At 75.6% G+C, this 54,765-nt stretch carries 56 protein-coding genes (1 of these 56 only partly in view); 32 read left to right on the forward strand and 24 right to left on the reverse strand.

All coding sequences use genetic code 11. The features are described from left to right. The 3 genes from Q1A09_RS19535 to Q1A09_RS19545 form a co-directional block, all read left to right on the forward strand. Nucleotides 1-318: HNH endonuclease signature motif containing protein (locus Q1A09_RS19535; RefSeq protein ID WP_299958908.1), on the forward strand; the 318-nt coding region annotated here is incomplete at its 5' end. A gap of 418 nt (nt 319-736) precedes the next feature. Beyond that, on the forward strand, nt 737-1,099 hold the full coding sequence (locus Q1A09_RS19540; RefSeq protein ID WP_299958911.1) for a hypothetical protein: 363 nt from the start codon (nt 737-739) through the stop codon (nt 1,097-1,099). Nucleotides 1,100-1,186: 87 nt separating this feature from the next. Beyond that, entirely contained in the window at nt 1,187-4,168 is a 2,982-nt protein-coding gene (locus tag Q1A09_RS19545; protein ID WP_299958914.1) for a sacsin N-terminal ATP-binding-like domain-containing protein, read from the forward strand. On the opposite strand, the gene Q1A09_RS19550 is transcribed toward Q1A09_RS19545, so the two are convergent. Next, entirely contained in the window at nt 4,162-4,542 is a 381-nt protein-coding gene (locus Q1A09_RS19550; protein WP_299958917.1) for a hypothetical protein, read from the reverse strand. The two genes, Q1A09_RS19545 and Q1A09_RS19550, sit on opposite strands and share 7 nt — an antisense overlap. Nucleotides 4,543-4,762: 220 nt before the next feature. Further along, complete coding sequence (locus Q1A09_RS19555) at nt 4,763-5,086, reverse strand: hypothetical protein (RefSeq protein WP_299958920.1); 324 nt, start codon at nt 5,084-5,086, stop codon at nt 4,763-4,765. 327 nt (nt 5,087-5,413) lie between these two features. On the opposite strand from Q1A09_RS19555, the gene Q1A09_RS19560 reads away from it, so the two are divergent. From Q1A09_RS19560 to Q1A09_RS19570, 3 genes are read left to right on the forward strand one after another with little or no spacing between them, the layout of a single operon-like run. Continuing rightward, nucleotides 5,414-5,764, forward strand: a complete 351-nt coding sequence (locus Q1A09_RS19560; RefSeq protein ID WP_299958923.1) for an STAS domain-containing protein — start codon at nt 5,414-5,416, stop codon at nt 5,762-5,764. A 50-nt stretch (nt 5,765-5,814) separates the two neighbouring features. Continuing rightward, nucleotides 5,815-6,759 carry an alpha/beta hydrolase gene (locus Q1A09_RS19565; protein ID WP_299958926.1) on the forward strand — a complete coding sequence of 315 codons (945 nt, stop codon included), beginning with the start codon at nt 5,815-5,817 and terminating at the stop codon, nt 6,757-6,759. A gap of 56 nt (nt 6,760-6,815) precedes the next feature. Continuing rightward, a complete protein-coding gene (locus Q1A09_RS19570; protein ID WP_299958929.1) occupies nt 6,816-7,211 on the forward strand; it encodes a GNAT family N-acetyltransferase in 396 nt (131 codons plus the stop codon). A gap of 18 nt (nt 7,212-7,229) precedes the next feature. On the opposite strand, the gene Q1A09_RS19575 is transcribed toward Q1A09_RS19570, so the two are convergent. Both Q1A09_RS19575 and Q1A09_RS19580 read right to left on the reverse strand, forming a co-directional pair. Continuing rightward, complete coding sequence (locus Q1A09_RS19575; protein WP_299958932.1) at nt 7,230-8,093, reverse strand: DUF1206 domain-containing protein; 864 nt, start codon at nt 8,091-8,093, stop codon at nt 7,230-7,232. Between the two features lie 89 nt (nt 8,094-8,182). Beyond that, the gene (locus Q1A09_RS19580; RefSeq protein ID WP_299958935.1) at nt 8,183-9,019 is read right to left on the reverse strand and encodes a DUF1206 domain-containing protein; all 837 of its coding nucleotides are present in this window, start codon (nt 9,017-9,019) and stop codon (nt 8,183-8,185) included. A 125-nt stretch (nt 9,020-9,144) separates the two neighbouring features. On the opposite strand from Q1A09_RS19580, the gene Q1A09_RS19585 reads away from it, so the two are divergent. The 6 genes from Q1A09_RS19585 to Q1A09_RS19610 all read left to right on the forward strand — a co-directional run bounded on the left by Q1A09_RS19585 (nt 9,145) and on the right by Q1A09_RS19610 (nt 16,575). Continuing rightward, complete coding sequence (locus Q1A09_RS19585) at nt 9,145-9,777, forward strand: hypothetical protein (protein WP_299958938.1); 633 nt, start codon at nt 9,145-9,147, stop codon at nt 9,775-9,777. Nucleotides 9,778-10,314: 537 nt separating this feature from the next. Continuing rightward, on the forward strand, nt 10,315-11,040 hold the full coding sequence (locus Q1A09_RS19590; RefSeq protein ID WP_299958941.1) for a phosphodiesterase: 726 nt from the start codon (nt 10,315-10,317) through the stop codon (nt 11,038-11,040). Between the two features lie 58 nt (nt 11,041-11,098). Continuing rightward, the gene (locus tag Q1A09_RS19595; protein WP_299958944.1) at nt 11,099-12,349 is read left to right on the forward strand and encodes a cytochrome P450; all 1,251 of its coding nucleotides are present in this window, start codon (nt 11,099-11,101) and stop codon (nt 12,347-12,349) included. A gap of 52 nt (nt 12,350-12,401) precedes the next feature. Continuing rightward, nucleotides 12,402-13,193: an alpha/beta fold hydrolase gene (locus tag Q1A09_RS19600; RefSeq protein WP_299958947.1), complete on the forward strand. Its 792-nt coding sequence runs from the start codon at nt 12,402-12,404 to the stop codon at nt 13,191-13,193. After that, on the forward strand, nt 13,190-15,487 hold the full coding sequence (locus tag Q1A09_RS19605; protein WP_299958950.1) for a SpoIIE family protein phosphatase: 2,298 nt from the start codon (nt 13,190-13,192) through the stop codon (nt 15,485-15,487). The genes Q1A09_RS19600 and Q1A09_RS19605 overlap by 4 nt, the downstream gene beginning before the upstream one ends. A 95-nt stretch (nt 15,488-15,582) precedes the next feature. Further along, nucleotides 15,583-16,575, forward strand: coding sequence for an Acg family FMN-binding oxidoreductase (locus tag Q1A09_RS19610; RefSeq protein WP_299958953.1), 993 nt, complete (start codon nt 15,583-15,585; stop codon nt 16,573-16,575). 48 nt (nt 16,576-16,623) lie between these two features. Here the strand turns inward: Q1A09_RS19610 and Q1A09_RS19615 are convergent, their stop codons facing one another. After that, nucleotides 16,624-18,951: an AAA family ATPase gene (locus tag Q1A09_RS19615; RefSeq protein WP_299958956.1), complete on the reverse strand. Its 2,328-nt coding sequence runs from the start codon at nt 18,949-18,951 to the stop codon at nt 16,624-16,626. A gap of 183 nt (nt 18,952-19,134) precedes the next feature. On the opposite strand from Q1A09_RS19615, the gene Q1A09_RS19620 reads away from it, so the two are divergent. Further along, a complete protein-coding gene (locus tag Q1A09_RS19620) occupies nt 19,135-19,695 on the forward strand; it encodes a GNAT family N-acetyltransferase (RefSeq protein ID WP_299958959.1) in 561 nt (186 codons plus the stop codon). Here the strand turns inward: Q1A09_RS19620 and Q1A09_RS19625 are convergent. Continuing rightward, the gene (locus tag Q1A09_RS19625; RefSeq protein ID WP_299958961.1) at nt 19,661-19,957 is read right to left on the reverse strand and encodes a DUF1905 domain-containing protein; all 297 of its coding nucleotides are present in this window, start codon (nt 19,955-19,957) and stop codon (nt 19,661-19,663) included. The genes Q1A09_RS19620 and Q1A09_RS19625 overlap by 35 nt on opposite strands. 93 nt (nt 19,958-20,050) lie before the next feature. On the opposite strand from Q1A09_RS19625, the gene Q1A09_RS19630 reads away from it, so the two are divergent. Then, nucleotides 20,051-21,016, forward strand: coding sequence for a YafY family protein (locus Q1A09_RS19630; protein WP_299958962.1), 966 nt, complete (start codon nt 20,051-20,053; stop codon nt 21,014-21,016). Here the strand turns inward: Q1A09_RS19630 and Q1A09_RS19635 are convergent. The 3 genes from Q1A09_RS19635 to Q1A09_RS19645 are packed head-to-tail and all read right to left on the reverse strand — an operon-like array spanning nt 21,009 to nt 22,363. Further along, nucleotides 21,009-21,584 (reverse strand): DUF664 domain-containing protein, encoded by a 576-nt coding sequence (locus Q1A09_RS19635; protein ID WP_299958965.1) that lies wholly within the window; start codon nt 21,582-21,584, stop codon nt 21,009-21,011. The two genes, Q1A09_RS19630 and Q1A09_RS19635, sit on opposite strands and share 8 nt — an antisense overlap. Nucleotides 21,585-21,628: 44 nt before the next feature. After that, nucleotides 21,629-22,051 (reverse strand): DUF1810 domain-containing protein, encoded by a 423-nt coding sequence (locus tag Q1A09_RS19640; protein ID WP_299958968.1) that lies wholly within the window; start codon nt 22,049-22,051, stop codon nt 21,629-21,631. A 60-nt stretch (nt 22,052-22,111) separates the two neighbouring features. Further along, nucleotides 22,112-22,363, reverse strand: coding sequence for a hypothetical protein (locus Q1A09_RS19645; protein WP_299958971.1), 252 nt, complete (start codon nt 22,361-22,363; stop codon nt 22,112-22,114). 136 nt (nt 22,364-22,499) lie between these two features. On the opposite strand from Q1A09_RS19645, the gene Q1A09_RS19650 reads away from it, so the two are divergent. Genes Q1A09_RS19650 through Q1A09_RS19660 form a run of 3 tightly spaced genes read left to right on the forward strand, consistent with a single transcriptional unit; the run spans nt 22,500 to nt 25,342 of the window. Then, the gene (locus tag Q1A09_RS19650) at nt 22,500-23,654 is read left to right on the forward strand and encodes an acyl-CoA dehydrogenase family protein (protein WP_299958974.1); all 1,155 of its coding nucleotides are present in this window, start codon (nt 22,500-22,502) and stop codon (nt 23,652-23,654) included. After that, on the forward strand, nt 23,651-24,712 hold the full coding sequence (locus Q1A09_RS19655) for an acyl-CoA dehydrogenase family protein (RefSeq protein ID WP_299958977.1): 1,062 nt from the start codon (nt 23,651-23,653) through the stop codon (nt 24,710-24,712). Before Q1A09_RS19650 ends, Q1A09_RS19655 begins: the two co-directional genes overlap by 4 nt. Before the next feature lie 12 nt (nt 24,713-24,724). Further along, nucleotides 24,725-25,342, forward strand: a complete 618-nt coding sequence (locus tag Q1A09_RS19660) for a GNAT family N-acetyltransferase (RefSeq protein WP_299958980.1) — start codon at nt 24,725-24,727, stop codon at nt 25,340-25,342. Between the two features lie 85 nt (nt 25,343-25,427). On the opposite strand, the gene Q1A09_RS19665 is transcribed toward Q1A09_RS19660, so the two are convergent. Then, on the reverse strand, nt 25,428-26,051 hold the full coding sequence (locus Q1A09_RS19665) for a hypothetical protein (protein ID WP_299958983.1): 624 nt from the start codon (nt 26,049-26,051) through the stop codon (nt 25,428-25,430). A 340-nt stretch (nt 26,052-26,391) separates the two neighbouring features. Between Q1A09_RS19665 and Q1A09_RS19670 the strand changes: the two genes are divergently transcribed. Then, complete coding sequence (locus Q1A09_RS19670; protein ID WP_299958986.1) at nt 26,392-26,985, forward strand: TIGR03086 family metal-binding protein; 594 nt, start codon at nt 26,392-26,394, stop codon at nt 26,983-26,985. Here the strand turns inward: Q1A09_RS19670 and Q1A09_RS19675 are convergent. After that, the gene (locus Q1A09_RS19675) at nt 26,975-27,766 is read right to left on the reverse strand and encodes a DUF6308 family protein (protein WP_299958989.1); all 792 of its coding nucleotides are present in this window, start codon (nt 27,764-27,766) and stop codon (nt 26,975-26,977) included. The two genes, Q1A09_RS19670 and Q1A09_RS19675, sit on opposite strands and share 11 nt — an antisense overlap. A gap of 201 nt (nt 27,767-27,967) precedes the next feature. Between Q1A09_RS19675 and Q1A09_RS19680 the strand changes: the two genes are divergently transcribed. Continuing rightward, nucleotides 27,968-28,195 carry a hypothetical protein gene (locus Q1A09_RS19680; protein WP_299958991.1) on the forward strand — a complete coding sequence of 76 codons (228 nt, stop codon included), beginning with the start codon at nt 27,968-27,970 and terminating at the stop codon, nt 28,193-28,195. A 50-nt stretch (nt 28,196-28,245) separates the two neighbouring features. On the opposite strand, the gene Q1A09_RS19685 is transcribed toward Q1A09_RS19680, so the two are convergent. After that, nucleotides 28,246-29,286: a glutathione S-transferase family protein gene (locus Q1A09_RS19685; RefSeq protein WP_299958994.1), complete on the reverse strand. Its 1,041-nt coding sequence runs from the start codon at nt 29,284-29,286 to the stop codon at nt 28,246-28,248. 80 nt (nt 29,287-29,366) lie between these two features. Between Q1A09_RS19685 and Q1A09_RS19690 the strand changes: the two genes are divergently transcribed. Beyond that, complete coding sequence (locus Q1A09_RS19690) at nt 29,367-29,639, forward strand: hypothetical protein (protein ID WP_299958997.1); 273 nt, start codon at nt 29,367-29,369, stop codon at nt 29,637-29,639. Here Q1A09_RS19690 and Q1A09_RS19695 read toward each other — a convergent pair whose 3' ends face one another. The 6 genes from Q1A09_RS19695 to Q1A09_RS19720 form a co-directional block, all read right to left on the reverse strand. Next, nucleotides 29,640-30,497 (reverse strand): formate/nitrite transporter family protein, encoded by an 858-nt coding sequence (locus Q1A09_RS19695; protein ID WP_299959000.1) that lies wholly within the window; start codon nt 30,495-30,497, stop codon nt 29,640-29,642. Nucleotides 30,498-30,647: 150 nt separating this feature from the next. Beyond that, a complete protein-coding gene (locus Q1A09_RS19700; protein WP_299959003.1) occupies nt 30,648-31,247 on the reverse strand; it encodes a helix-turn-helix domain-containing protein in 600 nt (199 codons plus the stop codon). Between the two features lie 72 nt (nt 31,248-31,319). Continuing rightward, nucleotides 31,320-33,014: a protein kinase domain-containing protein gene (locus Q1A09_RS19705; protein ID WP_299959006.1), complete on the reverse strand. Its 1,695-nt coding sequence runs from the start codon at nt 33,012-33,014 to the stop codon at nt 31,320-31,322. A gap of 59 nt (nt 33,015-33,073) precedes the next feature. Beyond that, a complete protein-coding gene (locus Q1A09_RS19710; protein WP_299959008.1) occupies nt 33,074-34,753 on the reverse strand; it encodes a protein kinase domain-containing protein in 1,680 nt (559 codons plus the stop codon). Between the two features lie 117 nt (nt 34,754-34,870). Next, entirely contained in the window at nt 34,871-35,494 is a 624-nt protein-coding gene (locus tag Q1A09_RS19715) for a hypothetical protein (protein ID WP_299959011.1), read from the reverse strand. A gap of 244 nt (nt 35,495-35,738) precedes the next feature. After that, the gene (locus tag Q1A09_RS19720; RefSeq protein ID WP_299959014.1) at nt 35,739-36,632 is read right to left on the reverse strand and encodes a glucose 1-dehydrogenase; all 894 of its coding nucleotides are present in this window, start codon (nt 36,630-36,632) and stop codon (nt 35,739-35,741) included. A gap of 158 nt (nt 36,633-36,790) precedes the next feature. Between Q1A09_RS19720 and Q1A09_RS19725 the strand changes: the two genes are divergently transcribed. The 4 genes from Q1A09_RS19725 (at nt 36,791) to Q1A09_RS19740 (ending at nt 42,402) form a co-directional block, all read left to right on the forward strand. Further along, nucleotides 36,791-37,555: an IclR family transcriptional regulator gene (locus Q1A09_RS19725; protein ID WP_299959017.1), complete on the forward strand. Its 765-nt coding sequence runs from the start codon at nt 36,791-36,793 to the stop codon at nt 37,553-37,555. Nucleotides 37,556-37,716: 161 nt separating this feature from the next. Beyond that, nucleotides 37,717-40,128: an FAD-dependent oxidoreductase gene (locus Q1A09_RS19730; protein WP_299959020.1), complete on the forward strand. Its 2,412-nt coding sequence runs from the start codon at nt 37,717-37,719 to the stop codon at nt 40,126-40,128. A 1-nt stretch (nt 40,129) separates the two neighbouring features. Further along, nucleotides 40,130-41,281 carry an N-methyl-L-tryptophan oxidase gene (solA, locus tag Q1A09_RS19735; protein WP_299959024.1) on the forward strand — a complete coding sequence of 384 codons (1,152 nt, stop codon included), beginning with the start codon at nt 40,130-40,132 and terminating at the stop codon, nt 41,279-41,281. After that, a complete protein-coding gene (locus Q1A09_RS19740) occupies nt 41,278-42,402 on the forward strand; it encodes an aromatic ring-hydroxylating dioxygenase subunit alpha (RefSeq protein ID WP_299959027.1) in 1,125 nt (374 codons plus the stop codon). The genes solA and Q1A09_RS19740 overlap by 4 nt, the downstream gene beginning before the upstream one ends. A 16-nt stretch (nt 42,403-42,418) precedes the next feature. Here Q1A09_RS19740 and Q1A09_RS19745 read toward each other — a convergent pair whose 3' ends face one another. Together Q1A09_RS19745 and Q1A09_RS19750 are read right to left on the reverse strand one after the other, a co-directional pair. After that, nucleotides 42,419-43,183 (reverse strand): class F sortase, encoded by a 765-nt coding sequence (locus tag Q1A09_RS19745; protein WP_299959029.1) that lies wholly within the window; start codon nt 43,181-43,183, stop codon nt 42,419-42,421. 73 nt (nt 43,184-43,256) lie between these two features. Further along, on the reverse strand, nt 43,257-43,661 hold the full coding sequence (locus Q1A09_RS19750; protein WP_299959031.1) for an excalibur calcium-binding domain-containing protein: 405 nt from the start codon (nt 43,659-43,661) through the stop codon (nt 43,257-43,259). 183 nt (nt 43,662-43,844) lie between these two features. On the opposite strand from Q1A09_RS19750, the gene Q1A09_RS19755 reads away from it, so the two are divergent. The 8 genes from Q1A09_RS19755 to Q1A09_RS19790 all read left to right on the forward strand — a co-directional run bounded on the left by Q1A09_RS19755 (nt 43,845) and on the right by Q1A09_RS19790 (nt 52,575). Next, on the forward strand, nt 43,845-44,375 hold the full coding sequence (locus Q1A09_RS19755; RefSeq protein ID WP_299959034.1) for an NUDIX hydrolase family protein: 531 nt from the start codon (nt 43,845-43,847) through the stop codon (nt 44,373-44,375). Nucleotides 44,376-44,466: 91 nt separating this feature from the next. Continuing rightward, nucleotides 44,467-46,008 (forward strand): DUF4407 domain-containing protein, encoded by a 1,542-nt coding sequence (locus Q1A09_RS19760; protein ID WP_299959036.1) that lies wholly within the window; start codon nt 44,467-44,469, stop codon nt 46,006-46,008. A gap of 192 nt (nt 46,009-46,200) precedes the next feature. After that, nucleotides 46,201-46,719, forward strand: coding sequence for a sigma-70 family RNA polymerase sigma factor (locus Q1A09_RS19765; RefSeq protein WP_299959039.1), 519 nt, complete (start codon nt 46,201-46,203; stop codon nt 46,717-46,719). Further along, the gene (locus tag Q1A09_RS19770; protein WP_299959042.1) at nt 46,703-47,767 is read left to right on the forward strand and encodes a hypothetical protein; all 1,065 of its coding nucleotides are present in this window, start codon (nt 46,703-46,705) and stop codon (nt 47,765-47,767) included. Before Q1A09_RS19765 ends, Q1A09_RS19770 begins: the two co-directional genes overlap by 17 nt. A 2-nt stretch (nt 47,768-47,769) precedes the next feature. After that, the gene (locus tag Q1A09_RS19775) at nt 47,770-48,810 is read left to right on the forward strand and encodes an ABC transporter ATP-binding protein (protein WP_299959045.1); all 1,041 of its coding nucleotides are present in this window, start codon (nt 47,770-47,772) and stop codon (nt 48,808-48,810) included. After that, the gene (locus tag Q1A09_RS19780) at nt 48,807-49,664 is read left to right on the forward strand and encodes an ABC transporter permease (protein WP_299959047.1); all 858 of its coding nucleotides are present in this window, start codon (nt 48,807-48,809) and stop codon (nt 49,662-49,664) included. Before Q1A09_RS19775 ends, Q1A09_RS19780 begins: the two co-directional genes overlap by 4 nt. A 160-nt stretch (nt 49,665-49,824) precedes the next feature. Then, nucleotides 49,825-51,549 carry a bifunctional diguanylate cyclase/phosphodiesterase gene (locus Q1A09_RS19785; RefSeq protein WP_299959050.1) on the forward strand — a complete coding sequence of 575 codons (1,725 nt, stop codon included), beginning with the start codon at nt 49,825-49,827 and terminating at the stop codon, nt 51,547-51,549. A gap of 12 nt (nt 51,550-51,561) precedes the next feature. Then, nucleotides 51,562-52,575: an LLM class flavin-dependent oxidoreductase gene (locus tag Q1A09_RS19790; protein ID WP_299959053.1), complete on the forward strand. Its 1,014-nt coding sequence runs from the start codon at nt 51,562-51,564 to the stop codon at nt 52,573-52,575. A gap of 68 nt (nt 52,576-52,643) precedes the next feature. On the opposite strand, the gene Q1A09_RS19795 is transcribed toward Q1A09_RS19790, so the two are convergent. From Q1A09_RS19795 to Q1A09_RS19810, 4 genes are all read right to left on the reverse strand, one after another. Next, the gene (locus Q1A09_RS19795; RefSeq protein ID WP_299959057.1) at nt 52,644-52,832 is read right to left on the reverse strand and encodes a hypothetical protein; all 189 of its coding nucleotides are present in this window, start codon (nt 52,830-52,832) and stop codon (nt 52,644-52,646) included. A 46-nt stretch (nt 52,833-52,878) separates the two neighbouring features. Beyond that, the gene (locus Q1A09_RS19800; RefSeq protein WP_299959060.1) at nt 52,879-53,664 is read right to left on the reverse strand and encodes an ABC transporter ATP-binding protein; all 786 of its coding nucleotides are present in this window, start codon (nt 53,662-53,664) and stop codon (nt 52,879-52,881) included. Nucleotides 53,665-53,673: 9 nt separating this feature from the next. After that, nucleotides 53,674-54,558, reverse strand: a complete 885-nt coding sequence (locus tag Q1A09_RS19805) for an ABC transporter permease (RefSeq protein WP_299959063.1) — start codon at nt 54,556-54,558, stop codon at nt 53,674-53,676. A 61-nt stretch (nt 54,559-54,619) separates the two neighbouring features. Continuing rightward, nucleotides 54,620-54,765 carry the 3' portion of an ABC transporter substrate-binding protein gene (locus Q1A09_RS19810; protein ID WP_299959066.1) on the reverse strand. 826 nt of this gene lie beyond the right edge of the window, so the window shows 146 of its 972 coding nt (coding positions 827-972); its start codon lies beyond the right edge, outside the window; the stop codon is at nt 54,620-54,622.

The raw sequence follows: 54,765 nt of genomic DNA on the forward strand, positions 1-54,765 counted from the left end.
ATGGGCCCCGATGGGACGCCGCTGGACCTGGGCCGGGACCACCGGGTGGTCACCCCCGGCCTGCGCAGAGCAGTCGAACGGCGGGACAAGTCGTGTGTGTTCACCGGCTGCGGTGCCCCGACGTGGTGGTGCGAGGTGCACCACCTCATCCACTGGCTGCACGACGGCGAGACCAGCCTGGAGAACTCAGCGTTGTTGTGCGAACGCCACCACACCAAGGTCCACCACGGCTTCCGCGTCGAACGACAACCGGATGGCCGATGGCGCACCTGGCGACCCGACGGCACCGAGATCCTCATCGGACCACTTCTTCATTGATTCGTCCGACCCCGACCCCGACCCCGAACGCCGACCACGCTCACGCCGTGGTCGGCTACGGGCGCGCGTGGGCTGAGGTCGCGGCGCGGCGCGGCCCGGCGCCGGTCGGGTCGTCGACGGCGACGGGTGTCCTCAGGAACTGGCGGCTGGCTTCGTTCGGCCGGTGACCAGATCCGCTGACCACCCCGACTCGGGCGGCCACCCGTTCGGTGACGAGGACGAGTTCGGCGGAGCACTCAGCGCCGGCTCGGACCAGTGCGGCCCGCTGGAGACCGATGTGGCGAATCCACGCGGCTGTGCACGAGTGACCAGGGATGGACGTGGCGCTGCCCCAGAACAGCAGTCGATGCTGCGTAGCGTCTGGACGAACCGATCGAGGTGGAGGGCGATGAGCACGAACCGCTCGAGGTGGGGAGCGATGCGGTGTCGCCAGTCGGCGGTGGCCATGGCTGCGGGGCGCTTCGCGCGCTCCGTCGCAGCGGTCGCCGCCGTTGCCGTCCTGGCGGCCTGTTCTGCCGCTGAGGAACGCGGACCGCAGCCGATCCTCGGCTGGTCGGTCGCCGACGACGTGGTCCACCTGTGGATCGGCACCTGCAACGGCGACCCCGAGACCGAGGTGGTCGAGGCGGACGACACCGTCACCATCACCGTCGTCTCCACGAGACGTGACCCCGGTGATGCGTGCCAGGACTCGGTGTCGGTGTCGCTGCAGGCCCCGCTGGACGGCCGCGCGGTCATCGACGGTGCAACAGGGCGCGAGGCCGAGCCGATGGAGGGATGACCGACCGCCGCGGGCCGGTCGCGCCACCCGGGCCGCCGCTCCGGCGAACGGGGCCGGCAGGGCGCCGGGTTGCGGCATGCTGCCGGGATGCCTGACCCCGCCGAGCTGCGTCGTCGCGTCCTGGCTGCCTGGACCGACTCCCCGGCCCGCTTCCGGGAGGACGCCAACGCCGAGGAGGACCTGGTCCGCGGCGGCTACCGGGACCGGCTGCTGGTCGAGCTGGCGCAGAACGCCGCCGACGCCGCCGCCCGGGCCGGGGTGCCCGGCCACCTGCGGATCGAGCTGGCCGGCGGCACCCTCCGGGCCGCGAACACCGGGGCACCGCTGGACCGGGACGGGGTGCAGGCGCTGGCCACCCTCCGGGCCAGCGCGAAGCGGGACACCGCGGACAGCGTCGGCCGCTTCGGCGTCGGGTTCGCCGCCGTCCTCGCGGTCACCGACGAGCCCGCCGTCGTCTCCACCGACCGGTCGGTGCGGTTCAGTGCGGCTGGGACGCGGTCCGCGGTCGCCGGGGTCCCCGCGTTGGCGGACGAGCTGGCCCGCCGGGGCGGCGACGTCCCGGTGCTGCGGCTGCCCTTCGACACCGACGGCCACCCGCCGGCCGGGTTCGCCACCGAGGTCGTGCTCCCGCTGCGCGACGCAGCCCGCGACCAGGTGCGCGCGGCGCTCACCGGCCTGGACGCCGGTCTGCTGCTGGCGCTGCCGACGTTGAGCCGGGTCGACGTCCTCCTGGACGGCGGGGGGCGCACGCTCACCGCCGCCCGGCGCGGCGACGGTGTGCGGCTGACCGACGGCGACCGCACGACGACCTGGCACGTCGTCACCCGCAGCGGCGAGCTGCCCGCCGCGTTGTTCGCCGACCGGCCGGTGGAGGAACGCGACCGTCGCGGCTACACCGTCACCTGGGCGGTGCCGACCGAGGACGGCGTCCCGGTCCCGCTCACCGGCCGGCAGGTGCTGCACGCACCCACCCCGAGCGACGAGCCCCTGTCGCTGCCGGCCCGGCTGATCGCGCCGTTCCCGCTCGGCCCCGACCGGCGGCACGTCGCCCAGGGGCCGGTCACCGATGCGCTGGTCGAGGTGTCCGCCGACGCCTACCGCCGGCTGCTCACCGAGCTGCCCGCGGACCCGGTGCTGCTCCAGTTGGTCCCCGGGGTCGGCCTCGCCGCCGCCGAGCTGGACGCCGCGCTGTGCCGGGCGGTGCTCGACCGGCTGCGGCACCACGCCTGGCTGCCGGCCGCCGACCCGGAGGAACCGCCGCTGCGGCCGGACCGGGCGGTGGCCCTGGACGACCCGACCGGGCAGCGGGTCACCGCCCTCGTCGGCGTGCTGCCCGGCCTGCTGCCGGCCGCGTGGTCCCGGCGGGCCGATGCTCGGGTGCGCAATGCGCTCGGCATCCGGCGGGCCGCGCTGGCCGACGTGGTCGAGGCGGTGCGTGGGGTCCAGCGGCCGGGGGAGTGGTGGGCCGACCTCTACGCCGCCCTCGACGGTGCCGATCGGGACGAGCTGGCGGCGCTCCCGGTGCCGCTGGCCGACGGCCGGGTCGCGCAGACCCCCGCCGGGGTGCTGCTGGCCGGGCCCGAGCTGCCCGCCGCCCGGCTCGCCTCGCTGGGCCTGCGGATCGCCGATCCGGCCGCGGTGGCCGAGCCGGCGCACCGCGTGCTGGAACGGCTCGGTGCCCGGCCGGCGACGGCGGCCGCGGTGCTGGGCGACCCCGACGTCCGGGCCGCGGTGGAGAGCTCGCTGGACCGCGCCGACGACGGCGAGGACGTGGAACCGCTGGCCGACGCCGTCCTGGCGCTCGTCGCGGCGGCCGGCCCGGCGCCCGGGGAGTTGCCGTGGCTGGCCGAGCTCGCGCTGCCCGACGACGACGGCGGCTGGGCGCCGGCCGGCGAGCTGGTGCGTCCGGGTTCGCCGCTGGCCGACGTCCTCCGGCCCGGGGCGCTCGGCGTCCTGGACCCGGAGTTCGCGCGGGTGTACGACGACGCGGCGCTGCGCGCGGTCGGCGTGCTGGACACCTTCGCCACGCTCACCGCCGACGACCCGGACGAGCTGGACGTCGACCGGGTCGAGGAGTGGGTGGACGCCGTCCTGGACCGGTTGCCGGCCGACGCGCCGCCGCCGTCCTGGCCGGCGCTGACCGCGGTGCGTGACTTGGAGCTGGTACGCGACTGGCCGCGGGCCCTGCCGCTGCTGGCCGCGCTGCCCGCCGCTGCCCGCGCCGACGTGGAACTCGGTGGCGTCGCCGTCCCGGGGTACCTGCGCTGGTGGCTGCGGACGTCGCCGGTGCTGGACGGCGCCCGCCCGGACCGGCTGAGGGCGCTCGACGCAGTCGAGTTACAGGGACTGTACGAACCGGTCGGCGAGCTGTCGCCCGAGGTGCTCGACCTGCTGCGCCCGCCGGTGACCGTGGCCGACGTGGTGGCCGACGTCGAGGACGCCCTCGACCTGCTCGACCGGCTCGGCGACCCGGCGCGCACCGTCTCGACGGGGGTCCTCGCGACGGTGTACGCCCAGCTCGCGACGGCCTTAGAGGGCGTCGACGTCGACCCGCCGGACCGGGTGCGGGTGGGCCCGGCGGAGGTCACCGATGAGGCCGTGGTGCTCGACGCACCGTGGTTACAGCCACTGGTGCGAACGCCGGTGGTGCCCGCCGGTGGCGCGCCGGCTGCGGTCGCCGACCTGCTCGACCTCCCGCTGGCCAGCGAGCAGGTGCGGGCCCGGCTGACCAGCCGGCCGGCCCGCACCGTCGCCTGGCGGGACGTGCCGGGAGCCGGGCTCGCGGCCACCAGGCTCGGGCTGGCCGAGCTGCCCGGGTCGGTCGCCGTCCACCCGGAGCTGACCGTGACCGGCGGCCGGTCGGTCGCGTGGTGGCCGGGGGCCGACGTCGACGCCGTCGACGGCACCCCGGCCGCGCTCGGGCGGGCGCTGGCCTGGCGCTGCGGTGTGTGGCCGCAGCGCCAGGCGCTGGCCGAGGCGTTCGCCCATCCCCAGCGAGCGGCCGAGCTCGCTGCCGAGGACGCCGTCGGCCGGGGGCCGGCTCAGCACCAGCGCGGGATGGCTCAGTAGTAGCGGGGGATCGCCTGGGCGCCGGCGGCGTGGCCGTGCCGGCTGTCGGCCCGGGGACCGTGCCCGCTCTCCCGGCTCCCGGCCCGCGGCGCCTGCTGGTTGGCCAGCCACGCCTCGTGCAGGGACAGCCAGTGCGCAGCCGTCAGGTCACCGGCCCGGGAGGTCGGCGACAGTCCCTCGGCGTGCAGCCAGCGGACCCCGGCGGTGCCGGGCAGCTGGCTGCGCAGCGCGGCGCCCAGTGCGGGCCGCCGGCTGGCACCGGGTGTGGCGAGGACGGCGTGCACCAGCCGGTCGAAGCCGCTGTGTGCCTCCTCGGGCAGCTGGGCACGGGCATCGGCGGCCTGGCCGGAGAGGGCAGGGGTGGGTCGTGACATGGGGACCTCCAGGAGGGCAGGGGGCAGCCCGCGACGTCGGCGCGGGCGCGCCGGGAACGGGGGAGGAGCGGTCGGCCGGTCACGGACCGGCGGACGGCGGGGCCGGCACAGCGGCGCCCGGGATCAGCTCAGGAGATGCGCAGCCGCAGCCGCAGCGAGGTGTCGCCCATGCCGGGGGACGGTAGGGGCGGCGTCCGGCGCCGTCCAGCCCTTTACCGGCTCAGGAGCCCGCCCGGTCCTGGGACTCCCGCGCCTTGGCGGCCTGACGGGCCTGGTGCGCGGCGTACCGCGCGGCGTCCTTCTCCCGCTTGGGGGTGTTCTTCTCCCACTTGACCTTGCGGCGCGCCGCCCGTTCCTGCTCGCGGGCCTCGAAGTCGGGGTGCTCGGACCAGGTGCTGGACAGCTGGACGACGACCACGGTGGCCGCGCCGAAGATGAGCACCACCGCGCCGAGCACCGGGTCGGTCGCGAAGGCGAGGACGGTGAGCGCCACCCAGACGAGCCCGGCGACCACGGTGCGCTGCGACAGGGCCGGCTTCGACATGGACACCAGTATCCGCCCGCCGCCGGGGTGGGCGGCGGGACCGGGTGGGCGGCCCGGTGACCGCGGCCGGCGCGGCGGCGGTCACCACCTCGAGCGGGTGCCGTCCACGGGGCCTCCGGGGGCGGCGGGACCGGACACGCCCACCCCGTCGCGTCCAGGTCATCGGCGTGGCGCGCGTCGCCACGCCGAGAGCCCCTTGTGCGCACGGGCGGTGATCCCTAACGTCCGCCGTGCGGTTCAACCACCAGCCGCGACCGGGCGAGAACTGCCCGGCGCACGAGGTCGGCAGCGCTGCCGCCGGCCACGATGGGTCCGCCGGAGGTCCACATGACCGCACTCCCGATCGACATCGACCCCACCCGCATCGACGTGCGGGCCGCCACCTCCTCGGCCGGCTGCACGATCACGATCAGCGGCGAGGTCGACTCCGCCACCGCCCCCGGGCTGCGCAACTGCCTGCTGGAGGTGGTCGGCCGCCCCGGCACCGCCGGCGTCGAGGTCGACCTCAGCAGGGTCACCTTCCTGGACTCCGCCGGCCTCTCCGCGCTGGCCACCGCGCACCGCGCCGCCGACGCCGCCGGCCGGCAGCTGCTGATGCGCTGCGGCACCGCCCGGGCGGTCATCCGCCCGCTGCAGATCACCGGCCTCTGGGACGTCTTCACCGTCGTCGACGCCTGAGCCGGGGCTGCCTCGCACCGCCGGCCCGGCGGTGCCGCCAGGATGGGCCGATGGACGCCGCTGACGCCGTTCCCCGGCAGTTGCACCCCGAGCTCGCCGCTCTGCTGCCGCGACTGGGCACCCTGCTGAGCCCACCGGCCCGCGAGGCCGGGCTGGCGGCGGCACGCACCAGGTTCGCCGCCCTGCTTGACGCCGGGCTGGCCGCCGGCCCCGACGTCCCGGCAGAGGACGTGTCCCTGGCCGAGGGGCTGCCCGGACGGGTGTACCGCCCGGCCGACCCGGCCGGGGCGACCGTCGTCTTCCTGCACGGCGGCGGCTGGACGCTGGGCAGCGTGCCCGACTACGACGGGCTGGCCCGCAGGCTGGCCGCCGGGCTGGCCGCGGTGGTGCTGTCGGTCGAGTACCGCCGGGCACCCGAACACCCGTTCCCGGCGGCGGTCGAGGACGCGGTCACCGCCACCCGCTGGGCGCTGGACCACGCGGCCGAGCTGGGCGGGGACCCGGGACGGGTCGCGGTGGCCGGCGACAGCGGCGGCGGCAACCTCGCGGCGGTGGTCTGCCAGCAGTTGCGCGACGCGGGCGGGCCGCAGCCGGCCGCGCAGCTGCTGCTCTACCCGAACGTGGCGCGCGGCGCGGACCAGCCGTCGGTGCGCGAGTTCGGGCACCTGCCCTTCCTCAGCCTGGCGGACATGGGCTGGTACACCCGCAGCTACGTGCCGCGCGGCACCGACCTGGGTGACCCGCGGATCAGCCCGGCCGAGGGCGACCTCGCCGGCCTGCCGCCGGCACTGGTGGTGACCGCCGGCGTCGACCCGCTGCGCGACTCGGGCCGGGCGTACGTCGAGGCCCTGCGCGCCGCCGGCAGCCCGGCCGAGCTGCTCGAGCTGCCGGACATGCCGCACGGCTTCGCCCACCTGGTGGCGCTGTCCCCGGCCGCCGACGCCGCCCTGTCCCTCGTGCTCGACCGCGCGGCCCGGCGGCTGCCGCCCGGGTGACCTCACCACCAGGGAACTCGGGTGCGCACGCGGACGGTGACACCTACGGTGCCCGGGTGGTCGAGTACTCGTGGCGCGGGCCGTTCGCCAACGCCGACGTCAACGCGCTGCACGCCGAGGGGTTCGGGCACCGGCTGCTGGACGACGACTGGGTCGCCCAGGTCGAGCGGTACAGCCTGGGCTGGGTGACCGCGGTCGAGGCCGGCGAACTGGTCGGGTTCGTCAACGTGGCCTGGGACGGCGGCGTGCACGCGTTCCTGCTGGACACCGTCGTCCGGGCGGACCAGCGGCGCACGGGCATCGGCCGGGCACTGGTCACGACGGCGGTGGCCGGGGCACGGCAGAGTGCCTGCGAGTGGCTGCACGTCGACTTCGACGACGAGCTCCGCGACTTCTACCTCGACGGGTGCGGCTTCACCCCGACCGGCGCCGGCCTGGTCCAGCTCCGCTGACCCCCGGGACGGCCGTGGTCAGGTGGCGGGGTCGCGGTCGGGGAAGCGGGCCCGGACCAACGCATAGCCGCCGAACGCGAGGAACCCGGCGGCGACCGCGGTGAGCAGCCACTGCCCGGTCGGCACAGCGCCGATCGCGTTCATCGCGCCGTCCAGGCCGGTCGCCGTCGACACGTCGCGGGTGGCGGCCGCGTAGACCAGCAGCCCGCCGGAGACGGTGAAGGCGATGCCCTTGGCGACGTAGCCGACCGTGCCGACCCGCTGGATCAGCGGCTCCCAGCGGTCCGGGGTGGCGTCCAGGTCGACGTCCCGCATGAACTTCCCGGTGACCCCGCGCACCAGCACGTAGACCCCGACCGCGACCACCCCGACGCCGACCGCACCGACCAGGGTCGAGCCGCCGGGGATCTCCAGTGCGTCGTCGGTCAGCTGCTGGAACCGCTCGTCGGCCTGGTACCTGACCCCGGCGGCGAAGAACAGCGCCGTCCCGCCGAGGACCGCGTAGACCACCGCCTTGGCCGCGCACTTCGTGCAGACGACGGCGGTCCGCAGCCGGTGCCCGGGGCGCAGCAGGCCGGTCCACCAGCGCAGCACCTCACCGGCCTGCCACAGCGCCAGTGCCAGCATGCCGAGCCCGATCAGCCACAGCAGGACCTGTCCGCCGGGGGTATCGGCGACGGTCTGCAGCGCGCCGGTCTGGTCGGCGTCCTCGGTGCCCGGCTGCAGGAACCAGGCGATCCGGAACGTCAGCCAGCCGATCAGCACGTGCAGGACGCCGTAGGCCACCAGCCCGACCCGGGCGAGGTGCTCGAGCACCGGGTGGTCGGTGACCTCGCGAGCGCGGCTGACGGCGTCGTGCACGCGCTGCGGGACGGCGTTCACGCCGGTGATCGTGCCCGAGCCGGTGCCCCGCCGCCCGCCGGTGCGCAGCTGCCCGTTGCTCAGCTGTCCGTTGCTCAGGTGCCCGGTGCTCAGGTGCGCTGGGGGAACCGGGCCCGGGCGAAGTAGAACAGCCCGAACGCCGCGATGCCCAGCGCGACCAGGGTGAGCAGCGCCTGCCCGAACGGGGCGTCGAGCAGGGTGTGCATGGCGCCGTCCAGCCCGCTGGCCTTCTCCGGGTCGAAGGTGATCGCCGCCCAGCCGATCAGGCCGCCGACCACGCCCAGGGCGATGCCCTTCGCCGGGTAGCCGAGCTGGCCGAGCCGCTCGATGACCCGGCGCTGCCCGGCCGAGGCGTCGGCGGTGTCGATCTCCTTGAGGAAGCCCCTGGTCAGGCCCTTGTGCACGTGGTAGACCCCCACGCCGATCAGCACGAGCGCGGCCGCCCCGACCAGGTAGCGCCCGCCGGGCCAGCCGAACACCCCGGCCACGGTCTGCTCCTCCTGCCCGGAGCTGGACTGTCCGCCGCCGGTGGCGAAGCGGATCGCGGTGACGGCGAAGAAGACGTAGACCACCGTCTTGGCCGCCGCCTTGCCGACCTTGACCGCCGCGTTCTTGCGGGCGTCACCGGAGCCGCTGAGCGCGCCGCGGTAGCGCAGCACGACGGCGAGCTGCCAGACCGCCAGCGCCAGCAGGCCGATCGCGAGCACCCACAGCAGGGGCGTGCCGAACGGCTGCGCGGCGAGGGTGGCCATCGCGCCGGACTGGTCGGCCGACCCGCCGCCACCGCCCCAGGCCAGCTGCAGCGCCAGCCAGGCGATGAGCAGGTGGACGACGCCGTAGGCGATGAGCCCCACCCGGGCGAGGTGCTCCAGGGCGTCGCTGTTGCCCGCCCGTCCTGCTGCCGAGACCGTGCCCGAGGTGCCCATGACCACTTCCTCCTGTCGCCGTCTGCTCGGCGATCGCCGGGATGGCGGCGCTCAGCGTGGCACAGCAGGACGTGCTCCGCCGGGGCAGCCGTGCCCGGTGGCCGCGGTGGGGGAGACTGGTCGCCGTGACGAACGCCGTGACCGCCGGCCGGCTGGCCGCGACCGCCCCGACCACCCCGGCGCAGGCCCGGTCGACCTGGCCGCGCATGGCGCTGCTGGGCGCCGCCCTGCTCGTCCTCGCCGTCGTGGCGGTCGCCTGGGACGGTGTCGGGCCGCGGCTGCTGCTCGGCGGGATCGGCGTGCTGGCAGCCCTCCGCGGCGCGACGATGCTGCGCGGCGCCCGCAACGGCCGGTTCGACCGGTCGGGGGCCGTCGTCGGCGCGGCCGCGATCTGGCTGGGCGCCGTGCTGATCGGGCTGGCCCTGCTGTCGGGCACCGCCACCGGCTGGGCGTTCGTCGTCGCCGGAGTGCTGGCGCTGCCCGCCCTGGCGGCGGTCGCTGCCGTGCGCCGGGCCGTCGCCGTGGCCGGTGCAGTCGTGATCGCCGCGGCGGCGGTGCTGGTGGCCGTGTTCGGCGGCGTGGACACGCTGCTGGACGCCGGCCGGTTGCTGGTCGCGCTGGTGGCCGGCGTGCTCGGGGTGGCGAACCTGGCCGGGGCGGTCGGGCTGGCCCGGATCGCCCGCCGGCCCGCGCCGGCTCCCGCGGCCGGGTGCGGCGGGTGCGCCTGCGGTGCCGGCGGCTGCGGCTCGCGCGGCTGAGCCCCGCTCCCGGGCGCTCGCCCGGCGCTGAGCCCGCCCGTTACCGGGCCCGCTCGACCCCGAACCGGCTCGGTCGTCGGCTCACTCGCCGGTGAGCCCGACCGGTGACCTGGCGCGTCACATTGTCTGTGCCACCCCGGGACGTGCCGTCCCGGGACGTGCCCCCCGGGACGTGCACCCCCGGGTGTGGCACCCGATGCCATCCAGTGGTTCCACCACGGACACCTCCCCGTCACGAGGGCGACCTAGCGTCGGTCGCGTGGCGGCAGGTGAGCCCTGCCTGCCGCCTGGACGACGCCGGGGAACCCGGCGGGGCGAGAGGAACCGGACATGCGCACCATCGAACGGACCGTGTGGACCTGCGAGAACTGCAAGCGCACCAACTCCAGCGCCCGCAAGCGCTGCGCCGACTGCGGCACCACCCGCGACTGACCGGCACCGCTCCACCCGCGGCCGTGCCCGACGGCGCGCCGGCCGCGGCAGCACCGCATCGCCGACCGATGGGTGACCGGCCCGCCCGGTGGTAACCCGCAGGGCATGGCCGGCCCGCTCCCCGCACTCCTGATCGACGCCGCGGGCCGGGTGGTGGCCCGCCCGCTCGCCGTCCTGGCCCGGGCGCGCGGCGGCAAGCCGATGCACCCCACCGGCGTCGCCTTCCCCGGCCGGCTCGAGCGGTCCGGGCTGCGCCGGACCACGGGCATCGCCTGGCTGGACGGCAGCGGCACCGACGACGTCGTCGTCCGGATGTCCCGGGGGGCCGGGCTGCCCCGCCGCTTCCCGGACCTGCTGGGGTTCGCGGTCCGGGTGGCCGGCGACCCGCCGGTCGACCTGCTGCTGTCCTCGGCGGGCAGCGGACGGTGGTCCCGCCGGGTGCCGGTGCTCCGCCGCGACGCCGCCTGCCCCTACGGCTCGATCATGGCCTACCGGAGCCCCGCCGGACCCGTCTGGCTGACCGCGTCCCCGGAGGGCGCCGGTGTCCCGTCCGACCGGGCCGGCCTGGTCGCCGCCGCCCCGGGCCTGCAGGTCACCCTCTGCGCCGCGATCGGCGACGGGCCCTGGGAGCCCTTCGCCCGGATCACCCTGGGCACGCCGACGGACCCGCCCGACCCGCCGGTGCACTTCGACGCGGTGCTCCACCCACCACCGGGGCTGCGCGCCGACGGCCCGCTGGCCCGGTTCCGCCGGCCGGCCTACGCCGCGGCCCGGCGGGCCCTGGGGGAGCCGATGGCCGACGAGCCGGGGGGCCGCGACGACGGCGGATGAACTGGGCGGGCGGAGGACAGGCGGTTGTGCCGGTGCCGGGCTGGGCAGGGAGCAGCGCATGGTCCGCCGTCCCCGCCTCGACGACTCGATCCCGATGCTGGCCAAGGGCTACGCCTGGCTGCCCGACCGGCGCCGCGCCGCGGGACGGGACACCGTCCGCACCCGGCTGATGATGCGTCGGACCCTCGGCGTCGAGGGGCCGGCCGGGGCCCGGTTCCTCTACGACGAGGACCACGTCCGGCGCAGCGGCGCTCTGCCCGAGCCGGTGGTGAGCACGCTGTTCGGCCACGGCGCGGTGCACACCCTGGACGGCGAGGCCCACCGGGTGCGCAAGTCGATGTTCGTCGACCTGCTCATGCAGCCCGAGCGGGTGTGGGAGGCCGTCGGGTGCATCACGGCGGCCTGGGACGAGGCCGTGCCCGGCTGGGCCGGGCAGGACACCGTCGTGCTCTTCGACGAGGCCGCCCGGGTGCTGACCCGGGGGATCTGCACCTGGTCCGGCGTGCCGGTGGCCGACGAGGAGGTGCCGGCGCTGGCCCGGGACCTGACCACGATGGTCGACGGCTTCGCCACCGGGGCACCGCGGCACTGGCGCGCCCGCCGGGCCCGGCAGCGGCGGGAGGCGTGGCTGGCCGGGATCGTGTCGGAGGTCCGCGCCGGTGCGCGCACCGCTCCGGCCGGTTCGGTGCTGGCGGTCGTCTCCGGGCACCGGGACTCCCAGGGGCAGGTGCTCGAGCCCCGGGTGGCCGCGGTCGAGGTGCTCAACGTGATCCGCCCGACCGTGGCGATCTGCTGGTTCGTCGCCTACGCGGCGCACGCGCTGCACCGCTGGCCGGAGCACCGGGAGCGGCTGCGCGCCGGCGACCGGCCCTTCGCCGTCGCCTTCGCCCACGAGGTGCGCCGGTTCTACCCGTTCGCGCCGTTCATCGGCGGCCGGTCCCCGCGGGAGGTCGAGTGGGAGGGCGAGACGGTGCCGGCCGGCTCGATGGTGCTGCTGGACCTGTGGGGTCAGGACCACGACCCGGAGCTGTTCCCCGAGCCGTTCGCCTTCCGCCCGGAGCGCTTCCTGGCCGGGGACGAGGTGCGCGAGATCGGCGCCTGGGAACTGGTCCCGCAGGGGGCGGGTGACCCGCGCACCGGCCACCGCTGCCCGGGGGAGGACATCACCGTGGCGGTGCTGTCGGCGCTGGTCATCCGGCTGGCCCGGCTGGAGTACACGCTGCCCGAGCAGGACCTGGGCATCTCGCTGCGACGGATCCCGGCCCGGCCCGCCAGCGGCGTGGTGCTGGCGCAGGTGCGACCCGGCTGAACCACGGCCGGTGGGTGGTGGGCGGACCGCCCGGACGCGTACTTTCCTCCGCATGAGCGTCCGCATCCGGAACCACGTCCGGGTGACCGGTCGACCCGAGGGCCGGCCGATGGTGTTCGCCCACGGGTACGGCTGTGACCAGAACATGTGGCGGTTCGTCGCCCCCGACTTCGAGGTCGACCACCAGGTGGTCACCTTCGACCACGTGGGCTTCGGTCGGTCGGACCTCACCGCCTACGACCCGGCCCGGTACGCCTCGTTGCGCGGTTACGCCGACGACGTCGTCGAGCTGCTGCGCGAGCTGGAGCTGACCGACGCGGTGTTCGTCGGCCACTCGGTCAGCGCGATGATCGGTGTGCTGGCCCATGCGCGGGCCCCGGAGCACATCGGGGCCATGGTGATGATCGGGCCGAGCGCCCGGTACGTCGACGACGGCGACTACGTCGGCGGCTTCTCCCGTGAGCAGATCAAGGAGCTGCTGGACAGCCTGGACGCCAACCACCTGGGCTGGTCGGCCGCGGTGGCTCCCACGATCATGGGCAACCCCGACCGCCCCGAGCTCGCCGCGGAGCTGACCAACAGCTTCTGCCGCACCGACCCCGACGTGGCGCGCCAGTTCGCCCGGGTCTCCTTCCTCTCCGACAACCGGGCCGATCTGGCCGGGGTCGACGTGCCCACCCTCGTGCTGCAGTGCGCCGAGGACGTGATCGCCCCCGAGTCGGCCGGTCGGTACGTCCACGATCAGGTCAGCGGCTCGGTGTTCACCCAGCTCGCCGCGACCGGGCACTGCCCCCACCTGAGTGCGCCCGAGGAGACCACCGCCGCCATCCGGGAGTGGCTGTGACGACCAGCCGGTCGGCGTCGGCCGATCGGCGCGAGCGGGACGACGAGCGGGGCCGGCTGGCGGAGCTGCTCGAGGACGACCCGGCGGACCTCTACGAGAACGCGCCCTGCGGGTACGTCTCGACGCTGCCCGACGGCACGATCGTGAAGGTGAACAGCACCCTGTGCAGCTGGCTGGGGCGGCCACGCGAGGAGGTGCTGCGGACCCGGCTGCGCGACCTGCTCAGCGTCGGCGGGCAGGTGTTCCACGACACCCACCTGGCACCACTGCTGCGCATGCAGGGCGCGGTCCGCGAGGTCGCCCTGGACGCGGTGCGGGCGGACGGCTCGCTGCTGCCCTGCCTGGTCAACGCGGTCGAGGTGCGGGACGCCGACGGCGACCCGCTGATGATCCGCGCGACGCTGTTCGAGGCCACCGCGCGGCGGCGGTACGAGCGGCGGATCCTGACCGCCCAGCGGGCCGCGGAGCTCGCCGAGGCGAGGTCCCGCACGCTGCAGCAGGTCGTCGTCGAGCTGGCCGGGGCCACCACGGTGGACGACGTCGCCGCGGTCGTCGTCCAGCAGGCCCGGGGTGCGCTGCGGGCCCGGGGTGCCGCGCTGGTGCTGGTGTCCCAGGACACGGCGGTCCGGGCCGGGGACGGCGGCGCGGAGGGCCCACGGGCCGACCCCGAACTGGGCGTCGTCCGGAGTGACGGGCTGCCGGATGAGCTGCTGGCGGAGCTCTCCGCGGCGGCGAGCGGGCAGATCGCCCTGGAGCTGGCCGAGGGGCTGCGGGTCGTCGTCCCCGACGAGCGGCTGGCGGCCCGGCGGCCCGGGCTGGCCGCCGCCCTGACCGGCTCCGGCCTGCGCGCGCTGGTGGTCGTCCCGGTGGCCGCTGACACCCGGCGGCTGGGCGTGCTGGTCCTCGGCCTGGCCGGCTCGGGCCCCGGCGACCTGATCGACCTCGACGAGCCGGTGGCCGGCGAGCTGTCCGACGGGGACGTCGACCTGCTCTGGACGCTGGGCCGGCAGGCCGGGCAGGCCCTCGAGCGGGCCCGGCTGCTGGAGCACACCACCCGGCAGGGGCAGCGCTCGGCGTTCCTGCTGGAGGCCGCCCGGCTGCTGGCCCGGGCGACCGGCGTCACCGAGTCGGTGGAGCGGCTGGCCGCGATGGTCGTGCCGCGGCTGGCCGACATCTGCCTGCTGGACCTGGTCGGCGAGCACGGCATGGCCCGGGTGGTCGCCCGGCACGGCGACCCCGAGCGCCAGCGGTACGTCGACGAGCTGCGCGCCTGGGCGCCGCCGCTGCGCGAGCTGCCCGCCCCCGCCCGGGCGGCGATGGAGGAGGGGCGCACCCGCTGGTTCCCGGCGGTGACCGACGAGTGGCTCGCCCAGGTGGTGCGCGACCCCGCCGAGCTGGCGGCGGTGCAGGCACTGGAGCTGGCCAGCGTGATCAGCGTGCCGCTGGTCGCCGAGGGCCGGGCGCTGGGGGTGATGACGCTGTCGGCCGACCGCCGGCGCCAGCCGTTCACCGCCGCCGACGTCGAGCTGGCCGAGCAGCTGGCGCTGCAGGTCTCGCTGATGATGGCCAAGGCCCAGCGGTTCGAGCTGGAGGCCCGCACCTCGCACACCCTGCAGGCGACCCTGCTGCCCCCGCCGCCGCCCCCGGTGCCGGGGACGACCGTGGCGGTGCGCTACCTGGCGGCCACCTCCGGCGTGGAGATCGGCGGGGACTTCTACGACGTCGCGCCGCTGCCCGGTGGCCACGTGGCCATCGCCGTCGGCGACGTCGTCGGGCACGACCTCACCGCCGCGGCCACCATGGGGCAGCTGCGCAGCGTCTACCGGGCGCTGCTGGTGGAGGCCCCGGCCCCGGCCGCCGTCATCGACCGGCTGCAGGCCAGCTGGCCGCTGCTCGGGCTGCAGCGGATGGCGACCGCGCTGTTCGCCACCCTGGACCTGCCCGGCGGTCTGCTGCACGTCGCCTCGGCCGGCCACCCGCCGCCGCTGCTCATCGTCGACGGACGGGCGGAGTACCTGCCGGTGCGGCCCAGCCGGATGCTCGGCGCCCCACCGGCGCCGGCGGTCGAGTGGGCCGGCGTCGTCCCGCCCGGGGCCACGCTGGTGCTCTTCACCGACGGCCTGGTGGAGAGCCGCGACAGCGACATCGACGCCGGCCTGGACCGGCTGCGGGCGGCCGCCGAGCGCTGGGCGGCGGCCGGTCCGGACGAGCTGTGCGACCGGCTGCTCGCCGACCTGGCCGGCACCCACCGCGCCGACGACATCGCCCTGCTCGCCCTCACCCGCGACGCCTGACCCGAGCCCGGCTGCGCGCCGCGGGCCCCGGTGCGCACCGGGCCGGGGCGGCTGGGCAAGCTGGCGGGGACAGCACCGGACCGCGAGGAGGCAGCATGCTGGACGAGGCCCAGTGGACGCAGGTGGTGGCAGCCGCCGTGCGCGCACCGTCGATCCACAACACCCAGCCCTGGACGTTCACCGCCACCGGCGACCGGCTGCAGGTGCACCTCGACCCGACCCGGGCACTGCCGGCGATCGACCCGACGGGCCGCCAGCAGGTGCTCAGCTGCGGCGTCGCGGTGCACTTCGCCGTCGTGGCGCTGGCCGCGGCCGGCTTCCCGGCGACCGTCGAGCTGGCCCCGGACCCGGCCGCCCCGGACCACCTGGCCACCATCACGGTGGTCGGCACCCGGGAGCCGACCGCCGAGCAGCGCGAGCTGGCCGCGGCGATCGAGCGCCGGCACACCGATCGGTCGCCCTTCCTGCCCCGCCCGGTGCCGGCCGAGCTGATCGACGCCTTCCAGGAGGAGATCGGCTGGGACGGCGTCTGGCTGCAGCCGGTGACCCGGGAGGAGGCGGAGGTCGCCACGGTGGCACTGCTGGACCGGGTCGAGCAGCTGGAGCAGGGCGACCCCGCCTACCTGGCCGAGCTGGCCGCCTGGACCCGCACCGACCCGCACGCCCCGGACGGCGTCCCGGTCGACGCGCTCCCCGCCGGGGACCGCGCCCAGCGCCCGTCCAACTGGCTGGTGCGCGAGTTCGTCGTCCCCGAGCCCGGTGCCGCCAGTGCGACGCCGGACGACGACGCGGCCCCGCCCGCGGTGGAGCGACCCGCGGTGCTGCTGCTGGGCACGATGGTGGACGACCGGCTGGGCTGGCTGTGGGCCGGCCAGGCGCTGGGCCGGCTGCTGCTGCGCGCGACCGTGGCCGGGCTGGTCACCTCACCGCTCACCCAGGCGCTGGACCAGTCCTGGGCCCGGGCCCGGCTGTCCTCGGAGCTGTCCCTGGTCGGGCACCCGCAGATGCTGCTGCGGGTCGGCTGGCCGGCCGGGGAGGCGACCGCCAGCGGACGCCGCCCGGTGGCCGAGGTGCTGCGGGTCGTCTGAGCCGGCGGGCGCGCGGTCGCCGACCCGCGGCGGCACGACCGGAACCGATCAGTCGGCCGCCGGCGGGTCGGTCAGCCGGTCCAGCACGGCGGGGAGCTCGCCGGGGTGCAGCACGACCAGCCGCTGGGTGGCGCGGGTGAGTGCGACGTAGAGGTCACTGTGCCCGCGCACCCCCTCGGCGAGCACGGCAGCGGGGTCGACCAGCAGCACCGAGTCGAACTCCAGGCCCTTGGCCTCGGCCGGCACCAGCACCACCGGGGCCCGGTCGGGGTCGGGCTGGGGCGGCAGCGCGTCGGTGACGGCCCGGACGGCGGCCGCGGCCCGGCTGGGCGGCACGATCACCGCGACCGTGCCGCCCAGCTCCGCCAGCTCGGCGGTGCGGGCCGCCACCCGGGGCAGCAGCTCGTCCTCGGGCACCTGCTCGGCGACCGGGGGGTTGCCGCTGCTGCGCACCGACTGCGGGGCCGCGGTGACCGCGTCGCTCGCGGCGAGCACGTCCGCGGCCACCGCCATGATCTCGGTGGGCGTGCGGTAGTTGACGGTCAGCTCGGCCAGCCGCCAGTGGTCGCCGACCGAGGGCCGCAGCGCCTCGTCCCACGCCGACGCCCCGGCCAGGCTGCCGGTCTGGGCCAGGTCACCGACGACGGTCATCGACCGGGTCGGGCAGCGGCGCACCAGCAGCCGCCAGGCCATCGCCGACAGCTCCTGCGCCTCGTCGACGACCACGTGCCCGAAGGTCCAGGTGCGGTCGGCGGCGGCCCGCTCGGCGGTGGTGCGGTAGTCGACCTCGGAGCTGCGCTCGGCCAGCGCCTCGGCGTCCAGCAGGTCGCCGGCGGTGAGCTCCTCACCCTCCTCGTCGTCGTCGAGGTCGGTGGAGCGGGAGCCGTGCAGCAGGTCCAGGGTGTCCTGCGCCTCGGCGCGGGCCTGCCGGCGGCGCCGGGCCTCGCGGGCCCGCTCGGCGCTGTCGTCGTGGCCGAGCAGCTCGTCGGCCTCCTCCAGCAGCGGCACATCCGCCGGGGTCCAGGGGCTGCCGGCCGCGCGGGCGAGCAGGGCGCGGTCGGCGTCGCTCCAGCCGCGGGTGGCGGCCTTGATCCGGGCGGGGGAGTCGTAGAGGTCGGTGAGCAGTTGCTCGGGGGTGAGCACCGGCCACAGCTCGTCGACCAGCGCCCGGACGGCCGGCTCGGTGGCGACCTCGTCGCGCAGCGACTCCACGTCCCGCCGGTCGAGCAGCTCGCCGCCGTCCCGGACGTCGCCGCTGATCCGGCCGACGTAGCGGTCGGTGATCAGCTGGGCCAGCGCCCGGGCGAACGCCGGACGGCCGAGGTTGTGCAGCCGGGAGGCGCGCCGGCCGGCGGTGCGGACGCCGTTGAGGTCGGCCGGGCGCAGGGTGATCCGCACCCCGTCGATGACCAGTTCGCGGCCGGTGCGGGGCACGGTCTGCCGGGCGCGCACCGCCGAGGTCAGCACCGACACCATGGCCAGCCGGCCCTTGACCTCGGCGACCTCCGGCGCCTCGGTGCCCTGGGCGTCCAGTCCGGGCCGGAGCTGGCCGAGCCCGGCCAGTAGCACGCCGGTCTCGCCCAGGGAGGGCAGCACGTCGGCGATGTAGCGCAGGAACGTCGGGGTGGGGCCGACGACCAGCAGCCCGCTGCGGGCCAGCCGGTCGCGGTGGGTGTAGAGCAGGTAGGCCGCCCGGTGCAGCGCGACCGCGGTCTTGCCGGTGCCCGGCCCGCCCTGCACGACGAGCACGCCGCGGGCGTCGCTGCGGATGATCGCGTCCTGCTCGGCCTGGATGGTCGCGACGATGTCGGTCATCCGGCCGGTGCGCTCGGCGGTCAGCGCCGCCATCAGCGCCGCCTCACCGGTGAGCGCCGGGCCGTCGGTCGCCGTCGGGTCGACCGACAGCACCTCGTCGTGCACCGCGGTGACCGTGCGGCCGCGCAGCCGCACGTGCCGGCGGCGCACCACGCCCTCGGGGCGGAACGGGGTGGCGGTGTAGAACGGCCGGGACGCCGGCGCGCGCCAGTCGACCAGCGCCGGGTCGCCGGCCGGGTCGTCGGCGGGCAGCCCGACCCGGCCGATGTAGAGCGGCTGCGGCTGCTCCTCCCGGTCCAGCCGGCCGATGACCAGGGCGTGGTCGGCGGCGTCCAGCGCGGTGATCCGGGCGGACTGGAAGCGGGCGGCGGCCTCCCGCTCACCGAGGGACTGCGGGTTGATCACCGGCATCGCCAGGGCCTGCTTGAAGCGGTGCACCGCGTGGTCCCGGTTGGCGTCCAGCCGCCGGTAGAGGTCGGTGACGGCGACCTGCTCGGCCGCCAGCTCCGGGTCTGCGCCGGCCGCCGGGTCGGTCGTGGCGCGGGGGGAGGTGCTCGACACCGGGCGCGGTCTCCTCGGGACGGGGGCAGCAGGGGGCCGCACCGGCAGGCCGGTCCCGGCCTGCCCGTCGCGCGACGTCGTCCACCTTGTCACGTCGTGGCGCTCCGTCCGGCGGGACGTGGCCCGGCCGATGGGCCGCCGCTCACCCGGCCACCGCGCCGGGCGCTCGGGCAGGATCCCGGCATGACGACGGGGCGGGCCGGGCCAGCGCTGGTGCCGATGGCGCTGCGGATCGAGACCGACCGCCTGCTGCTCACCCCGGAGGGACCGGCCGACGCCGACTGGTTCACCGCGCTGCTGGACGCCCGCGGGACCGGGGCGCACACCCGGGACGACGCGCTGGCCCGGATCGCCGCCATGACCTCGACGATCGCGACCACCGGCATCGGCGTGCTGGTGCTGCGCCGCCGGTCCGACGGCGCGGCGCTGGGCTACTGCGGCCTCGTCGTCGGCCGCGCGTCGCTGGAGGAGCCGGAGCTGGCCTACGAGCTGCTGCCCGCCGCGCACGGCCACGGGTACGCCACGGAGGCGGCCCGGGCGGTGCTCGCCGCGGCCTTCGCCACCGGTCGCACCCGGATCTGGGCCACCGTCCGGGCCTGGAACGAGCCCTCGCTGCGGGTGCTGGCGAAGCTGGGCTTCCGCCGCGACCGCAGCTCCACCGACGCCGCCGGCGAGCTGGTCTGGCTGGTGCGCGACGCCGGTCCGGCGGTCAGCGGGGGCCGGGCACCGTCAGCCGCGCGGTGACGGTGTCGCCCAGGTCGAGCTGCTCGGCCCGGCGGACGGCGTCCTTGATCGGCAGCAGGTAGCGCCCGTCCTTGGGCCAGAGCGAGGTCTGCCAGCCGGTGGCGCCGATCCGGGCGTGCACCGGCACCATGCCCCAGCCGTAGGTGACGGCCCGGGCCACCTCGTGCAGCCGGTCGCACCCGTCGTCCGGCACGGTGAGGAAGTGGAACGGCGCGGGCCCGCGCCAGTGCCAGATCTCCCCGCTGAACTCCAGTTCCAGCACAGTGCCCGCTCCCTGTCGTCCGTCCCGCGGGCAGGCTACGGTCCGATCCGGACGAGAGGCGTCCGGATCAGCGGAGTCGCGAGGGGCAGGGGCGTGCGACCGGACGGGAACCCCACGGCACGGGCACTGATCGCGCTCGAGGTGCTGCAGGGCCGGCCGGGGATCACCGCCGCCGGCCTCGCCGCCGAGCTCGGCGTCTCCGACCGGGCCGCCCGCCGGTACGTGGCCACGCTGCGCGAGGCGGGCATCCCGATCGAGTCCGAGCGCGGCCCGCACGGCGGGTACCGGGTCGGCCGGGGGCTGCGGCTGCCGCCGCTGGTGTTCACCGCCACCGAGGCGCTCGGGCTGGTCATGGCGGTGCTCGACGGACACCACGACGCCGGGGACCGCACGGATCCGGTCGGCAGCGCGCTCGGCACGATCCTGCGGGCGCTGCCGGAGTCGGTGGCCGCCCAGGCCGAGGCGGTGCGCCGCAGCACCGCGCCGGCGGTCGACCGGTCCGCCGCCCGCCCCGACCCGGCGACCACCAGCGCGCTGGTGCAGGCCTGCGCAGACCGGCGGCGGGTGCGGCTGGGCTACCGCTCCGAGGCCGGCACCGAGTGGACGGCGGAGGTCGACCCGTGGGCGGTGGTCGTCCGGCACGGTCGCTGGTACCTGCTGTGCCACGCGCACTCCTCGGACGCCCGGCGCGCCTACCGGGTCGACCGGGTGCGCGGGGTCGAGCGGCTGGCGCAGACGTTCACCGTCCCCGCCGGCCTCGATCCGGTCGTCGAGCTGGAGGAGCACCTCGCCGTCGGCTGGGAGTTCGGCTGCGAGGTGCTGGTCGACGCGCCGCTGGACCGGCTGGCCCGGTGCGTGCCGCGGTCGCTGGGCCGGCTGACGGCGGTCGACGAGGTCTCGAGCCGGCTGGTCGGCAGCACGAGCAACCCGTGGTGGTACGCCGAGCAGCTCGCCGCGCTGCCCGCGCCGTTCCGGGTGGTCGGCGGCCCCGAGCTGCGGCACACCACCCGGGAGCTGGGCGCGCGGCTGCTCGCCGCCACCGAGCCGCCGGTCAGCTGACCGGCAGCCGGCCCACCCGCGGTCGCCAGCCGGCCGGCGGGTCCTCACCGGTCAGCCCGTCCACCGCCTCCCGGAGCAGGTCGGCGTGACCGGTGTGCCGGCCGTACTCCTCGACCAGGTCGCACACCAGCCGGCGCAGGCTCACCGGTCCGTCGTCCGGGCCGGTCAGGTGCACGTGCTGGTCGAGCCCACCCTCGGCCAGCGCGGCGGCCAGCCGCTGGTGCGACCGGTCGACCGCGTCGTCCCAGTACGCGTAGAGCTGCTCGGGGGTGTCGTCGGCGGCGGAGGTGAACGGCCAGTCGCCGTCACCGGCCCACGCCGACTCCCAGGGCTCACCGATCCGGGCGCCGCTCAGCCGCTGGGCGGAGACGTCGTCCTCGACGACGGCCAGGTGCTTGAGCAGGCCGCCGATGGTGAGGGCGGAAGCGCCGATCCGGGTCTGCAGGCCGGCGGCGTCCAGGTCGGCGGCCTTCCAGCGGAAGGTGGTGCGCAGCCGGTCCAGGGCGCCGAGCAGGTGCGCGGCCTCGGTGCCGTCCATCGGTGGTTCCCAGGGGGTGTCGTCGCTCATGGCGGCACCGTAGGGGTGGTTGCGGACGAACTGCGTCCGCTGGCTCAGAGCCGGGACGTCGTCTCCGGGTCACGGGCGCCGGCGCAGTACTGCTCGAGCACCTGGCCGAAGACCGGGTCGTCGGAGACGGCGGCGAACAGCGTCATCGACGAGCGCAGCTTGCGGGCGTCGATCTCGCCCAGGACGGCGACCGGGTCGTCGGCGTCGAGCCCGGTGAGCACCTGGGCGCACTCGCGCAGCCGCGGGCCCAGCACCGGGTGCGCCAGGTACGCGCGGGCCTCGTCGGCGCCGCTGATCGCGTACCGCCGGGCCATCTCGCTGCTGCCCAGGCCGGCCAGCTGGGGGAGGACGAACCACATCCAGTGGCTGGTCTTCCGCCCGGCGCGCAGCTCGGCCAGCGCCCGGTCGTAGGTGCCGCCGCCCTCCTGGGCGTCGACGAACCGCTGCAGGTCGAAGAGGTCGCTCATCGGTGGCTCCCGGGGTCGGTGGCTGGACGGCGTCCAGTCCAGCACGCCCGGTCGTGCCGGTCAGGGGCCGGCCGTCGCCTCGTGGTCGCCGAGGACGGCGCGCAGCCGCTGGTTCAGCGCGTCCAGGGCCTCGCGGAGCGCCACGTCGTCGCCCGGCTCGGGCAGCAGCCCGAGCCGGCGGAACCGCTCGGCCAGCCGGCCGGACAGGTGGTCGGGCACGTCGCCGGCGAGCAGGTGCGCCTCCAGCACGGCGAGCAGTCCGATCAGCACCGCCACGTCCTCCGGGGCGACGGCACGGGGGGTCGCGTTCATCTCCGGAGCGTGCGACCGCTGCCTCGCGGGCGCAAGGCCCGCCGGACCCTCCCGACGAGTGCTGCCGGGCCGCGCCCTGTAGAACCGACACCGGACCGGCACCGACCGGGCACCACACCGACGTGGGGAGCACTGCATGGGCAGCAACTCGTTGACGCTGGCGCCCGCGCCGCGTTCGGCCGCCGCGGAGGAGGTGCGCGCCGAGGTGCGCGAGTTCCTCGCCGCCGAGCTGGCCGCCGGCACCTTCACCACGCACGTGGACACCTGGCTGTCCGGGGTCGACCCGGCGTTCTCCTGCAAGCTCGGCGAGCGCGGCTGGCTGGGCATGACCTGGCCGAAGCGGTACGGCGGGCACGAGCGGACGGCGATGGAGCGCTACGCCGTCACCGAGGAGCTGCTCGCCGCCGGCGCCCCGGTCGCGGCGCACTGGATCGCCGACCGGCAGTCCGGGCCGAACCTGCTGCGCTACGGCACGGAGGCCCAGCGCACCGAGATCCTGCCGCGGATCGCGGCGGGGGAGTGCTACTTCGTCATCGGGATGAGCGAACCGGACAGCGGCTCGGACCTCGCCTCGATCCGCACCCGGGCCACCCGCAACGGCGACGGCGACTGGGTGGTCAACGGCGCCAAGGTCTGGACGTCGAACGCGCACACCTCGCACTACGCGATCACCCTGGTGCGCACCTCGCCGGCCGACCCGGCCAACCGGCACGCCGGGCTGTCGCAGCTGCTGGTCGACCTGTCGCTGCCCGGCATCACCGTCAACCCGATCCGCATCCTGGACGGCGGCCACCACTTCAACGAGGTGGTCTTCGACGACGTCGTCGTCCCCGGCGAGATGCTGCTGGGGGAGGAGGGTGCGGGCTGGCACCAGGTGACCGCGGAGCTGGCCTTCGAGCGGTCGGGGCCGGAGCGGTTCCTGTCGACCTACCCGCTGATCGCCGAGTTCGCCCGGCGCGCCGCCGACCCGGCCCAGCTCGCCGCCCTCGGCCGGATCTCCGCCCGGCTGCTCGCGCTGCGCCAGCTGTCGCTGCGGATCGCCGGCGCGCTGGACCGGGGCGAGCTGCCCGACATCCCGGCCGCGCTGGTCAAGGACGTGGGGACGACGTTCGAGGCCGACGTGATCGACGAGGTGCGCCGGGCGGTCGACGTCCCGGCGTCGCTGGACTCGCCCGACCCGCTGGGCCGGGCACTGGCCGAGGCGCAGCTGCACGCGCCGGGCTACACGCTGCGCGGCGGCACCAACGAGATCCTGCGCGGGATCGTGGCACGAGGGCTGGGACTCCGATGAGCGACGTGGACCTGGTCGTCGAGACCGTCCGGGACATCCTGACGAAGCACGAGCCGTTCGTGCTCAGCACCGAGCGGCCCTGGGACGCCGGGCTCTGGTCGGCGCTGGCCGAGGCCGGGTTGACCGGCGTGGGGCTGCCCGAGGAGGCCGGTGGCTCCGGCGGTGAGCTGGCCGACGCGGTGGCGATCGTCGGGGCGCTGGCCGCCGGCGCGGCCGCGGTGCCGGTGGCCGAGCAGCTGCTGGTCGCCGCCCCCGCCGTCCTCGCGGCGGACCTGGACCTGCCGGCGCCGGAGGAGCCGCTGTCGTTCGCGGTGGCCGGCGCGGTCACCGCCGAGCCGCGGGACGACGGCGACGGCCCGGGCAGCTGGATGCTGACCGGCACCGCCACCGACGTCGCCTGGGCCGGGGTGGCCCAGCACCTCGCCGTGCTCGCGACCAGCCCGGTCGGCCCGGTGCTGGCGCTGGTGCACGTCGCCGGCCGGCAGGCCACCCATGCGGCGAACCTGGCCGGTGAGCCGCGCGGTTCGCTGGTGCTGCAGGGGGTGACCGCGCCGGGTGCGCTGCTCACCGAGGCCCAGGCCGAGCAGCTGCGGGCCCGGTACGCGCTGGCCCGGGCGGTGCAGCTGTCCGCGGCGCTGCAGCAGGTGCTGGCCTGGACGGTGCACCACGCCGGCGAGCGGGAGCAGTTCGGCCGGCCGCTGGGGAAGTTCCAGGCGATCCAGATGGAGCTGGCCGAGATGGCCGGCGAGGTCACCGCGGTGGCGGCGCTGGTCGACGCGGCGGTGCAGGCGGTGGAGCGGGGGGAGTCGCTGGTGCTGGCCTGCGCGGCGGCGAAGGTGCGCGCCGGGGCGGCGGTCGAGGTGGTGGCCCGGCTGGCCCACCAGGTGCACGGCGCGATCGGATTCACCCAGGAGCACCGGCTGCACCACCTCACCCGGCGCTGCTGGTCGTGGCGGGACGAGGCCGGCACCGAGACGGCGTGGGCCGCGGTGCTCGGCGCCGGGCTCCTCGCCGACGGGCCCGACGCCCTCTGGCCGGCGCTCACCCGGGTGGTGTGAGGAAGGACCCCCGTGCCGCCCGCGTCAGCCGTCGTCCGCCCCTACCGCCCCGCGGACCGGGCGGCGGTCTACGACGTCTGCGTGCGCACCGCGGACGCCGGGGGTGACGCCCGGGGCCGGTGGTCGACCGACGACCTGATGCCCGACCTGTTCGCCGGGCCCTACGTCGACCTGGAGCCCGAGCGGGCGTTCGTGCTGGACGACGGCGAACGGGTCGTCGGCTACGTGCTGGGCACCGCGGACACCGCCGGCTTCGTGACCGCGTGGCGGACCCGGTGGCTGCCCCGGCTGGCCGGCCGGTACCCGGAGCCGCCCGACCCGCCGCGCACCTCGGAGGAGGCGATGGTGGCGCTATTGCACCGGCCGGAGCGGATGCTCGTGCCCGAGCTCGCCGCCCACCCGGCGCACCTGCACGTCGACCTGCTGCCGCCGGCCCAGGGCGCCGGCTGGGGTCGGGCACTGATCGACACGTTCCGTGCCGCGGTCGCCGCGGCCGGTGCGCCGGGCGTGCACCTGGGCATCGACCCGGCCAACACCCGGGCCCTGGGGTTCTACGCCCGGCTCGGCTTCACCGAGATCGCCGTCCCCGGCGCGACGGGCGTGGTGTACCTCGGCCGCCCCACCGCCTGACCGGCGCGCTCCGGGCAGGCGCGGGGGCGTCCTCGCCGGAGGCCGCCGCCCGCCGGCGACGGGGGTGGGCTGACCAGGGCCTCGCTCAGACGGTCTCGGGGACGCGGAGGTGGGCCACGACCAGGTCCAGGTCGGTGACCTCGGTGATCCGGCCGCCCATCGCCCGGGCGTACTGCTCCCGCACCGCGTCGGCGCGCTGACCGGCGACCAGCATCGCCTCCCGGTCGGCGTAGGCGACGGCCAGCACGGTGTTGCCGGAGACCCGGTCGACCAGCAGGCTCGCGCTGCAGAACCCGGTGAGCTCCTCGATCCGGGGCAGCAGCGCCATCCGGAACGTGGCGATGTCGTCGTCCAGGGCGGACGGGTCGGGCCGGGCGCTCCAGACCAGCCGGCAGACCGCGTCCGGGCCGGTCGGCTGCGCCCGGTGCAGCACCGCGATCTTCCACTGCGCCACCACCGGCACCGCACCGAGCAGCGTGCCCAGCCGGGCCCGGTCGGGGCGCATGCTCTCCGCGCTGGCCAGCATCGCCTGCTCGTCGGCCCAGCCGCTGGTGACGATGCACCGGCCGGTGCGGCGGCCGACGAGCATGGACAGCCCGGTGCAGCCGTCCAGGTCGGTCGCGGCCGGCAGCCACTCGTCGCGGACGTAGGCGATCGCCTGGTCGACCCGCCTGGGGTCGCCTCGCAGCGTGGCGGTCCGTGCGTACACCTGCGGCTCCTCTCCGGGGAGTGGGACACCGGCAGGGCCCTCGGCAGCGCTGCCGTGGGGCGAACTGTGCTCGCTCGGTCCCGGGAACGGCGGGTCGACGACTGATGCCGCATGCGGTGACCGGGCGGGTCACGACTCTCCGTGTGTCGGCGGCTGCGGAGGGCCGCCCGCCCCCGAGAGTGGCGGCCCACCGCAGCCCGGCTCAGTCCAACACGACCGCCGGCCATCGGCCCGTCCTCGCCGGGTCCCGCGGTCGAGCTCGAGCAGCGTGCGCGCCCGTCGGGCGGCGCACCAGCGCGTGCCGGCGGTGAGTTCCCGGGCCCGGGCCGGTCTGACCTGCATGACGACGACGGACCTCGACCTGGGCCCGGCAGCTGCCGAGCTCACCCGCGTGGTGGCTGCGGTGCGCGACGACCAGCTCACCCATCCCACGCCGTGCGCGGACACCTCCGTGGCCGCGCTGCTGGCCCACGTCCACGGGCTCGCCGTGGGGCTGCGGATGGTGGCGGCGAAGCAGCCGGACGTCGGCCCGCCTGCCGGCGGGGCGGAGGCGCTGCCGGCCGACTGGCGCACCCGCATCCCGCACGAGCTCGGTGCGCTCGTGGCCGCCTGGCGGGAGCCGGCCGCCTGGGAGGGGGTCGCCGAGGGCGCCGGGGTGGTGCTGCCGGCACCGGTCTGGGCGCGGGTGGTGCTCGACGAGCTGGTGGTGCACGGCTGGGACGTGGCGGTGGCGGTCGGCGCCGGCTACGCCCCCGACCCGGCCGGCGTGGAGGTGTGCCTGGAGTTCGTCGGCGACCGGTCCGACGCCTCCGCCGACGAGGCGCCCGGCCTCTTCGGACCAGCCGTGCCGGTGGCCGCGGACGCCCCGCCGCTGGACAGGCTGCTGGGTGCGACCGGGCGCGAGCTGCGCTGGGCGCCCCCGGTCAGCCGCTGACGCCGGGGCGGCGGCGCCACTCGTCGGTCGCCTCGCCGAGGGCCACCGCGGTGGTCAGCCGCAGGGTGCCGGCCAGCCAGACCAGCAGGTCGTGCAACCGCAGCCGGGTGAGCCCCCGGCCGAACAGCTCGGCGACGGCGGCCTCCAGCGCGGTGAAGGCGGCCGGGTTCGCCCGCAGCTCGCGGTGCACCACCGCGGCGACGCTGCTGTCGCCCTCCCGGAGGTGCGCCACCGTCTGCAGCCAGGTGGCCCGGTCCAGCAGCGGCACGAGCGACGGGTGCCGGTGGTGCAGGGCGGCGATGACGTACCGGGCCTGCTGGCCGGGCAGGTCGCCGAGCCCACGCAGCGCCGCTCCGACCGTGCCGGGCTCACCGAGCACGGAGAGCTCGTCGTCCGGCAGCTCCCAGAGCGCCCGGCCGGCAGCCCGCGCGACGAGCGCCTCGGCGGCCGGCTGCACGTCGTCCAGGCACTGGCGCACCGCCGTCCAGCCGTCGGGGTCGAGCCGGCCGTGCAGCCCCTCGGCGACCAGCACGTCGTCGTCCCCGAGCGGGCCGGTGGGCACCGGGCGGGCGTCGAACCGGTCGTGCCTGAACGCCGGCACCTGCACCCAGCGGCCCTCGCGCTCGTTGGGGGAGCGGTACCGCAGCGGCCGCCGCCCGCGGGCGTAGCCGAGGACGGCGGCCAGCGCCGTCGTCCCGGGCAGCGCGTCGGGGCCTGCGCTGGGCAGGTGCAGGACCAGCTCGTCGAGGGGCACGAGGGCCGGGACGGACGGTGTGGTCACCACTGCGCCGCCTCTCCTGACGCCACCGGGCGCTGTTGTCCGGACGCCTGGTCAGCCAACCAGGTGCGCGGGCGACCCGCGCGTTCCACCGTCGCGCGGGGTGGCCGCCTCGGGGACCGGCGACCGGCCGGCGCATGACCTGGCCCGGCGGTGGGCAGGCCGGTGGGAGGGCCGAACGTCGGTCCGATCGGAGGAACGACCATGCGCACGACGACGAAGACGCTGGCCGGCCTGCTCATGGCCGGCGGCCTGGCGCTCACCGGCTGCAGCGACGCCGCGGACACCGAGGTCGAGGTCCCGACGGTCGACGTCCCCGAGACCATCGGTCCGGACACGCTCGACGGCGAGGGCGGCGAGGGCGGCGAAGGTGAGGGCGGCGGCGAAGGCACGGGCGGCGAGGGCGAGGGCGGCGAGGGCGAGGACGGCTGACGCGCGCCGCTGGGCGTCGCTCCGACCGGGAGCCGGTCGGAGCGACGTGCTCAGCGGTGGCCGATGCCGCCCGGGCCGTGCTCGGGCGGGACGACCTCGCCGTCGACGGGGGGTCCGGGCGGGGTGCCGTCGCCGAACGGGCGGCCGCCCAGCTGCTCGCGGTGGTGCGGGGTCAGCCAGACCGACGTGTCCGGGCCCAGCGGGATGATCTGGGTCGGGTTGATGTCGGCGTGCACCACGTAGTAGTGCTCCTTGATCTGCGGGAAGTCGGTGGTGTCACCGAAGCCCGGGGTCTGGAACAGGTCGCGGGCGTAGCCCCACAGCGCCGGCAGCTCGGTCAGCTTCTGCCGGTTGGCCTTGAAGTGGCCGTGGTAGACCGCGTCGAACCGGGCCAGCGTGGTGAACAGCCGGACGTCGGCCTCGGTGATCGTGTCGCCCATCAGGAACCGCCGGGTGGTCAACCGCTCCTCCAGCCAGTCCATCGCCGTCCAGAGCCGGTCGTAGGCCTTGTCGTAGGCGTGCTGGGAGCCGGCGAAGCCGCAGCGGTAGACGCCGTTGTTGACCTCGGTGAAGACCCGCTCGATCACCTCGTCCATCTCCGCCCGCAGGTGCTCGGGGTAGAGGTCGGGGGCGCCGTCCCGGTGGAACGCGGTCCACTCGCTGGAGAAGTCCAGGGTCATCTGCTTGAAGTCGTTGGTGACCACGGCCCCGGTCGGGACGTCGACCATCGCCGGGACGGTGATGCCGCGCGGGTACTCAGGGTCACGGGCGAAGAACGCCTGCTGCAGCCGCTCGTAGCCCAGCACCGGGTCGCGCCCGTCCGGGTCGAGGTCGAAGGTCCAGCTGCGCTCGTCGTGCGTGGGCCCGCAGATGCCCATCGAGATCGCCTGCTCCAGGCCGAGCAGCCGCCGGACGATCGCCGCGCGGTTGGCCCACGGGCAGGCCCGGGCGATCACCAGCCGGTACCGGCCGGCCTCGACCGGCCAGCCGCTGGAGCCGTCGGCGGTGATCCGGTCGGTGATGTAGTTCTGGTCGCGCTGGTACTCCTGGCCCTTTTCGACGTATCCACTGCCGCTTCGCTCGGTGCTCACCACCCCACCCTCTCCGACCGGAGGCCGGGGCGCAGCGCGGCTCGCGGTGCTGCGTTCCCCGCCCGGCTAGCCTCGGGGGCATGTCCGCTGCTCCCACCCGCCCCGAGTGGTTCGGTCACGTCGGCGTCCAGGTGGCAGCCGCCGCTGCCGCCGCCTGGAACGTCGTGCAGCTGGTGCAGCACCTGTTCGACGGCGAGGCGGGTGAGGCGTTCTTCAGCTTCGCCCTGGTCGTGGTGTTCGGCTACGTGGTGCTGGAGTCGCGGCGGTTCCGGCGTGAGCAGGAGCAGCTGGCCGCCACCGAGCAGGACGGGGCGACCGAGGTCGTCGACCCCCGCGACGGCCCCGCCGCCTGATCAGGCGCGCTCGGCGTCCGGCGTGCGGGTGTTCTCGGAGGTCTCCGCCTCGTCCGGGGCGTCCTTGAGGAACAGGTACCAGTAGGACGTCGCGACGAAGATCACCGCGCCGACCAGATTGCCCGCCCCGGCCAGCAGCCAGTTGAGGCCCACGTCGCCCCAGCCGATGTCCGGCACCCCGGCGAAGATCGCCGCCGGCAGGAAGAACATGTTGGCCACGACGTGGTCGAAGCCCATCGCCACGAAGGCCATGATCGGGAAGAAGATCGCCAGGATCTTGCCCGAGACCTCCTTGGCGGCCAGCGACATCCAGACCGCCAGGCAGACCAGCCAGTTGCAGCCCACGGCGCGCAGGAACGTCTGCCAGGCCGACTCGCCCAGCGCCTTGCCCTCGGAGATCGAGGCCAGCCGCTCGTAGGTGAGCCCCCCGGTGCCGGTGGCATCGGCATCGCCGATCACCCCGGTCTGCACGGCCAGGAAGTAGGCGACGAACAGCGCGCCGATCACGTTGCCGACCAGCACCAGCGAGAGGTTCTTCGCCACGTCGCCGACGCTGATCTTGCCGCGCATCGCACCGAGCGGGACCAGTGCCATGTTGCCGGTGGCCAGGTCGGAGCCGGCGATCAGCACGAGCACCAGCCCGAGGGTGAAGGTCGCGCCGGTGAACAGGGTGGGCAGCGTGCCCCAGGTCTCCGGGTCCAGCCCGGAGGAGACGACGATGGCGACCAGCCCGCCGAAGGCGATGTACGCACCGGCCAGGAAGGCGCTGACGAGCACCTTGTCCCAGCTGCGGCGGGTCTTCTTCGCGCCGGTCTGGGCAGCGGTCTGGGCGATCTCCTGTGGTTCGCGATCGGGCACGGCGGATCTCCGGAGGGTCGAGGGGAGCAGGCCCGTGGTCTCAGGCGCCAACTCGCCCCAGCCTCACGGAGTACCGGCCACCTCGCACGGTGAGCCGGCGACCTCGGCCACCTCTCGGCGCGACCCGCTCGGTAGGGGGCGCCGGCCGCCTCAGTCGTCGTCCCGCTGGCCGCTGGACCGTGGGCGGGCGCGGACGTGCATCCGCTCGCCCTGCGGTCCGAACAGCGCCAGCAGCTCGACCGGTGCCGGACCCGGGTTGGTCAGCGCGTGCGGCACGTGGGTGTCGAACTCCACCACCTCGCCCGGGGTGAGCTCCAGCCGCTGGTCGCCGAGGAAGAGGACGAACCGGCCGTTGAGCACGTACAGCCACTCGTAGCCCTCGTGCGTCTTGAGCTCCGTGCCCTCGACCGGGTGACCCGGCGGCATGATCATCTTGTAGGCCTGCAGCCCGCCGGGTCGGCGGGTGAGCGGCAGCATGGTCATGCCGTGCCGCTGGACCGGGCGCAGCTGGACCCGGGGGTCCGGGGACGGCGGTTCGTCGAGCAGCTCGTCCAGCGGCACCTGCAGCGCCCGGGTGAGGGGCAGCAGCAGCTCCAGGGTGGCCCGGCGCTGGCCGGACTCCAGCCGGGACAGGGTGCTGATCGAGATGCCGGTGGTCTCCGACAGCTGGGTCAGCGTGGTGTCCCTGCGCTGGCGCAGCGCGCGCAGCCGGGGTCCGACGGCCTGCAGCACCGCGTCGACGTCGCACATGCCGGTCAGTTTGCCGCTGTGGCAAGGCGCTTTGTCAACCTAGCGTCACCCTGGCTCCCCTGGTGAGGGGGCTCAGCCGCCCTGGCGTCCGCGGCGGTCCTCCCAGCCCTCCCAGTTCTCCTCAAGCCAGCGCTCCCAGTCCTCGCCGTCCCAGCGCTCGCCGTCGTCCTCGGTGGGCTCGGCGTCGTCCTCCACCGGGGCCGGGTCGGGCGCCGGCGCGGGGGCGGGCGCCGGCTCCGGTGTCGGCGTGGGGGCGGGCGCCGGTGGTGGTGGTGGTGGGGCGACGGCGTGGGTGAGGGTGACGACGGTGCCGGGCATGACCTGGCCGACCGGGTTGAGCGCGATGACCTGGCCGTCGGGGACGTCGTCGGTCTCCAGCGGCTGCCGGGCCACCTGCAGTCCGCGCTCGACCAGGCTCGCCTCGACATCGGTGACCGGCTGGCCGACGTGGTCGGCGGTGGAGAGGCTGATCAGCGTCACCACCGGCGCGGTCGACGTCGCCGGGGAGCTCGTCATCGGGGGAGCTGCCTGCTCGGCCCGCCGGTCGCCGGCCAACTGCAGGAAGGTGACGGTGCCCCCGGCGACCACCAGCAGGGTGAGCACCGCGGCCAGCACCATCGGCCAGCGGCGCCGGCGCTCCAGGTCGTCGAGCTCCTCGTCGTCGAGGTCGGGCAGATCGGCGACCTGCTGGTCGGCCGGCTCCTCCGCGGCGTGGTGCCGGCCGGTGGCGCCCGGGCCGGGAACGGCGAAGGACCGGGTCGGCGGGAAGGGCGGCACCGGCGTGACCGACCGGCGCACGGCCGGCTCCTCGGCGCGCAGCGCCGGCATGACCGCGGTGCGGGGCTCCCCGGCCGCGCCGCCGACCGGCCGCCCGGCGAGGACGTCGTCGACCGCGGCGTGCAGCGCGGCACCGTCGGCGAAGCGCGCGGCCGGGTCCTTGGCCATCGCCTGCTCGACCAGCCGGCGCACCGGGGCCGGGACGTCGTCCGGCAGCGGGGGCGGGGTCTCGTTCACCTGGCGCAGCGCCACCGCCAGCGCGTCGTCGCCGTCGAACGCGCGGTGCCCGGCCAGGCACTCGTAGGCGACCAGGCCCAGGGCGTAGACGTCGCTGGCCGGGGTGGCCCGCAGACCCTGCGCCTGCTCGGGGGAGAGGTAGTTGGCGGTGCCGAGCACCTCGCCGGTGCGGGTGAGCGGCATGCTCGCCGCGGAGACCGCGACGCCGAAGTCGGTGAGCTTCACCGCGCCGTCGGCGGACAGCAGCACGTTGCCCGGCTTCACGTCGCGGTGCACCACCCCGGCGGCGTGCGCGGCGGCGAGACCGGCGGCGGCCTGCCGCATGACCTCCAGCGTGCGGTCGGCCGGCAGCCGGCCCTCCCGGCGCAGCAGCCCGGACAGCGACTCGCCGCGCACCAGCTCCATCACCAGGTAGGCCAGGTGCTCGGTGCCGTAGGTCAGGTGCTCGGTGCCGTAGGTCAGGTGCTCGGTGCCGTAGGTCAGGTGCTCGGTGCCGGTCGCGCCGGGCAGCACCTCGCCGTAGTCGAACAGCGTGGCGATGTTGGGGTGCAGCAGACCGGCGGAGTGCTGGGCCTCGGCGCGGAACCGGGCCAGCGACGTCGGGTTGGCGGTGAACTCCCGGCGCAGCACCTTGACGGCGACGTCCCGGTTCAGCCGGGTGTCCCGGGCCCGCCACACCTCGCCCATGCCGCCGACCGCGATCGACCCGAGCAGCTCGTAGCGCTCGCCGAGGAGCTGCCCGTCCGGTTGCACGCGCTCATCCTCCCCTGCGCCGGGCGTCGGCGGGAGGGGCAACAGCGGGTGCGGTCGGGTCAGCCGTTCCCGTTGCCCTGGCCGTTCCCCCCGCCGTTGCCGCCACCGTTCCCGTTGCCGCCGCCCTCGCTGCCGCCGCCCTCGCTGCCGTTCCCCTCGCTGCCGTTCCCCTCGCTGCCGTTCCCCTCGGTGCCGTTGCCGCCGCCCTCGTTCTCGTCGGGCTCGTCCTCGTCGGGTTCGACCTCGTTCCCGGAGTCGCCGGAGTCGGGCGTGATGCTGGGGACCGGCACCGGCTGCCGCGACGGTGTCGGGGTCGCCGCCGGGGCGACGGCGTAGCTGACGGTCACGGTGGTGCCGGCCGAGAGCCGGCCGTCCGGGCTGACCGAGAGGACGTCGCCGTCCTCGGCGTCCCCGGTCGTCACCGGGAGCAGCTCCACCTGCAGGTCCAGCGCGGTCAGGTCGGCCTGGACGCCGGGGTAGGGCCGCCCCTCGTAGTCGGCGGAGTCGATGGTGACCTGCTCGGCGGTCGCCGACGGGGTGGCGCTCGGGCCGGTCGAGCCGGGGGACGTGCTGGTGCCGGCGGCGGGGTCGTCGCCGTCGCGGCCGGCCAGCTGCAGTCCGCCGAACACCAGCCCGGCGAGCACCAGGACGGCGATCAGCGGGACGAGCACCCGCCGCCACCGGCGCGCCGGGCGGTCGGCCGGTGCACCCGCCGCCCGCGCCCCCGTCTCGGACTCGGGGGGCAGGCGCAGCGGGGGCATGGGCCGGGCGGTGGCGGCAGCCCCCGCGGCCGCGCCGACCGCCGGCAGCACCGAGGTCTGGGCGGCCGCCGGGGGGAGCACCGTCGTCCGGTCGTCGTCGGCGGGCAGCACCGTCGTCCGGTCGTCGCCGGCCGGGAGGGGCAGCGGGCGCCCGGCGCGCACCGCGTCGATCGCGGCGATGACGGCGGCGCCGTCGGGGAAGCGGGCGGCGGGGTCCTTGACCAGCGTGGCGTCGATGAACGCCCGCACCGGCGGGGGGACGTCGCCGGGCAGCGGCGGCGGGGTGTCCCGGATCTGCATCAACGCGACCTGCACCGAGCTGTCCGCGTCGAAGGGGCGGTGGCCGGCGAGGCACTCGTAGCCGATCAGGCCCAGGGCGTAGACGTCGCTGGCCGGGGTGGCCCGGGCGCCCTGCGCCTGCTCGGGGGAGAGGTAGTGCGGGGTACCGATCACCTGGCCGGTCTGGGTGAGCGGCACGCTGGACCCGGAGACGGCGACCCCGAAGTCGGTGATCTTCACCGTGCCGTCGGCGCCGAGCAGCACGTTGCCCGGCTTGACGTCGCGGTGCACCACCCCGGCGGCGTGCGCGGCGCCGAGTCCGGCAGCACTCTGCCGCAGCACCTCCAGGGTGCGGTCGGCCGGCAGCCGGCCCTCGCGGCGCAGCAGCCCGGACAGCGACTCACCGCGCACCAGCTCCATGACCAGGTAGGCCAGGTGCTCCTCGCCCGGGGCGGCCGGCGGGACCTCGCCGTAGTCGAAGAGGGTGGCGATGTTCGGGTGCACCAGGCCGGCGGCCAGCTGCGCCTCGGCCCGGAAGCGGGCCAGGAACGTCGGGTCGCCGGTGTACTCGCTGCGCAGCAGCTTGACCGCGACGTCCCGGCTCAGCACCCGGTCACGGGCCTGCCAGACCTGGCCCATGCCGCCGGTGGCGATCAGCGAGGTGAGCTCGTACCGCCCGCCGAGCACCCGCGGCTGCACGTCGTCCCCTGTCGTCGGCGTCGCTGGCCCGTGGTGGTGCTCCGGACCAGGCGCCCGATCGGGCACCGACCCTGCACCCTGCCACCATCCGCCGGTCGGGGCAGGAGGAGCGACCGGTCAGGCCAGCTCGGGGACGCGCAGGTGCGCCAGGGCGAGGTCGAACTCGGCCACCTCGGTCGTCCGCATGCCCATCGCCACGGCGACGTCGGCCTGGATGGCCGAGCCGATGTCCCGGGACTGCTGGAACGTCGCTCGGTCCGCGTAGGTGGTCGTCGTGGCGGCGCGGCCGGTGGCCCGGTCGACGAGGAGGCTCAGGCTGCAGAAGCCGGGCAGGTCGGCCGTGCGCGGCAGCAGGCTCATGCCGACCGCGTCGACCACCCGGTCGAGCTGGGCCGGGTCGCTCTCGGTCCAGACGACCCGGGCGCAGGCACCCTCACCGGTCGGGTGCAGCCGGTGCAGGACGGCGATGTCCCACTCGGCCACGTGCATGGCGTCGGCGCGCATGACCTCGGCCGCGCGGTCCCGCAGCTCACCGACCGGGACGGCGCTGGCGCGCATCGCCTCCTCGGTGGCCCAGGCCGCGGTCACGATGCAGCGGCCGGCGTCCCGGTCGGCCAGCATCGAGACCCCGACGCAGCCGCTCATGCCGCGCAGCATCGGCCAGACGGCCTCGTGGACGTAGGCGATCCCGTCGTCCACCGCGGCCGGGTCGCCGCGCACGGTGGTGGTCCTGGCGTGCATCGGGCGGCCCCCTCCCTGGCGGTGCCCGGACGGCACTGCCGTCACCCCGAGGGTCCTCGCCGACCCGCACCGTCGCCGCCCGGCAACACGCTGCCGGACGGCGCGGACGGTGCGTGCGCACCGTCCGCGCCCGGCCGGGCACGCACCGCTCAGTCGGCGCCGAGCGCGTCGGTCACGGTGAGCACAGCGGCGCCGTCCGCGCCCCAGTGCAGGGCGGGGCGGCGCCGGGTCTGGTGCTCAGGCGTCACGGGGTCGGCATCCCACCGTTGACGTTGAGGGTCTCGCCGGAGACGTAGCTGGACTCGGGCGAGGCGAGGAAGACGTAGACCGGGCCGAGCTCGGCCGGCTGCCCGGCGCGCCCGATCGGGGTCTCCTGGCCGAACTCCGGCAGCGCCTCGGTGGGCTGGCCGCCGGAGGCCTGCAGCGGCGTCCAGAACGGGCCGGGCGCCACCACGTTGACCCGGATGCCCTGGGGCGCGAGCTGCTGGGCCAGCGCCTTGCTCATCGTGTTGATCGCGGCCTTGGTGGTGGCGTAGTCGACCAGGCCGGGGGAGGGCTGGTAGGCCTGGATGGAGCTGGTGTTGATGATCGTCGCGCCGGCCGGTAGGTGCGGCAGCGCCTCCTGCACGATCCAGAACAGCGCGTAGACGTTGGTCTTGAAGGTCCGGTCGAACTGCTCGCTGGTCAGGTCGGCCAGGTCGTCGACGTAGGTCTGCTTGCCGGCGATGTTGGCGACGATGTCCAGCCCGCCGAGCTGGTCGACGGCGGTGTGCACCAGGGCCCGGGCGGCGGACTCCTCGGCGATGTCGGACGGGGCCAGCACGGCCTTGCGCCCCGCCTCCTCGATCAGCTCCGCCACCTGCTCGGCGTCGGACTGCTCGCTGGGCAGGTAGTTCAGGACGACGTCGGCGCCCTCCCGCGCGAAGGCGATCGCGGCGGCGCGGCCGATGCCGGAGTCGGCGCCGGTGACCAGGGCCTTGCGGCCGGTGAGGCGGCCGGTGCCTCGGTAGCTCTGCTCGCCGTGGTCAGCGCCGGGCTGCAGGTCCTGCACGAGGCCGGGGGCGTCCTGGGTCTGCTCGGGGAAGCCGTCGGTGCGGTACATCGTGGTCGGGTCGGTGAACGTGAACTGGTCGGCCATGGCGCCGCCGTGCCCCATCCGGCGGGGCGCGACACATCGTCGGGCGGCACGTCGCTGGGTGACGGTGGGCCCATCGGCGTGCTGCCCGGGACCCGGTGTCGTCGCCGCGTCGGTCCGCGGAGGCCCGGCCGTCACCGGAGGACGGTTAGCGTGGCCGGGTGCGCAGCGGAGCCGAGGGCGGGGGCCTGGTCCAGTCGGTGGACCGTGCCCTGGAGATCCTGGCGATCCTCGCCCGGGAGGGCGCGACCGGCGTCACCGACGTGGCCGGGCAGCTCGGTGTGCACAAGTCGACGGCGTCCCGGTTGCTCAGCACGCTGGAGGCGCGCGGCATGGTCGAGCAGGAGCGCGAGCGCGGCACCTACCGGCTCGGCTTCGGGCTGGTGCGGCTGGCCGGGGCCGGGGCCGCCCAGCTCGACCTGACCCGGGTCGCCCGGGAGGCCTGCGAGCGGCTCTCGGCCGAGCTCGGGGAGACGGTGAACCTCGCCGTCCTGGACGGCGACGCGGCGGTCAACGTCAGCCAGGTGCACGGTGCCGCATCGGTGGGGGTGCTGGACTGGGTCGGCCGGCGGACGCCGCTGCACGCCACGTCCAGCGGCAAGGCGCTGCTGGCCCACGCCCCGGCGGAGGTGGTGGCGGCCGTGCTGGCCCGGCCGCTGGCTCGGTACACCGACGCGACCGTCACCGACGCCACCGCGCTGCGCGCCGTGCTGGCCCGCATCAGGGAACAGGGCTGGGCGGCCACCGAGGGGGAGCTCGAGGTCGGTCTGCACGCGGTGTCAGCGCCGGTCTGTGCCGTCGACGGCCGGCTCGTCGCGGCGATCAGCGTGTCCGCGCCCTCCTACCGGCTGCCCTCCGAGCGCATCGCCGAGGTGGCCGTACGGGTGTGCTCGGCGGCGGAGGCGATCCGCTCGCGGCTCGGCTGACCCCGGTCGGTGTTCCGGCGGTGTGAACTCTGCGGCCGACCCGCCGGGGACACGCCGGAGAGGACCGGACACGGGGTTGACGGCCGCCGGCAGCCGGGCTGACGCTGTTGCGCAGCACGCCCCTCGTTGCTGAGGGCGCAACGCTGCGGAAGGGAGTGCCCGTGAGCACCGTTCCTCGGGTGGTCGTCATCGGTGCCGGCATCGTCGGCTGCTCGCTGGCCGACGAGCTCACCGCACGCGGCTGGACCGACGTCACCGTGCTGGACCAGGGGCCGCTGTTCGCCGCCGGCGGGTCGAGCTCGCACGCGCCCGGGCTGGTCTTCCAGACCAACCCGTCCAAGACGTTGGCCGAGTTCGCGAGCTACACCGTCGGCAAGCTCCGGGACCTGACCGTCGACGGCCGGCCGTGCTTCCGCCCGGTCGGTGGTCTGGAGGTCGCCACCACGCCCGAACGCCTCGCCGAGCTCGCCCGCCGGCACGGGCTGGCCACCTCCTGGGGCATCGAGGCCCGGCTCGTCGACCCGGCCGAGTGCGCCCGGCTGCACCCGCTGCTGGACCCCGGCGCCGTCCTGGGCGGTCTGCACGTGCCCACCGACGGCCTGGTGCACGCGGTGCCGGCGGGTGAGGCGCAGGCCCGGCGGGCGATCGAGCGGGGCGCCCGGTTCCTCGCCCGGCACCGGGTCACCGGGGTGGCCTCGGCCGCCGGGCGTGTCTCCGGCGTGCACACCGACCAGGGGTTCGTGCCGGCCGACGTCGTCGTCTGCGCGGCCGGGTTCTGGGGCCCGGACGTCGGCGCGCTGGCCGGCCTCACCGTGCCGCTGCAGCCGCTGGCCCACCAGTACGCCACCACCGGCCCGGTGCCGGCGCTGGCCGGCGCGGTCGCGGAGATCAGCGCGCCGATCCTGCGTCACCAGGACGCCGACCTCTACTACCGCGAGCACGGTGACCGGATCGGGATCGGCTCCTACGGCCACCGCCCGATGCCGGTCACCGCCGCGGAGACCGAGCAGCACGAGAACAGCTGCCTGCCCTTCACCCCCGACGACTTCAGCGACGCCTGGAAGCAGAGCCTGGCGCTGCTTCCCGGGCTGGCCGGGACCGAGGTCGCCTCGGGCATCAACGGCGTCTTCTCGTTCACCCCCGACGGCATGCCGCTGCTGGGCGAACACCGTGACCTGCCCGGCTTCTGGGTCGCCGAGGCGGTCTGGGTGACCCACTCGGCGGGGGTGGCGAAGGCGCTGGCGGAGTGGCTGGTCGAGGGGCAGCCGCGCACCGACGTCCACGAGTGCGACCTGCACCGGTTCACCCCCGTGCAGCTCTCCCCGGAGTACGTCGCCGAGCGGGGGGCCCAGCAGTTCGTCGAGGTCTACGACGTCGTCCACCCGCTGGCCCCGGCGGAGGTGCTGCGCCCGCTGCAGGTCAGCCCGTTCCACGCCCGGCAGCAGGAGCTCGGCGCGGTGTTCGGTGAGGCCGGTGGCTGGGAGCGGCCGCTGTGGTTCGAGGCCAACGCGCCGCTCGCCGAGGGGCTCGACCTGCCGCCGCGGGACGCCTGGGCGGCGAGCTGGTGGTCACCGGTCACGGCGGCGGAAGCGGTCGCCACCCGGGAGCGGGTGGCGATGTACGACATGACCCCACTGACCCGGATCGAGGTCGCCGGGCCGGGTGCGTGTGCGTTCCTGCAGCGGCTGACCAGCAACGACGTCGACCGGCCGGTGGGTCGGGTGGTCTACACGCTGCTGCTCGGCGCCGACGGTGGGATCCGCAGCGACCTCACCGTCGCCCGGCTGGGGGAGCAGCGCTTCCAGGTGGGCGCCAACGGGCCGCTGGACCTGGACTGGTTCCGCCGGCAGGCACCGGACGACGGATCGGTGCAGCTGCGCGACACCACGACCGGCACCTGCGGCATCGGGCTGTGGGGCCCGCGGGCCCGCGACGTGCTCACGTCCCTCACCCGCACCGACGTCTCGAACGACGCCTTCCGGTACTTCACCGCGCGGGAGCTCTTCGTCGGCGGGGTACCGGTCACCGCCCTGCGGGTCTCCTACGTCGGGGAGCTGGGCTGGGAGCTCTACACCGAGGCCGCCACCGGGTTGCGGCTGTGGGACGTGCTCTGGGCTGCCGGGCAGGAGCACGGTGTCCTCGCCGCCGGGCGCAGTGCCTTCGCCAGCCTGCGGTTGGAGAAGGGCTACCGCGCCTGGGGCGTGGACATGACCACCGAGCACGACCCGGTGGAGGCCGGGCTGGGGTTCGCCGTCCGGCCCGGTGACTTCATCGGCCGGGGCGCGCTCGACCGCCGTCCGCACCCCCGGCGGCTGGCCTGTCTCACCCTGGACGACCCGGCCACGACGGTGCTCGGCAAGGAGCCGGTCCGGGTCGACGGGGTGCCGGTCGGGTACGTCACCAGCGCCGCGTTCGGCTACACGATCGGCCGGTCGATCGCCTACGCCTGGCTGCCCGCGGAGCACGCCGAGCCGGGCACCGCGGTGACCATCGACTGGTTCGGGCAGCCGCTGGCGGCGACGGTCAGCGTCGAACCGTTGGTGGACCCTGCCGGCGCCCGGGTGCGGTGCTGAGATGACCCACGACGTGATCGTCCTCGGTCTGGGCGGCATGGGCAGCGCCGCCGCCGCGCACCTGGCCGCCCGTGGGCAGCGGGTGCTCGGCCTGGAGCGGTTCGGCCCGGCGCACGACCAGGGCTCCAGTCACGGTGGGTCGCGGATCACCCGGCAGGCCTACTTCGAGGATCCCGCCTACGTGCCGCTGCTGCTGCGCGCCTACGAGCTGTGGGACGCGCTCTGCGCCGACTCCGGCTCCGACGTGCTGGTGCGCACCGGTGGGGTGTTCCTCGGCCGCCCGGACAGCCGCACCGTGGCGGGGAGCCTGCGCGCGGCGCAGGAGTGGGGGCTGGCGCACGAGCTGCTGGACGCCGCCGAGGTACGCCGGCGCTTCCCGATGCTGAGCCCGGCCGAGGACGAGGTGGGGCTGTTCGAGGCCGCCGCCGGCTTCGCCCGCCCCGAGGCCACCGTCGCCGCACACCTGGCGCTGGCCGCGCGGCGCGGCGCCGAGCTGCGCTTCGACGAGCCGGCGGTGGAGTGGGCGGCCACCGCCGACGGCGGCGTCCGGGTCCGGACGGCGACGGGGGAGCACACCGCCGGGGCGCTGGTCATCTGCCCCGGCGCCTGGGCGCCGCAGCTGCTCGCCGAGCTGGAGATCCCGTTCCGGGTCGAGCGGCAGGTCATGTACTGGTTCCAGCCGGCGGGCGGGGTGGGCGCCTGGACGCCGGACCGGCACCCCATCTACATCCACGAGGCCGCCGACGGCACCCAGGTCTACGGCTTCCCGGCGATCGACGGGCCGGACGGCGGGGCGAAGGTGGCGTTCTTCCGGCGCGGCATGATCTGCACGCCGGAGACGATCGACCGCGAGGTGCACCCGACCGAGGTGGCCACCATCGCCGAGCACCTGGCCGGGCCGTTGCCGACGCTGCCCGGCCGGCTGCTCACCGCGGCGACGTGCATGTACACCACGACGCCCGACGAGCACTTCGTGATCGCACCCCATCCGCAGCACCCGCAGGTGACCGTCGCCTGCGGCTTCTCCGGGCACGGCTTCAAGTTCGTGCCGGTGGTCGGCGAGGTCCTCGCCGACCTCGCCACCACGGGTGCGACGGCGCACCCGATCGCCCTGTTCGACCCCCGCCGGCCGGCCCTGGAGGCCACCCGATGACGACCCTCGAGCAGTCCACCGGCAGCAGCCTCATCCCGACGCTGGGCGGGCGCTGGTACACCGACCCGGCGGTGTTCATCCGGGAGCAGGAGCGGGTCTTCGAGGCGATGTGGACCTGCGCCGTCCGCAGTGACGAGGTGACCACCCCCGGCAGCTTCCGCCGGGTGCAGGTGGGCCGGGAGAGCGTGCTGGTGGTGCGCGGCCGGGACGGCGCGCTGCGGGCGTTCCTCAACGTCTGCCGGCACCGGGGCGCGCAGCTGTGCACCGAGGACAGCGGACAGGTGCGGACGACGCTGCGCTGCCCGTACCACGCCTGGTCCTTCGGGCTGGACGGTGCGCTGGTCGCCGCCCCGAACCTGGCGCGGATGCCCGACGTCGACCGGATGGCCAACGGGCTGGTGCCGGTGCACCTGCAGGAGTGGCTGGGCTACGCCTGGGTCTGCCTGGCCGACGAGCCGCCGTCCTTCGCCGAGGACGTGCGCGGCGCGGTCACCGAACGGCTCGGCGACCCGGCCGCGATCGAGGGCTACGACGTCGGCGGGCTGCGGCTGGGCCGGCGGATCCGCTACGACGTCGCGGCCAACTGGAAGCTGATCGTGGAGAACTTCATGGAGTGCTACCACTGCGCGACGATCCACCCCGAGCTCACCGACGTGCTGCCGGAGTTCGCCCGCGGCTACGCCGCGCAGAGCTTCGTCGGGCACGGGGCGGAGTTCGCCGCCGGTGCCGAGGGCTTCACGGTCGACGGCAGCGCCGGGTTCGCCGCGCTGCCGGGCATCGACGCCGAGCAGGACCGCCGCTACTACGCGGCCACGATCAAGCCCACGGTCTTCCTGAACCTGGTGCCCGATCACGTGATCCTGCTCCGCATGACGCCACTGGCCGTCGACTGCACCGTGGTGGAGTGCGACTGGCTCTACGCCCCGGAGGTGATCGAGTCGGGGCAGGACGTCTCCCGGTCGGCGGAGCTGTTCCACCGGGTCAACCTGCAGGACTTCGACGCCTGCGAGCGCACCCAGCCCGGGATGGCCTCGCGCGCCTACGCCGCCGGTGGGGTGCTCGTGCCCGCGGAGCACCACCTGGGCGCCTTCCACGACTGGGTGCGCGAGCGCCTGGCCTGATCGCCCGGGACGAGGGTCAGCGAGCGGTGCTGAGGGTGGCGAACACGATGACGTTGTCGAGGTAGTCGCCGCTGTCCTCGTCGAACGACCCGCCGCAGGTGATCAACCGCAGGCCGGCGTGGTCGATGTCGCCGTAGACCTCGTCGGTGGGGAACTCGTCCTTGCCGTGCTCCTCGACCCGGTCGACCAGGAAGGTGGTGACCGTGCCGTCGGCGCGGTCGACCACGACCTCGTCGCCGGGCAGCAGCTCCCGGAGCCCGTAGAAGGCGCCCGGCTCGCCGTCCCAGTCGACGTGACCGGCGAGCACTGCCGGTCCGAGCTGGCCCGGGGTGGGGCTGCCGTCGTACCAGCCCACGGGGTAGGCGCCCGGCGGCACCTCCATGGCGCCGTCGGCCTCCAGTCCCAGCTCCATCACCGACGACGTGACGCCCAGTGCCGGGATCCGGACCCGCACCGGGTCGCTCGCGCCCAGCTGCAGGAGCGGGGACGTCGCGGGCTGGGGCGCAGCCGGGGCGGGAGGGGTGGTGCTCCCGGACGCCGGTGCCGCGGCCACCGCCATCGGGACGTCCAGCCGGGCGGACCCGCTCTGTCCCTCCGGCAGGAGGAAGACGGCGCCCAGGCCGAGGGCGACCAGAGCCGCGGAGACCGTCGCCCAGCCGTGCGCCGCGCGGGGAGCGCGGTGCCGCGACCGGTCGTAGCGGGTGACCCGGGGACGGTCGGCTGTCGGGAGCAGGCCCTCGGGGTTCGGTGGCGGCGGGGGATAGGCCCCCGAGATGCGCACCGGGCCGGCGGTCCGGGTCTCGTGGAGACCCGGACCGCCGGCCCGAGGTGCGCGGTGCTGCACGCCTGGGAGGTCAGACGGTGGTGCGGGAGCGGCGGGCGGCCATGGCGGCGCCACCGGCCCCGGCGAACGCAAGGCCACCGAGGAGGTAGGGCAGCACGGTGCCGTCCTCCGCGGCGCTGCCGTCACCGGCGGCGACCGCACCCCGCGGGCGGGTGGAGACCTGAGCGCCACCGAGGACCGTGTTGTCCTCACTGGTTCCCTGGGCGCCACCGGCGAGGCTCTCGCAGGCGATCTTGTCGTCGTCCTGGTCCAGGTTGTTCGGGTCGCTGGGGTCCGCGTCGAGGACGGCCTGAGCCTCCGCCTGCGTGGCGAAGTCGCTGCAGTTGAGGTCGGCGGCAGAGGCCGTGCCGGTGAAGCCGAGGGACAGGGTCGCGCCGATGAGGACGGTCGCTGCGGCGGTGCTGCGAAGACGCATGGTCGCTCCTGGGGATGGCCGGTTGAGTGACGCAAGCCTCAGTCGGCACGGCGGTGTGGCGGCTCAGGCGGCCGCGCGAGTTCCGATACATGTCCGGTGGTGTATTGGCACGTTCTGCCCTTGTCGCGACCTCGGTCGGGCGCCCGTCGTTCGGATTCGGCCGGCGTCGGCTAGACAGGGCACATGACCGACGTGAACTTCACCGATGCCGGCTGGCTCTCCCGGGAGGACATGGACGCCGCCCGCGAGCGGCTGCCGATCCTCTACGTCGACGCCGTCCCGGTGCGGGTCGACGACCACGGCGTGGTGACCGCGGTCGGGCTGCTGCTGCGGATCGGCGAGGACGGCCAGGTCAAGCGGGCGCTGATCTCCGGCCGGGTGCTGTACCACGAGCGGGTGCGCTCGGCGCTGCTGCGCCACCTGGAGAAGGACCTCGGTCCGCTCGCCCTGCCCCGGGTGCCGGCCGCGCCGCAGCCGTTCACCATCGCCGAGTACTTCCCGACCCCGGGTGTCACGCCGTTCCACGACCCGCGGCAGCACGCGGTGTCGCTGGCCTACGTCGTCCCGGTCGAGGGCGACTGCGCCCCGCAGCAGGACGCGCTGGAGCTGACCTGGGTGAGCCCGGAGGAGGCCCGCCGTCCGGAGGTGCTGGCCGAGCTGGCCAACGGCCAGAGCACCCTGCTCCTCCAGGCCCTGGCCCACCTCGGCGTCTGACCCGGACGACGTCACAGGCGGGCGCCGGTACCGGCGGGGGGTCGGGCGGCCGATGACGGGTGGGTACATCTCGGCGAGAGGACACCACCCCGTGCGCACCCGCACCCGCACCCGTTCCGGCGACCGACTGGCCGTGCTGGCCGGCGCCCGCCTCGACCTGCTGCGGGTGGCCCCCGGTGCCCGAGCCCGGTTCATCGCCCTCGGTGGCGTGCTGATCAGCACCGGCGCGCTGGCCGCGCTGTCCATGGCGTTCGCGCTGCACATGGCGCTCGGTGCGCCGTGGGCGGTCGCCGTCCTGGTCGGGCTGGGCTGGGGGCTGGTGATCCTCAACCTGGACCGGATGCTGCTGGTCGGCATGTCCCACGAGCCGTCCTGGAAGCGGAACCTGGCCATGGCGCTGCCCCGGGTGGCGCTCGCCGTCGTGCTGGGCACGGTGATCTCCACGCCGCTGACGCTGCAGGTGTTCGCCAAGGAGATCGACACGACCATCGTGACGATGCAGGCCGAGGCCGCCGAGGAGTTCACCGACGGGCTGGACGCCGACGCCCGGTACGCCCCGATCCCCACGCTGGAGACGCGGGTCGCCGAGCAGCAGGCGGTGATCGCCAGCGGCGGCACCGCCGACCCGAACGCCGACCCGCGGGTGGTCGCGGCGCAGGCCGAGCGGGACGCCAAGCAGACCGCCTTCCAGACCGCGGTCGACCGGTTCGCCGAGCTGCAGGCCCGGGCCCAGTGCGAGCTGGACGGCAGCTGCGGCTCCGGCGACGTCGGCCAGGGCGCGGCCTACTTCGCCGCCGCGACCGCGGCCACCCAGCAGGCCGGCGTGCGCGACGCGGCGAAGGCCGACCTGGACGCCGCCGAGGCCGAGCTCGCCCAGGTGCGCGCCGACGCCGGCAGGGCCGCGGCCAGCGCCGACGCCCGCAGCGTCGCCCTCGCCCAGGCCGACCTGGTCACCGACAAGGCGGAGCTGGCCCGGCTGACCGAGGCGCGGCAGGCCGAGCAGGCCGCCTTCGACGCGGAGAACGCGCGGAGCGACGGCATCCTGGCCCGGCTCGAGGCGATGGACCGGCTGTCGGCGGAGCGGCCGATGGTCGGCACCGCCCACCTGATGCTGTTCCTGCTCTTCCTCAGCGTGGAGATCCTCCCCGTGCTGATGAAGGCGCTGCTGAACATGCAGCTGCCCTCCGCCTACGACCGGCTGCTCAAGGTCCGGGACGACGAGGAGGTCGAGGCCGAGGAGATCCGCCGCGACGGCCGGCAGCGGGCGCAGCAGGCCCGCGCCGACCTGATCGTCGCCGCCGAGACCGACCGGATGGCCCGGGAGATCCTGGACCGGGAGAACGCCGCCCGTGAGGAGGCCGAGCGCGCCGCCGAGCGCAAGGCCCGCCGCAAGGAGGCGCGCTCGCTGCGCCGCCTGGTCCGGCTGGTCACCGGCCGCCCCCCGGCCGCCCAGCCCGCTCCGGAGCCCGCGCTCATCGAGCCGACCCTGGACACGATCGAGCCCACCCTGGACACCGGTGAGCTGGAGGCCATGATGGCCGCGCCGTCCGGCGTCAGCCTGTACGGGACGACGACCGTCCCGGCGCCCCGCCCGGCCGCGGAGCTGCTGCAGCCGATGCCCGAGGCGCGCTGACCACCGCGCCTGACCGACGAGACCCCCGCAGGAGTTCCTGCGGGGGTCTTGTCACATACCGGCGTCCGGCGGTGCTGTAGAGACATGGAACTGATCAGGCACGGGGGAGCGCGGGCCGCGGCCGTCCTCGCCGCCCCCGGGGCGGTCGGCGGGATCTCGGCCGGACGGGCCGTGGGGAGGGAGCGCGGGGCGGTGTCTCGGTCGTCTCCCGGTGCCGTGCGCGCCGACCTCGAGGACGTCTTCCGCCGCGACTACCCGCTCGTCGTCGGCGTGGCCGCCCGGGTGCTCGGCTCCCGCGACCAGGCCGAGGACGTCGCCCAGGACGTCTTCCTCTCCTTCGGGCGCACCACCGTCCCGGCGGGGGAGGCGCGCGGCTGGCTGTCGGTGGCCGCCGCGCACACCGCGCTGAACCTGCTCCGCTCCGGGCGCCGCCGCGCGTCCCGGGAGGAGTTCTCCGCCGTCGCGCAGGACGCCGTCGTCTCCGACGTCGCCGACGCGGTGGTGACCCGGGAAGAGCGCCGCCGGGTGCGGACGGCGCTCGCCCGGCTGCCCCGCACCCAGGCCGTGGCCCTGGTGCTGCGGCACAGCGGCCTGAGCTACACCGAGGTCGCGGCCGCCCTCGACCTCTCCCCAGGCAGCGTCGGCACCACCGTGCGGCGCGCCGAGTCCGCTCTTCGCAAGGAGTTGAACCGTCATGCGTCATCCCTCTGACGGCGTGCTGCGCCGGCTGCTCGACGAGCCCGCCGGTGTCTCCGACGCCGACCGCGCGCACCTGGCCGACTGCACCCGCTGCGTCGGCACGCTGGCCGCCATGCGCACCGACGCCACCGCCCTCGACTCGGCGCTGGCGCCGCAGGGCAGCCCGGACGTCGACGCCGCCTGGCGCCGGCTGTCCGCGGCCACCCCGGGGCCGGAGCGGGCCGCGACCCCCCGCCGGTCCCGGCCGGCGATGCGCCGTCCGGTGGTCGCGGCCGTCGCCGCCGCTGTCGTGCTCACCGGTGCCGGCACCGCCGCCGCGAACGACTGGCTGCAGATCTTCCGCACCGAGCAGGTGGCGCCGGTGGCCCTCAGCACCGCCGACCTCATCGCGCTGCCCGACCTCAGCGCCTACGGCGACGTGGTGGTGACCGGCGACGGCGACCTGCACAGCGTCGAGGACGCGGCGGCCGCCGAGGCCGAGTCCGGCCTGGACCTGCCGGAGGTGGCCGACCTGCCGCGCGGCATCAGCGGCGAGCCGACCTACCAGGTGGGCAGCGAGATCAGCGCGACGTTCACCTTCTCCGCCGACCGCGCCGCCCAGGCCGCGGCCGCGGCGGGGAAGACCCTGCCGCCGTCGCCCGCCGGGCTGGACGGCGCCACGGTGCGGATGGTCGCGGGCCCCGGCGTCGCCCAGGCCTGGGAGTCCTCGGCCGGGGTGCCCGCCCTGGTCGTGGGCCGCGCGGTCGCCCCGACCGCGTACTCCTCCGGCGTGCCGTTCGAGACGGTGCGCGACCACCTGCTGTCGCTGCCGGGTCTGCCGGACGACGTCGCCGCGCAGCTGCGCACCTTCACCGCGGACGGCGGCACGCTGCCGCTGCCGGTGCCCAGCGACCGGGTCAGCACCTCCACCGCCGAGGTGGACGGCGTCCCGGCCACCGTGCTGGAGCTGGCGGACGGCTCGATGTCGGCGGTGGTCTGGGTCGACGAGGGCGTGGTGACCGCGGTCGCCGGGTCGCTGGACACCGACGAGGTGCTGTCGGTCGCCCAGGGCCTGCGCTGAGCATGGCGGCCGACCCCACGGCGAACGCCCCGGCCGGAGCCGCTTCGGTCGGGGCGTCGGCGGCCGGGGACGCCGGACGGCAGGCGGCGGCGCAGCTGGTCGCCGACCTGCCGCCGGCGCCCGCGGTCTGGTGCTCCGGGCTGCGCAAGCGGTACGGCAAGCGCCAGGCGGTCGAGGAGGTGTCCCTGCAGGTCGGCCGCGGTGAGGTGGTCGGCCTGCTCGGCCCGAACGGCGCCGGCAAGACCACGGTGATCAAGATGCTGCTCGGTCTGGTCACCCCGGACGCCGGCGAGGCGATGCTGTTCGGCTCGCCCTCGGCCGACCCGGCGTCCCGCACGAAGGTCGGCTACCTGCCCGAGCTGTTCCGCTACCAGCCGTGGCTGTCCGCCGCCGAGGTGCTGGCACTGCACGTGCGGCTGTCGGGGGTGTCGGTGCCGGCGGCCGAGCAGCGGGAGGTGCTCGCCCTGGTCGGGCTGGCCGAACGGGCCGGTGACCGGGTGGGCGGCTTCTCCAAGGGGATGCAGCAGCGCCTGGGCCTGGCCGTCGCGTTGGTGGCCCGGCCGGAGTTCGTGGTGCTCGACGAGCCGACCAGTGCGCTGGACCCGCTGGGCCGCGCCGACGTCCGGGACATCGTGCTGTCGCTGCGCGAGCGCGGGGTCGCGGTGCTGCTCAACTCGCACCTGATCGGTGAGGTCGAGCGGGTCTGCGACCGGGTGGTCATCCTCGACCGCGGCCGGGTCGCCACCTCCGGCACGCTCGCCGAGCTGCTCGGCCAGCGCGAGCTGCGGCTGGAGCTGACCGGGGTCACCCCGGCGGCGCAGGCCCGGCTGGCCGCCACCGGGCTGGTCGAGCGGGAGGGCGACTGGTTCACCGTCGCGCTGCCCGCGGACGACGCCGAGGACGCCGTCCCCGACCTGGTCGGTGACCTGGTCGCCGCCGGCGTCCGGGTGCACGCGGTGGAGCCGGTGCGGATCAGCCTGGAGGAGCGGCTGCTGGGCATCCTGCGCGACGCAGCGGACGCCCGGGAGGGGGAGCGGGCATGAGCACCGCGCGCACCGTGCTGACCATCGCCGGGCTCACCCTCCGCGAGGCGTCCCGCCGCAAGGTGCTGCGGGCGCTGGCGGGGCTGACGGTGGTGCTGCTGGTGCTCAGCGCCTGGGGGTTCTCCCGGCTGTCGGCGGAGTCGGAGTTCGGCACGCTGACCAGCGGTGAGGCCCGGCTGGTCGCCTCCCAGCTGCTGAACCTGGTGATGTTCGGGCTCAGCCTGATCGCCGCGCTGGGCACCGCGTTCCTGGCCGGCCCGACGCTGTCGGGGGAGATCGAGTCGGGCATCTCGCTGTCGCTGCTGGCCCGCCCGGTGCGGCGCTGGGCGGTGCTCGCCGGCAAGTGGCTGGGGCTGGCGGCGTTCGGCAGCGGGTTCGTCGTCCTGGCCGGGCTGGCGCAGTGCCTCGTCGTCCAGCTGACGGTCGGCTACTGGCCGCCGCAGCCGGTGGTGGCGCTGGCGCTGCTGGCCGCGCAGACGGTCGTGCTGCTGACGCTGGGGCTGCTGCTGTCCACGGTCATCTCGCCGATGGCCTCCGGGGTGGTCGCGGTCGGCCTGTTCGGCGCGACCTGGATCGCCGGGGTGGTCGGCGGCATCGGGGAGGCGCTGGGCAACGACGGGGTGGCCCGGGTCGGTGCGATCTCCCGGGTGCTGCTGCCCACCGACGGGCTGTGGCGCGGGGCGATGCACGCCTTCCAGGACCCGGCGGCGCTGCTGCAGTTCGGCCAGGAGATGGCCGGCTTCCCGTTCCTCAGCGAGGCGCCGCTGACCGCCGCCTACCTCGGGTGGGCCGCGTTCTGGGTGCTGATGATCTGGGGGCTGGCGGCGGTGTCGTTTCGCCGTAAGGACCTGTGAGGTCGTCCCCCGACCCGGGCTCGGCCGGAGGCGGGGGAGGAGGGCACCGGAGACCTCACCCGCGGGGGTGAGAACTGGAGGCGTGACGTGCCCGACCAGTGCAGTCCGCGCGCCGGCCGTTCGATCAGACGTCATGCGGATCAGTCGGATGGCACCAGAGGTGGCCACGCCTCGAGTCGTCGCCCGGACCGCCGGACTGCTCACCGCGCTGGGCGGTCTGGCAGCGGTGGCGCTGGTCCTCGGCACGCCGGGCGGCCTGGTCGAGGTGCACCCCGCGGTGGCTGCGTTGGGACCGCTCACCACGGTGGTGGGTGTGGCGGTCATGCGCTGGGGCAACCGGGTTCCCCTGGTCTTCTACCGGCTGCTGCTCGCCGTGGGCTCGGTGGGCATCGGCGTCTTCGCCTGTGCGTCGCCCACGGCCACCGGCGCGGTGGCCGTCCTGGGCCTGATGAGCTTCGCCTCCATGGACGCGTTCCTCTTCTTCCCGCTGGTGTGGGCCGTCGGCTTCCTCGGGGAGCTGCTGGTCATCGGCACCGTCGTCGTCGTGCTGCGCGGCGACATCGCGCCGGGCCCGGCCGCCGTCCTCGGGCTGTTGGTCATCGGCTCGGCGGGCGCCATCGGCGTCCTGGCGCGGCGCGCCGCCAGCGCGCACGAGGACGCGCTGACCGGCCTGGTCAACCGGCGCGGCTTCGACGAGGCGCTCGAGACAGCGGTGCGCGTGGCAGTCCGCACGGGCGAGTCCCTGTCGGTCGCGTTGTTCGACCTCGACCACTTCAAGGCCGTCAACGACTCCCGCGGCCACGCGGCGGGCGACGAGATGCTCAGGAGCGTGGCCGCCACCTGGCGGACGTTGCTGCCGGCCGGGGCCGTGCTCGCCCGGCACGGCGGTGACGAGTTCTCCCTGCTGGTGCCCGGGCTCGGCGGCGACGCTGCCCGGGAAGCAGCCGAGGAGCTGCGCGCCGCGCTCCCCGGGATCGGTACGTCTGTGGGAGTCGCCCAGCTCGTGCCGGGGGACTCGCCCGCGGCGCTGATGCGGCGAGCGGACTCGGCGCTGTACCGGGTCAAGTCGCTGGGGCGGGGCCGCACCGAACTGGACGCCGGAGGGCCGAGCCCGCTGGCGCGCGACCTGGTGGCCGCGCTGGCCGACGCGGACGCCGGCGGGCTGAGCGTGCACCTCCAGCCGATCGTCAGGTTGGCGGACGGCGGGGTGGCCGGCGTCGAGGCGCTGGTGCGCTGGCACCACACCGAGCGCGGTCCGGTGCCGCCGGTGGAGTTCGTCCCGGTCGCCGAGCAGGAGGGACTGATCGGGCAGCTGGGTGCCTTCGTCTGGGCGGCGGCCTGCCGGGACGCCCGGACGTTGTGCGAGGCCACCGGGCGTGACCTGTTCCTGACCGTCAACGTCTCCGGCCTGGAGCTGGACGACGTCGCGTTCCCCCAGCGGGTCCTGACCGTCCTCGCGCAGACCGGCTGGCCCGCTGAGCGCACGGTGGTGGAGGTGACCGAGAGCCTGGTCGAGGCGGAGTCGGCCCGGTCGGTGCTCGCCCTGCACGTGCTGCGCGAGCACGGCCTGCAGGTGGCCATCGACGACTTCGGTACCGGCTACTCGGCGCTGTCACGGCTGGACACGCTGCCCGCCGACCACCTCAAGCTGGACAACTCGTTCGTCTCCTCGATCACCACCTCCAGTCGGCGGGCCCGGTTGCTGCGCAGCGTGGTCGCGCTGGCCGATGCGCTGGAGCTGACGCTGATCGCCGAGGGAGTGGAGACCGCCGAGCAGGCGCGGACGCTGACCGAGCTGGGCTGCCCGCTGGCCCAGGGCTGGCTCTTCGGCCGGCCGCAGCCGGTGGCCCAGCTGGTGGCCACCCTGGCGCCGGTGGCCGCCTGATCTGATGTCCGCATGCCGTCGCCCGGGGTGCCACTGGAGAAGCTGGGTTTCCTGACCATCGGTCTGTTCGACGAGGCCGATCCGCGCGCCGGGCACGAGACCACGCTGCGGATCATCGAGCTGGGTGAGCAGCTGGGCTTCGACAGTGCGTGGCTGCGGCACCGGCACCTGCAGTACGGCATCTCCTCGCCGGTGGCGGTGCTGGCGGCGGCCACCCAGCGGACGGCGCGGATCGAGCTCGGCACGGCGGTGACCCCGCTGGCCTGGGAGAACCCGCTGCGGCTGGCCGAGGACCTGGCCACCGTCGACGTGCTCAGCGGCGGCCGGCTGAACCCCGGGGTGTCGGTCGGCCCGCCGATGCACTGGGACGACGTGAAGGCCGCGCTCTACCCGGACACCGCCGAGGTGGAGGACTTCTCCTACGAGCGGGTGGCCCGGTTCCTGCGCCTCGTCGCCGGCGAACCCGCGTCGTCGTTCGCCGGCCGGGAGGGCGTGGTCGAGGAGTGGTCGTCGCGGGTGCAGCCGCACTCGCCCGGGCTGCGGTCGCGGCTCTGGTACGGCGGTGGGTCGCTGCGCTCGGCGCAGTGGGCGGGGGAGAACGGGATGCACTTCCTGACCTCGTCGGTGGTCAAGGCCGAGGCATCGGAGGACTTCGCCGCCGAGCAGGCGCGGCAGGTACAGGCGTTCACGGCGGCCAACCCGGCCGGGCGGGTGTCGCAGGGGCTGGTGGTCATCCCGACCGACTCGGCCACCCCGGCGCAGCGGGCTCGCTATGCGGCCTACGTGGATGCGCGGACGCCGCGGACCCGGTCACCGCAGGGCCCGGCGCGGATGATGTTCGCCGCCGACCTGATCGGGACGGCGGAGCAGATCGCCGAGCAGCTGTACGCCCACGCCGGCTTCCGCGAGGTGACCGAGGTGGCGTTCGCGCTGCCGTTCAGCTTCGAGCACGAGGACTACGTGCAGATCCTGACCGACACCGCGGAGAAGCTCGGCCCGGCGCTCGGCTGGGCGCCAGCCGCATGACCGCCGCTTGTTCTCACGTGATGGACCACGTGAGAACAAGGCGCTGCGCTGTGCTCAGATCCGCGCGCTCAGCCGAGCGGTTCGGCGACCCAGTTCGCGGTGTGGTCGTCGGCTGCGCGGTGACAGGTCGGGCAGGCGTCGGCGGTGCCGGTGCCCTCGGCGGTCAACCGGCGGCGCAGCCGGCGCATCGAGGTCTCGCCGCCGGTGAGGTCGGCCAGCCAGCTGTCCAGCGCGTCGTCGGTGCGGGTGGTGCTCATGCCCCCTGTCATCGGCACCCGGCCGGGCCGGTGGCACCCCGTGCCGTCAGGCGGCCACCGGCGCCGTGTGCACCAGCTCGGCGATCTGCCGCTTGACCTCGTTGAACGCCGGTGCGGTGACGTCGCGGTCGGGGAGGTCGACCGGGACGATCGCCTGCACGTGCCCGGGCACCCCGTGCGAGGCGCCGCCGGTCATCACCACGACGCGGTCGGCGAGGTAGACCGCCTCCTCGATCGAGTGGGTCACGAACACCACCGTCGTCCGGGTCTCGACGTGGATGCTCTTGAGCTCGGCCTGCAGATCGGTACGGGTGAGCGCGTCGAGGGCGCCGAAGGGCTCGTCCATCAGCAGCAGCGACGGGTCGTTGGCCAGCACCCGGGCGATCGCCACCCGCTGCTGCATGCCACCGGAGAGCTGGGACGGGTACTTCGCGGCGAAGCGGGTGAGGCCGACGGCGGCGATGAACCGGTCGGTGACCGCGGCGACCTCGGCCTTGGGCAGCTTCTTGCGCGAGGGGCCGTAGGCGACGTTCTCCCGCACCGAGAGCCACGGGAACAAGCCGTAGTCCTGGAAGACGACGCCGCGGTCGGGGCCGGGCCCGGTGACCGGCGTCCCGCCGACCTCGACGCTGCCTGCGGTGGGCCGTTCGAAGCCGGCCAGGATGCGCAGCAGCGTGCTCTTGCCGCAGCCGCTGGCGCCGACCACGGCGACGAACTCGCCGGAGGCGATGGTCAGGTCGACGTCGGCCATCGCGGCGACCCCGCCGGCGTAGACCTTGCTGAGGCCGGCGATCCGGACGTCGGCCGTGCGGCCGGCACTGAGGTGTTCCATGGTCGGCTCCTACTTGATCAGCGGGCGGTCGCGGAACAGGACGCGGACGACCAGCATCAGCAGCCGGTCGGAGAGGAAGCCGGCGACGGCGATGCAGATCATCCCGACCACGATCTGGTCGGTCTGGACGACGTCGCGGGCCAGGAAGATCGTCGACCCCAGGCCCGTCGGCACGCCGGTGGTCTCGCTGAGCACGAGGATCACCCAGGCCAGGCCCAGGCCCACCCGCATGCCGTTGACGATCGCCGGTGCGGCGGCGGGCAGGACGACGCGCAGGAGCGTGCCGACGCCCGTCGTCCCGAGCATGCGGGCGGCCTCCAGCAGCCGCTCGGGCACCTGGCGGGCACCGCTGACCGTGCCGAGCACGATCGGGAAGAACGCCGACAGGGTGATCAGGAAGATCGAGGCCTGGTCGCCGTAGCCGATGAGCAGGGCGACCAGCGGCACCCAGGCGGTCGCCGGGATGGGCCGGAACAGGTTGATCATCGGGTCGAACAGCGAGTTGACCGTGTTGAAGCGGCCCATCAGCACGCCCAGCGGGACGGCGATCAGCGTGGCCAGCGCGAACCCGGAGAACACCCGCAGCGCGCTGGCCGGCAGGTCCTCCCACAGCAGGTTGCTGAAGGCGTCGTCCCGGATGCCGGCGACGTAGTTGGCCAGCCCGGCGGCGACGTCGGCGGGGTAGGGCAGGAAGCCCATCCGGATGCCGAAGGGCAGCTCCCACTCGTTCTCCCGGCCCAGGTGCCAGACGACCAGGAACAGCAGCGGGACAGGCAGGCCGAGCAGCACGGTGCGCAGCCGGCCGCGGCCGCGGCCGCGCCGGGCGGGTTCGGGCTCGGCCGGGGCCGTCGGGACGGCGGCGGCCACGGGAACGGTGGCGACGTCGGTGCTCATGGGGGTGACCTCCGGGGTGGGGGCGGGGCGCCGGCGCCGAGCGGGCCGGCGCCCCGGTGGGTCAGGCCTCGGGGGCGAACTGGGCGTCGACGAGGTCCTCGGCGGTCGGCGCGCTCTCGATCAGCCCCAGCTCGACCATCGCGCCGGCCAGCGCCTGGACCTGGCCCTGGTACTCCTCGTTCAGGTCGGCGCGCAGCCAGAAGTTCT

Source organism: uncultured Modestobacter sp. (assembly GCF_947486615.1).
In the GTDB taxonomy this organism is placed as follows: Bacteria; Actinomycetota; Actinomycetes; order Mycobacteriales; family Geodermatophilaceae; genus Modestobacter.

What these genes read in the sequence shown, in the direction of transcription:
- Q1A09_RS19600 (WP_299958947.1), top strand. Translation starts at nt 12,402, where the DNA reads ATGAGCGTCCGCATCCGGAACCACGTCCGGGTGACCGGTCGACCCGAG.
- Q1A09_RS19645 (WP_299958971.1), bottom strand. Translation starts at nt 22,363, where the DNA reads ATGAACGCGACCCCCCGTGCCGTCGCCCCGGAGGACGTGGCGGTGCTG.
- Q1A09_RS19740 (WP_299959027.1), top strand. Translation starts at nt 41,278, where the DNA reads ATGACGACCCTCGAGCAGTCCACCGGCAGCAGCCTCATCCCGACGCTG.
- solA (WP_299959024.1), top strand. Translation starts at nt 40,130, where the DNA reads ATGACCCACGACGTGATCGTCCTCGGTCTGGGCGGCATGGGCAGCGCC.
- Q1A09_RS19755 (WP_299959034.1), top strand. Translation starts at nt 43,845, where the DNA reads ATGACCGACGTGAACTTCACCGATGCCGGCTGGCTCTCCCGGGAGGAC.
- Q1A09_RS19640 (WP_299958968.1), bottom strand. Translation starts at nt 22,051, where the DNA reads ATGAGCGACCTCTTCGACCTGCAGCGGTTCGTCGACGCCCAGGAGGGC.
- Q1A09_RS19780 (WP_299959047.1), top strand. Translation starts at nt 48,807, where the DNA reads ATGAGCACCGCGCGCACCGTGCTGACCATCGCCGGGCTCACCCTCCGC.
- Q1A09_RS19560 (WP_299958923.1), top strand. Translation starts at nt 5,414, where the DNA reads ATGACCGCACTCCCGATCGACATCGACCCCACCCGCATCGACGTGCGG.
- Q1A09_RS19550 (WP_299958917.1), bottom strand. Translation starts at nt 4,542, where the DNA reads ATGTCACGACCCACCCCTGCCCTCTCCGGCCAGGCCGCCGATGCCCGT.
- Q1A09_RS19800 (WP_299959060.1), bottom strand. Translation starts at nt 53,664, where the DNA reads ATGGAACACCTCAGTGCCGGCCGCACGGCCGACGTCCGGATCGCCGGC.
- Q1A09_RS19670 (WP_299958986.1), top strand. Translation starts at nt 26,392, where the DNA reads ATGACGACGACGGACCTCGACCTGGGCCCGGCAGCTGCCGAGCTCACC.
- Q1A09_RS19750 (WP_299959031.1), bottom strand. Translation starts at nt 43,661, where the DNA reads ATGCGTCTTCGCAGCACCGCCGCAGCGACCGTCCTCATCGGCGCGACC.
- Q1A09_RS19635 (WP_299958965.1), bottom strand. Translation starts at nt 21,584, where the DNA reads ATGAGCGACGACACCCCCTGGGAACCACCGATGGACGGCACCGAGGCC.
- Q1A09_RS19565 (WP_299958926.1), top strand. Translation starts at nt 5,815, where the DNA reads ATGGACGCCGCTGACGCCGTTCCCCGGCAGTTGCACCCCGAGCTCGCC.
- Q1A09_RS19690 (WP_299958997.1), top strand. Translation starts at nt 29,367, where the DNA reads ATGTCCGCTGCTCCCACCCGCCCCGAGTGGTTCGGTCACGTCGGCGTC.
- Q1A09_RS19775 (WP_299959045.1), top strand. Translation starts at nt 47,770, where the DNA reads ATGGCGGCCGACCCCACGGCGAACGCCCCGGCCGGAGCCGCTTCGGTC.
- Q1A09_RS19595 (WP_299958944.1), top strand. Translation starts at nt 11,099, where the DNA reads ATGGTCCGCCGTCCCCGCCTCGACGACTCGATCCCGATGCTGGCCAAG.
- Q1A09_RS19700 (WP_299959003.1), bottom strand. Translation starts at nt 31,247, where the DNA reads ATGTGCGACGTCGACGCGGTGCTGCAGGCCGTCGGACCCCGGCTGCGC.
- Q1A09_RS19590 (WP_299958941.1), top strand. Translation starts at nt 10,315, where the DNA reads ATGGCCGGCCCGCTCCCCGCACTCCTGATCGACGCCGCGGGCCGGGTG.
- Q1A09_RS19610 (WP_299958953.1), top strand. Translation starts at nt 15,583, where the DNA reads ATGCTGGACGAGGCCCAGTGGACGCAGGTGGTGGCAGCCGCCGTGCGC.
- Q1A09_RS19650 (WP_299958974.1), top strand. Translation starts at nt 22,500, where the DNA reads ATGGGCAGCAACTCGTTGACGCTGGCGCCCGCGCCGCGTTCGGCCGCC.
- Q1A09_RS19580 (WP_299958935.1), bottom strand. Translation starts at nt 9,019, where the DNA reads ATGGGCACCTCGGGCACGGTCTCGGCAGCAGGACGGGCGGGCAACAGC.
- Q1A09_RS19540 (WP_299958911.1), top strand. Translation starts at nt 737, where the DNA reads ATGCGGTGTCGCCAGTCGGCGGTGGCCATGGCTGCGGGGCGCTTCGCG.
- Q1A09_RS19545 (WP_299958914.1), top strand. Translation starts at nt 1,187, where the DNA reads ATGCCTGACCCCGCCGAGCTGCGTCGTCGCGTCCTGGCTGCCTGGACC.
- Q1A09_RS19805 (WP_299959063.1), bottom strand. Translation starts at nt 54,558, where the DNA reads ATGAGCACCGACGTCGCCACCGTTCCCGTGGCCGCCGCCGTCCCGACG.
- Q1A09_RS19770 (WP_299959042.1), top strand. Translation starts at nt 46,703, where the DNA reads ATGCGTCATCCCTCTGACGGCGTGCTGCGCCGGCTGCTCGACGAGCCC.
- Q1A09_RS19680 (WP_299958991.1), top strand. Translation starts at nt 27,968, where the DNA reads ATGCGCACGACGACGAAGACGCTGGCCGGCCTGCTCATGGCCGGCGGC.
- Q1A09_RS19715 (WP_299959011.1), bottom strand. Translation starts at nt 35,494, where the DNA reads ATGCACGCCAGGACCACCACCGTGCGCGGCGACCCGGCCGCGGTGGAC.
- Q1A09_RS19555 (WP_299958920.1), bottom strand. Translation starts at nt 5,086, where the DNA reads ATGTCGAAGCCGGCCCTGTCGCAGCGCACCGTGGTCGCCGGGCTCGTC.
- Q1A09_RS19790 (WP_299959053.1), top strand. Translation starts at nt 51,562, where the DNA reads ATGCCGTCGCCCGGGGTGCCACTGGAGAAGCTGGGTTTCCTGACCATC.
- Q1A09_RS19620 (WP_299958959.1), top strand. Translation starts at nt 19,135, where the DNA reads ATGACGACGGGGCGGGCCGGGCCAGCGCTGGTGCCGATGGCGCTGCGG.
- Q1A09_RS19655 (WP_299958977.1), top strand. Translation starts at nt 23,651, where the DNA reads ATGAGCGACGTGGACCTGGTCGTCGAGACCGTCCGGGACATCCTGACG.
- Q1A09_RS19720 (WP_299959014.1), bottom strand. Translation starts at nt 36,632, where the DNA reads ATGGCCGACCAGTTCACGTTCACCGACCCGACCACGATGTACCGCACC.
- Q1A09_RS19795 (WP_299959057.1), bottom strand. Translation starts at nt 52,832, where the DNA reads ATGAGCACCACCCGCACCGACGACGCGCTGGACAGCTGGCTGGCCGAC.